This is a genomic window from Rhodopseudomonas telluris, assembly GCF_042432815.1.
Taxonomy (GTDB): Bacteria; Pseudomonadota; Alphaproteobacteria; order Rhizobiales; family Xanthobacteraceae; genus Rhodopseudomonas; species Rhodopseudomonas telluris.
In genome coordinates this window covers 221,593-279,263 of record NZ_JBHLWM010000012.1, presented here as the reverse complement: position 1 = coordinate 279,263, position 57,671 = coordinate 221,593, and the positions used below count along the sequence as shown (strand labels likewise).

Annotated in this window: 34 protein-coding genes and 1 tRNA gene (2 of these 35 only partly in view); 14 read left to right on the top strand and 21 right to left on the bottom strand. The window is 64.7% G+C overall.

The genetic code is table 11. The features are described from left to right. Nucleotides 1-616: the 3' portion of a LysR family transcriptional regulator gene (locus tag ACFFJ6_RS25165; RefSeq protein WP_378393120.1), read on the top strand. The gene continues 323 nt to the left of window position 1, outside the view; only the last 616 of its 939 coding nucleotides appear in the window; the start codon falls outside the window, past its left edge; its stop codon occupies nt 614-616. A gap of 86 nt (nt 617-702) precedes the next feature. Further along, nucleotides 703-1,416 (top strand): cysteine hydrolase family protein, encoded by a 714-nt coding sequence (locus tag ACFFJ6_RS25160; RefSeq protein ID WP_378393118.1) that lies wholly within the window; start codon nt 703-705, stop codon nt 1,414-1,416. A 90-nt stretch (nt 1,417-1,506) separates the two neighbouring features. Here ACFFJ6_RS25160 and ACFFJ6_RS25155 read toward each other — a convergent pair. Continuing rightward, a tRNA-Gly gene (locus ACFFJ6_RS25155) sits at nt 1,507-1,580 on the bottom strand. Nucleotides 1,581-1,826: 246 nt separating this feature from the next. On the opposite strand from ACFFJ6_RS25155, the gene ACFFJ6_RS25150 reads away from it, so the two are divergent. The 4 genes from ACFFJ6_RS25150 to ACFFJ6_RS25135 all read left to right on the top strand — a co-directional run bounded on the left by ACFFJ6_RS25150 (nt 1,827) and on the right by ACFFJ6_RS25135 (nt 6,327). Beyond that, nucleotides 1,827-2,336 (top strand): YciE/YciF ferroxidase family protein, encoded by a 510-nt coding sequence (locus ACFFJ6_RS25150; protein WP_378393116.1) that lies wholly within the window; start codon nt 1,827-1,829, stop codon nt 2,334-2,336. A gap of 11 nt (nt 2,337-2,347) precedes the next feature. Then, nucleotides 2,348-2,920, top strand: coding sequence for a DUF4142 domain-containing protein (locus ACFFJ6_RS25145; protein ID WP_378393114.1), 573 nt, complete (start codon nt 2,348-2,350; stop codon nt 2,918-2,920). A 241-nt stretch (nt 2,921-3,161) separates the two neighbouring features. After that, on the top strand, nt 3,162-5,366 hold the full coding sequence (glgX, locus tag ACFFJ6_RS25140; RefSeq protein WP_378393112.1) for a glycogen debranching protein GlgX: 2,205 nt from the start codon (nt 3,162-3,164) through the stop codon (nt 5,364-5,366). Nucleotides 5,367-5,475: 109 nt separating this feature from the next. Beyond that, complete coding sequence (locus ACFFJ6_RS25135; protein WP_378393170.1) at nt 5,476-6,327, top strand: transglutaminase-like domain-containing protein; 852 nt, start codon at nt 5,476-5,478, stop codon at nt 6,325-6,327. Between the two features lie 198 nt (nt 6,328-6,525). Here ACFFJ6_RS25135 and ACFFJ6_RS25130 read toward each other — a convergent pair whose 3' ends face one another. The 3 genes from ACFFJ6_RS25130 to ACFFJ6_RS25120 all read right to left on the bottom strand — a co-directional run bounded on the left by ACFFJ6_RS25130 (nt 6,526) and on the right by ACFFJ6_RS25120 (nt 10,218). Then, the gene (locus tag ACFFJ6_RS25130; protein WP_378393110.1) at nt 6,526-6,738 is read right to left on the bottom strand and encodes a hypothetical protein; all 213 of its coding nucleotides are present in this window, start codon (nt 6,736-6,738) and stop codon (nt 6,526-6,528) included. A 96-nt stretch (nt 6,739-6,834) separates the two neighbouring features. After that, nucleotides 6,835-8,847, bottom strand: a complete 2,013-nt coding sequence (locus tag ACFFJ6_RS25125; RefSeq protein WP_378393108.1) for a methyl-accepting chemotaxis protein — start codon at nt 8,845-8,847, stop codon at nt 6,835-6,837. A 198-nt stretch (nt 8,848-9,045) separates the two neighbouring features. After that, nucleotides 9,046-10,218, bottom strand: a complete 1,173-nt coding sequence (locus ACFFJ6_RS25120; RefSeq protein ID WP_378393106.1) for a S1C family serine protease — start codon at nt 10,216-10,218, stop codon at nt 9,046-9,048. A 231-nt stretch (nt 10,219-10,449) separates the two neighbouring features. Here ACFFJ6_RS25120 and ACFFJ6_RS25115 point away from each other — a divergent pair, with 231 nt between their 5' ends. From ACFFJ6_RS25115 to ACFFJ6_RS25105, 3 genes are all read left to right on the top strand, one after another. Then, nucleotides 10,450-11,124 carry a site-2 protease family protein gene (locus ACFFJ6_RS25115; RefSeq protein WP_378393104.1) on the top strand — a complete coding sequence of 225 codons (675 nt, stop codon included), beginning with the start codon at nt 10,450-10,452 and terminating at the stop codon, nt 11,122-11,124. A gap of 106 nt (nt 11,125-11,230) precedes the next feature. Continuing rightward, complete coding sequence (locus tag ACFFJ6_RS25110; protein ID WP_378393102.1) at nt 11,231-13,129, top strand: hybrid sensor histidine kinase/response regulator; 1,899 nt, start codon at nt 11,231-11,233, stop codon at nt 13,127-13,129. A gap of 94 nt (nt 13,130-13,223) precedes the next feature. Then, entirely contained in the window at nt 13,224-13,700 is a 477-nt protein-coding gene (locus tag ACFFJ6_RS25105) for a hypothetical protein (RefSeq protein ID WP_378393100.1), read from the top strand. A gap of 86 nt (nt 13,701-13,786) precedes the next feature. On the opposite strand, the gene ACFFJ6_RS25100 is transcribed toward ACFFJ6_RS25105, so the two are convergent. The 12 genes from ACFFJ6_RS25100 to ACFFJ6_RS25045 all read right to left on the bottom strand — a co-directional run bounded on the left by ACFFJ6_RS25100 (nt 13,787) and on the right by ACFFJ6_RS25045 (nt 45,360). Beyond that, nucleotides 13,787-31,882 (bottom strand): T1SS-143 repeat domain-containing protein, encoded by an 18,096-nt coding sequence (locus ACFFJ6_RS25100; protein ID WP_378393098.1) that lies wholly within the window; start codon nt 31,880-31,882, stop codon nt 13,787-13,789. Between the two features lie 391 nt (nt 31,883-32,273). Next, entirely contained in the window at nt 32,274-32,621 is a 348-nt protein-coding gene (locus tag ACFFJ6_RS25095; RefSeq protein ID WP_378393096.1) for a hypothetical protein, read from the bottom strand. 110 nt (nt 32,622-32,731) lie between these two features. Continuing rightward, entirely contained in the window at nt 32,732-33,706 is a 975-nt protein-coding gene (locus ACFFJ6_RS25090) for a transglutaminase-like cysteine peptidase (protein WP_378393094.1), read from the bottom strand. A gap of 231 nt (nt 33,707-33,937) precedes the next feature. After that, nucleotides 33,938-35,272, bottom strand: a complete 1,335-nt coding sequence (locus ACFFJ6_RS25085) for an HlyD family type I secretion periplasmic adaptor subunit (protein WP_378393093.1) — start codon at nt 35,270-35,272, stop codon at nt 33,938-33,940. 4 nt (nt 35,273-35,276) lie between these two features. Next, a complete protein-coding gene (locus ACFFJ6_RS25080) occupies nt 35,277-37,481 on the bottom strand; it encodes a type I secretion system permease/ATPase (protein WP_378393091.1) in 2,205 nt (734 codons plus the stop codon). A 186-nt stretch (nt 37,482-37,667) separates the two neighbouring features. Then, a complete protein-coding gene (locus tag ACFFJ6_RS25075) occupies nt 37,668-39,245 on the bottom strand; it encodes a TolC family outer membrane protein (RefSeq protein WP_378393089.1) in 1,578 nt (525 codons plus the stop codon). Nucleotides 39,246-39,807: 562 nt separating this feature from the next. Then, nucleotides 39,808-39,990 carry a light-harvesting protein gene (locus ACFFJ6_RS25070; RefSeq protein ID WP_378393087.1) on the bottom strand — a complete coding sequence of 61 codons (183 nt, stop codon included), beginning with the start codon at nt 39,988-39,990 and terminating at the stop codon, nt 39,808-39,810. Between the two features lie 12 nt (nt 39,991-40,002). Then, nucleotides 40,003-40,158, bottom strand: a complete 156-nt coding sequence (gene pufB, locus ACFFJ6_RS25065; RefSeq protein ID WP_378393085.1) for a light-harvesting antenna LH1, beta subunit — start codon at nt 40,156-40,158, stop codon at nt 40,003-40,005. 467 nt (nt 40,159-40,625) lie between these two features. Continuing rightward, nucleotides 40,626-41,876: a nitrogenase component 1 gene (locus tag ACFFJ6_RS25060; protein WP_378393083.1), complete on the bottom strand. Its 1,251-nt coding sequence runs from the start codon at nt 41,874-41,876 to the stop codon at nt 40,626-40,628. Beyond that, on the bottom strand, nt 41,876-43,231 hold the full coding sequence (locus ACFFJ6_RS25055; protein ID WP_378393081.1) for a nitrogenase component 1: 1,356 nt from the start codon (nt 43,229-43,231) through the stop codon (nt 41,876-41,878). Before ACFFJ6_RS25055 ends, ACFFJ6_RS25060 begins: the two co-directional genes overlap by 1 nt. A 1-nt stretch (nt 43,232) precedes the next feature. After that, nucleotides 43,233-44,102, bottom strand: a complete 870-nt coding sequence (locus tag ACFFJ6_RS25050; RefSeq protein ID WP_378393079.1) for a nucleotide-binding protein — start codon at nt 44,100-44,102, stop codon at nt 43,233-43,235. Nucleotides 44,103-44,142: 40 nt separating this feature from the next. Further along, a complete protein-coding gene (locus ACFFJ6_RS25045) occupies nt 44,143-45,360 on the bottom strand; it encodes a radical SAM protein (protein ID WP_378393077.1) in 1,218 nt (405 codons plus the stop codon). Between the two features lie 641 nt (nt 45,361-46,001). Between ACFFJ6_RS25045 and ACFFJ6_RS25040 the strand changes: the two genes are divergently transcribed. After that, nucleotides 46,002-47,159 carry a threonine aldolase family protein gene (locus ACFFJ6_RS25040; protein ID WP_378393075.1) on the top strand — a complete coding sequence of 386 codons (1,158 nt, stop codon included), beginning with the start codon at nt 46,002-46,004 and terminating at the stop codon, nt 47,157-47,159. Here ACFFJ6_RS25040 and ACFFJ6_RS25035 read toward each other — a convergent pair. The 3 genes from ACFFJ6_RS25035 to ACFFJ6_RS25025 all read right to left on the bottom strand — a co-directional run bounded on the left by ACFFJ6_RS25035 (nt 47,123) and on the right by ACFFJ6_RS25025 (nt 51,496). Beyond that, nucleotides 47,123-48,502, bottom strand: a complete 1,380-nt coding sequence (locus ACFFJ6_RS25035; protein ID WP_378393073.1) for a nitrogenase component 1 — start codon at nt 48,500-48,502, stop codon at nt 47,123-47,125. The two genes, ACFFJ6_RS25040 and ACFFJ6_RS25035, sit on opposite strands and share 37 nt — an antisense overlap. A 148-nt stretch (nt 48,503-48,650) precedes the next feature. Continuing rightward, a complete protein-coding gene (locus ACFFJ6_RS25030) occupies nt 48,651-50,156 on the bottom strand; it encodes a nitrogenase component 1 (RefSeq protein ID WP_378393071.1) in 1,506 nt (501 codons plus the stop codon). A 26-nt stretch (nt 50,157-50,182) separates the two neighbouring features. After that, complete coding sequence (locus ACFFJ6_RS25025; protein WP_378393069.1) at nt 50,183-51,496, bottom strand: O-acetylhomoserine aminocarboxypropyltransferase/cysteine synthase family protein; 1,314 nt, start codon at nt 51,494-51,496, stop codon at nt 50,183-50,185. A gap of 530 nt (nt 51,497-52,026) precedes the next feature. Between ACFFJ6_RS25025 and ACFFJ6_RS25020 the strand changes: the two genes are divergently transcribed. Then, the gene (locus ACFFJ6_RS25020; RefSeq protein ID WP_378393067.1) at nt 52,027-53,073 is read left to right on the top strand and encodes an isopenicillin N synthase family dioxygenase; all 1,047 of its coding nucleotides are present in this window, start codon (nt 52,027-52,029) and stop codon (nt 53,071-53,073) included. A gap of 22 nt (nt 53,074-53,095) precedes the next feature. Here the strand turns inward: ACFFJ6_RS25020 and ACFFJ6_RS25015 are convergent, their stop codons facing one another. Next, on the bottom strand, nt 53,096-54,268 hold the full coding sequence (locus ACFFJ6_RS25015) for a trans-sulfuration enzyme family protein (RefSeq protein ID WP_378393065.1): 1,173 nt from the start codon (nt 54,266-54,268) through the stop codon (nt 53,096-53,098). A 14-nt stretch (nt 54,269-54,282) separates the two neighbouring features. Continuing rightward, nucleotides 54,283-55,680 (bottom strand): pyridoxal-phosphate dependent enzyme, encoded by a 1,398-nt coding sequence (locus ACFFJ6_RS25010; protein WP_378393063.1) that lies wholly within the window; start codon nt 55,678-55,680, stop codon nt 54,283-54,285. 470 nt (nt 55,681-56,150) lie between these two features. Between ACFFJ6_RS25010 and ACFFJ6_RS25005 the strand changes: the two genes are divergently transcribed. The 3 genes in view from ACFFJ6_RS25005 to ACFFJ6_RS24995 are tightly spaced (at most 40 nt apart) and all read left to right on the top strand, a layout consistent with a single transcriptional unit that may run on beyond the window. After that, complete coding sequence (locus ACFFJ6_RS25005) at nt 56,151-56,531, top strand: NifB/NifX family molybdenum-iron cluster-binding protein (RefSeq protein ID WP_378393061.1); 381 nt, start codon at nt 56,151-56,153, stop codon at nt 56,529-56,531. After that, a complete protein-coding gene (locus ACFFJ6_RS25000) occupies nt 56,528-57,454 on the top strand; it encodes a radical SAM protein (RefSeq protein ID WP_378393059.1) in 927 nt (308 codons plus the stop codon). The genes ACFFJ6_RS25005 and ACFFJ6_RS25000 overlap by 4 nt, the downstream gene beginning before the upstream one ends. Nucleotides 57,455-57,494: 40 nt before the next feature. Next, nucleotides 57,495-57,671, top strand: partial view of a cupin domain-containing protein gene (locus ACFFJ6_RS24995; protein WP_378393057.1) — the start only. Its footprint extends 321 nt past the window's final position; only the first 177 of its 498 coding nucleotides appear in the window; the start codon lies at nt 57,495-57,497; its stop codon lies off the right edge, out of view.

Here is a 57,671-nt window from a genome sequence, read left to right as displayed (position 1 = left end):
CGACCCCCGTTGTCCGCTCATCGGCGCGTTCGACCGGTTTCATCGCCGAACGGGCGGCCGGGCCCACATTTATCTCGACGTGCTCAGCCCCCGCGAAATCGAGCAAGGCGTGTCGTCCGGAAAGATCGATGCCGCAATCGGAATCTTCACGGACACGTTGCCTCATCTTCAGTATGTTCGTCTCTATCGCGAGCGCGACGTCCTCGTCTGCGGCCATCGCCATCCGCTATTCCACGAGACCAGCGATACGCGGCTTTTCTCGAAGATCAGGAACGCGCAGAAGGTCGTGCGCACGTTTCTCAAGCTCAATGACTTCTTCTTCCTCAGCGATCAGCACAACAGCATCACGGCCCACGTCGACAGTGTCGAAGCCGCGGCGGTTCTGATCTTGGCAGGAAGCCATATCGGCTTCCTGCCGGATCATTATGCGCAACGCTGGGTCGATCGGGGCGAGATGCGCGTGATGGTCGAGAAGAGCTACACCAGGCAGTCGGATCTCACACTGGTTCATCACAAGGATCCGTCGCGGCTGGGATCTACAGCCAAGCTGCTGATTCAAGAGCTGTTGGGCGACACATCGGATCCTCCGATGAAAAAATCCAAAGTCGCGAATTGAAGCGACCCTGAAAGTTGCCGAGGTTTCGCTCAATCGATCCTAGACTTGAGAGAGACCGATGCGCGCGCTCCGAGACCGAGACATCCATGTCCTACGTTGATGCCCGGCCCTACCAGTGGCCGCACCGGCGGGACCTCGAGCCGGCTTCGACTGCGTTGATCGTGATCGACATGCAGAGAGATTTTTGCGAGATCGGTGGCTACATCTCCGCCATGGGGTACGACGTCAGTGTCGCGAGCGGCATCATTCCTCGCATCGTCGAATTGAGGGACTACGTCAGAAAGTGGGGTGGCCTCGTTATCTACACCCGCGAAGGCCATCGCTCGGATCTCACCGATCTTCTGCCGCAGAAGCTTTTCCGATCCCGCGCCGGCGGCGGCGAGATCGGTTCTGTCGGCCCCCTGGGCCGGCTTCTTGTCAGAGGCGAGCCAGGCTGGGACATCGTCCCGTCTCTAAGCCCGGCAAACGGTGAACCGGTCATCGACAAGCCTGGTTTCGGCGCCTTCTACGCGACTGATCTCGAGAGGATATTGACGACCCGCGGAGTCCGGCACCTCATCGTGTGCGGCGTCACGACGGATGTCTGCGTTCATTCGACATTGCGCGAGGCGGTCGACCGCGGCTTTGAACCTCTGTTGGTGGCCGACTGCTGCGCCGCGACCGTTCAATCAAACCACGATGCCGCCATCGAGACGATTTGCTCTGAAGGAGGAATCTTCGGGACCGTCGCGACGTCCGACGTTGTCATCGATGCCCTTCGGTCCGCAATCGATGGCAGGATTGCGGTCACCCGGCCATAGCCACGCCAACGCGGGATCTAGGGGCAAGCCACCCAGCGGTCGCCGCACACCAGCGAACGGAAAAGCAAGCAGTATCAAAAATTTAGGCGCTGGAGCGGGTGAAGGGAATCGAACCCTCGTATTCAGCTTGGAAGGCTGCTGCTCTACCATTGAGCTACACCCGCGTCGGGCGTTGCCTAACACGCCGGCCGGCTCGCCTCAACACCCTCCGCCGCCGCGGGCGGGGATAGCGAACCGGTATAACGCCGCGCTTGTCGCCGGGTGGAACGGCGGTCGCCCGTTTCCGCTTGCCGCTTCGGCCCTTCCCTTCCGCGATCCCCGTTCGCCGCTCGGCCTACGCCGCATCCGCGCAGGGAACCGAACCGGCTCGTTCCAGTTGTGGGGCAAACACCCTACCACCGGAGGCGACGATGGGTCTTTTCAGCAAGGACATTCAGACCATGGAGGACATGCTGCTGCATGGCCTTCGCGACATCTATTACGCCGAGCAGCAGATCACCAAGGCGCTGCCGACCATGATCGAGCAGGCCACCAACCGCGACCTCGCCGCCGGCCTCAAGGCGCATCTGGAAGAGACGCAGAAGCAGATCGAGCGGCTGGACCAGGTGTTCAAGAAGCTCGGTGAGAAGCCCTCCGGCATCGACTGCCCGGCGATCGACGGGCTGATCAAGGAATCCAACGAGACCGCCGGCGAGATCGCCGACAAGAGCGTGCTGGACGCGGCCATCATCGCCAATGCGCAGGCGGTCGAGCATTACGAGATCGCGCGCTACGGCACCCTGATCGCCTGGGCCGAGGAACTCGGCCACGACGACATCGTCCGCTTCCTCACCACCAATCTCAACGAAGAGAAGGCGGCGAACACCAAGCTCAACACCGTGGCGCTCCGGAAGGGCGTCAATCGCAAGGCCGCAAGCTGAAGGATACTGCCATGAAACGTACCATGATCGCGCTGGGGTGCTGCCTGCTGATGGCCACTCCCGTGGTGGCGCAATCGGTCGGCGAGAAGACCGGCGTCAATTCCGTACTCGGCGTTGCGCCGACCACCGCGGATTTCGTCAAGCAGGTCGCGATCAGCGACATGTTCGAAATCCAGTCGAGCAAGCTCGCCGAGCAGAACGGCAACGCCGCCGAGAAGGCGTTCGCCAAGGAGATGATCGCCGACCACACCAAGACCAGCGGCGAACTGAAATCGCTCGTCTCCGGCGGCAAGGTGAAGGCGGAACTGCCGACTCAGCTCGACGACGCGCATCGCGGCAAGCTCGACAAGCTGACCAGCGCCAAGGGCGCGAACTTCAGCGAGACCTATATCGACCAGCAGATCACCGCCCATAAGGACGCCGTCTCGCTGTTCGACCGCTACGCCCGTGGCGGCGACAATGCCGAGTTGAAGAACTGGGCCGGCAACACCCTGCCGGCACTGCGCCATCATCTCGAAATGGCGCAGAACCTGGAGAAGCAGCATTCGAACACGACCTCGCAGTCGAACAAGTCGAGCAAGTAAGCCTCGTCCTCCCGCACCTGGGGCCCGGATCGCAACAGCGACCGGGCCTTTTCTTTTGGGGCGAGCGGAGCCGGCATCGGCTGGCGAACAGGCCAGGAACCGAACCCGGAATTCCGCATTATCGCCCTCAGCAGGTGGGGGATTTTTCGTCAATGATACCAGACCGATCGAGTTTAATCGGGCTTGTGCCGGTGGACGAGCTTCGCGATTGCGCCTGCGCGCCAACCAGGAAGGACACGCGATGACCGACACCGACACGATCGAACCGCCGCCTTCGACCACGGAGGCGCCCGCCCATGCCGAGCCGGCGCCGAAGCCGCAGCCGGGCTACCAGGTGGTGACCGACAACAGCACCGTGCGCGAAGGCCTGCCCTACCCCCTGGGCGCAACCTGGGACGGCGAAGGCACGAATTTCGCGCTGTTCTCCGCCAACGCCACGAAGGTCGAAGTGTGCCTGTTCGACGGCGAGACCGAGCGGCGCATCGAATTGCCCGAATACACCGACGAAGTGTTTCACGGCTACATTCCGGATGTCGGCCCGGGCACCTTCTACGGCTATCGCGTGCACGGCCCCTACGAGCCGGAGAACGGCCACCGCTTCAATCCGAACAAGCTGCTGCTCGATCCCTATGCGCGCGCCCATGCGGGCGAGCTGAAGTGGGATCCGGCCGTGTTCGGCTACCAGATGGAAAGCGGCGACGACACCACCTTCGACGAGCGCGACAGCGCCCGCTTCGTGCCGAAATGCGTGGTGGTCGATCCCGGCTTCGACTGGCGCGGTGAGCCCGGCCGCAAATTCGTGCCGTGGGATCAGACCATCGTGTACGAGACCCACGTCAAGGGCTTCACCAAGCTGCATCCCGGCGTTCCGGAGGATCTGCGCGGCACCTATGCGGGCTTCGGCTCGCAGGCCGTCGTCGACTACATCGCCTCGCTCGGCATCACCGCCGTCGAGCTGCTGCCGGTCCACACCTTCGTCAACGACAGCTATCTGCTCGAGAAGGATCTGGTCAATTACTGGGGCTACAACACCATCGGCTTCTTCGCGCCGGATCCGCGCTACGCCGCCGACGTGCCGAACTCGCTGCGCGAGTTCAAGGAGATGGTGTCGCGGCTGCACGACGCCGGCCTCGCCGTGATCCTCGACGTCGTCTACAACCACACCGCGGAAGGCAACGAACTCGGCCCGACGCTATCGTTCAAGGGCATCGACAACGCCAGCTACTACCGGCTGCTGCCCGACCAGAAGCGCTACTACATCAACGACACCGGCACCGGCAACACCGTGAACCTGTCGCATCCGCGCGTGATCCAGATGGTCACCGACTCGCTGCGCTACTGGGCCGGCGAGATGCACATCGACGGTTTCCGGTTCGACCTCGGCACCATTCTGGCCCGCGAACACTACGGCTTCGACGAGCAGAGCGGCTTCCTCAAGGCCGTGATGCAGGACCCGCTGCTCAGCGAGGTCAAGCTGATCGCCGAACCGTGGGACTGCGGTCCGGGCGGCTATCAGGTCGGCGGCTTCCCGCCCGGCTGGGCGGAATGGAACGACAAGTTCCGCGACACGATGCGCGATTACTGGCGCGGCGAGGCGTCGGTCTCGGCGCTGGCCCCTCGCCTGTCCGGCTCGGGCGATCTGTTCAACCGTCAGGGCCGCCGCGCGTGGTCGAGCGTCAACTTCGTCACGGCTCATGACGGCTTCACGCTGAACGACTGGGCCAGCTACAACGAGAAGCACAACCTCGCCAATGGCGAGGACGGCAAGGACGGTCACTCGGATAACCGCTCGTGGAACTGCGGCGCCGAGGGGCCGACCGAGGATGCCGAGATCATCGCGCTGCGCGAGCGGCAGAAACGCAACATGCTGACCACCCTGCTGCTGGCGCAGGGCACGCCGATGCTGCTGGCGGGTGACGAATTCGGCCGCACCCAGAACGGCAACAACAACGCCTATTGCCAGGACAACGAGATCTCCTGGGTGCATTGGGAGCACGACGACGCTGCCAAGGATCTGCTGGCCTTCAGCAAGCGACTGATGGAACTGCGCCACAGCTACCCGATGCTGCGGCGCAGCCGCTTCCTGCAGGGCCAGTACGATGAGGAACTCGGCGTCTGCGACGTCACCTGGATCAACGCCAATGGCGGCCCGATGCAGCAGGAGCACTGGGAAGACGGCAACGTCAAATGCTTCGGCATGCTGCTCGACGGCCGGGCGCAGAAGACCGGCATCAAGCGGAAGGGTGAAGACCAGACCGTGCTGCTGATCACCAACAGCTTCGACGGGCTGGTGGACTTCACGCTGCCGGAGGTGCCGCACGGCGCCAACTGGAAGCTGCTGATCGACACCAACATTCCCGACGGCGCTCCCGGCGAAACCTTCGCCTGCGGAACCGCCTATCAGGTGACGGCGAGATCGGCGCTGCTGTTCGAACTCGTCGATTAGCACCTACTGCTGATAATTTGCGCAGGCGTTCAGTCGGTTAGCCCGGAACCGCTGGACGCCTTCGTCATTGTTGGACAACCATTCAATGACCGACGAATTGGAGACAGCGGTGAAAATCCGAGCGGGCTACAACATCGCCTTTCAATGCTTCCAGGAAACTCCGATGAACCTGCTGCTCAGCGTTCGTCCGGAGCGGATGGCCGACGTGATCGGCCAGCACACCATCAAGTTCAATCCGGACGTGCCGGCGCGCGACTTCATCGACATGTTCGGCAACATCTGCACGCGCATCGTCGCCCCGGCCGGCACGATCGAGATCAGCAACGATTTCCTGATCCACGATTCGGGGCTGCCCGACGAAGTGGCGCCCGGCGCGCGGCAGCTCGCCGTGGCCGAATTGCCTGACGACGTCCTCGTCTATCTGCTCGGCAGCCGCTATTGCGACACTGACAAGCTATCCAATCTGGCGTGGTCGCTGTTCGGCGGCACCCCGCTCGGCTGGGAGCGCGTGCAGGCGATCGTCGACTACACTCATAACCAGATCGAATTCGGCTATCACTACGCCCGCAACGACCGCACCGCCGCCGAAGGCCATGCGGAGCGGATCGGTGTGTGCCGCGACTTCGCGCATCTGGCGGTGACGCTGTGCCGCTGCATGAACATCCCGGCGCGCTATTGCACCGGTTATCTCGGCGATATCGGCGTGCCGATCGACCCGGCGCCGATGGATTTCTCGGCGTGGTTCGAAGTCTATCTCGATGGCCGCTGGTACACGTTCGACGCACGGCACAATCACCCGCGGATCGGCCGCATCGTCATGGCCCGCGGCCGCGACGCTGCGGACGTCGCGATCTCGACCTCGTTCGGCACGGCGCAGCTGTTGAAGTTCGAAGTGACCACCTACGAGGTCACGGAAGACGCGGCCGACCAGCACCAGCCGCAACTGCAGAAGGTGGCGTGATCGTTTCGCCCAGCAGACGTCGAAACAGAGCGCCCCGGCGCGTCATCGCGAACGGACTCCTCCGTCATGCCCGGCCTTGTGCCGGGCATCCACGTTCTTGGGCAGCGCTCAGATCAAAACATTGGCGGCCGGGACCAGCCCGGCCATAATGCGTGAGGTAAGAGACGAGCGAGATCACTCAGCTCGGAGCGACGCTCATTAGTTCGTGGCGACGCCCAGCGCTGTTTCCGCGCCCTCCTGGCCCGGCACGGTGATGCGGACCTCATGGCCGAACTTGATGGCATTGGTCGCAGCCATCACGGCGGCTTCGAAGGCGGCTTCCTTGCTGGCGTAGTCGCCGATCGGATCGTCGTCGTGACGAACGCCCCAGCTCGTGTCGGTGCCGACGATGTCGTAATAGGCCTTGCCCATGTGCGCCTCCCGTTTTCACCGATAATGAAGGCGGTGGGCGATCGTTCCTGGCGTGTCGGCGCCAGGAACTTGCCATGCGATCAAACTGCGAAGGCGCTAAGCCGCCCGCACCGTGCCGAGGAACCGCTCGACCTCCAGCTTGAGACGGCCGCTGTCGCCGGACAGCGACCGCGCGGCATGCAGCACCTGTGAGGAAGCCGCGCCGGTCTCGGTGGCACCGCGCTGCACTTCGGTGATGTTGGACGAGACCTGCTGGGTGCCCAGCGCCGCCTGCTGAACGTTACGCGAGATTTCCTGCGTCGCGGCGCCCTGCTCTTCGACCGCCGAGGCGATCGTCGAGGCGATCTCGGACATCCGGCCGATCGTCTCGCCGATCTGCCGGATCGCCGCCACCGACTGGTCGGTCGCGCTCTGGATGCCGCCGATCTGCTGACTGATCTCACCGGTGGCCTTGGCGGTCTGATCGGCCAGCGCCTTCACTTCGGCCGCAACCACCGCGAAGCCGCGGCCGGCCTCGCCGGCACGCGCCGCCTCGATCGTCGCGTTGAGGGCGAGCAGATTGGTCTGCCCCGCGATGGTGGTGATGAGTTCGACCACGTCGCCGATGCGCGCCGCGGCTTGGGCAAGCTCCTCGACGCGATCGTTCGTCCTGTGCGCCTGCTCGACCGCCTCGTGGGCGATCCGGGCCGATTCCTGGACCTGACGGCTGATCTCGTTGACCGACGAACTCATCTCCTCGGTTGCGGACGCCACCGACTGGACGTTGGTCGACGCCTCCTCGGACGCCGCCGCGACCACGGTGGCAAGCGACTGCGAGCGCTCCGCCGTTGACGTCAGCGACGTCGCCGAGGCTTCGAGCTCCTCCGATGCCGACGACACCGTCTCGACGATCTCGCCGATCGCGCCTTCGAATTCGTCGGCGAGATGCAGCATGTCCCGTTTGCGCTGGGCCGCGATTTCGCGATCGCGCAACGTCTTGGCCTCGGCCTCCTCGCGCGCCTTGCGCTCGGCATTGCTCTGGATGATGCTCACGGTCTTGCCGATGTCGCCGATCTCGTCGCCGCGCTCCGCGCCGGCGATCTCCACGTCCAGCTTGCCGCCGGCGATCTGCCCGAGCGCACCGTTCAGTCGCGTCAACGGCCGCGCCACACCCAGAAACGAGAACAGCGCCGAGCCGATCAGCACCAGAATGATCGTCGCGCCGAAGGCGAGATTGATCCGGCCGGACCACAGGATTTCGGATGCGGCCTGGGCCTTGGCCTGCTGGACCGAAGCCTGCGCCTTCTCGACCGCGGCGCGCAGCGCGCTGGCAGCCTTGTTGGCGATCGGAATGGTGCGGTCGCGACTGATGCTGTTCTTGAGCGCATCGGCCGCGAAAGCCTCCGCGGTCGTGCCGAGATAGGCCTTGAGGACACCCTCGATATCGCGGAGCCCGGCGCGGGTCTTCGCATCAGGCGCCAGCTCGATGGTGCGTTTGAGCGCGTCCGCAACCGCCGCGGCCTTGCGATCGAGTTTCGCCTTCTGGTCCTTGTCGTCCACGACGAAGGACTGCCACCCGATCGCGCGGATGCCGTCGAAATCGCCATCCGCTTCGCGCAGTGCCAACGTCGCGGCCTGGCCGCTTCCGAGCGTGGCCGCGAGCGCATCGACTTTTGCGTCCCAGTCCGCCGCAATGGCAATCCGCTTGGCGTTGAGATCGAGCACCCGGCCCTGCTGCACGGCCTGCTCATCAGCCCCGACCGCGTAGTCGGCGGTCATCTTCTTGATCTCGGCGAAATTGTCCTTGTCCTGCGGACCGGACGCCGCGATCGCGGCGTCGAGCAGCTTGGCCTGCGCCAGCCGGGCCGTATTGAATTCATTGCGGCGCTGCTCGAATTCCTTCATCGAACGCGCCAAGCGGACGCCGCGCACCGCGAGCTGCATATTGCGCATTTCGGATTCCGCGATCAGCGCATTCTCCGAAACCGCGGCCTCCTGATCGGCCTGACGAGTCGCTGCGGCGACCTTGGTTTCAGTGACGGACTGATTGACCACCATGCCGACCGCCAGCGAAATACCGATCAGTCCGGCAAGGCCCAGCTTATTCCCAATTCGATTCAGCTTGATCACGGCAGGCTCCTCCTAGCCCGTCGGTTAGCAAATCGCTCCTCAATCCGAGTTAATACGACGACTACGTAGTGCTACGAGGATCGGCTGATCGCTCGACAGGTGTCCCGCACGGAACTCCGTCGCTCGTAGCGACAGAACTCCTGAAATTTGGAATACAGTCACGAATATGCTGCTCAAACAAAGCTCTAGCCAGGTCAGCTAACTGCGCTGCAACCGCGAGATATCGGTGATCTTGACGGTGACGGTGCGGACGCGGCCGTCGCGCATCACCTGCAGCTTGACCTCGTTGCCGATGCCGACGTTCTCCAGCGTGGCGGCCAGATCCGACATGCTGTGGACCTCCTGGCCGTTGGCGCCGATGATCACATCCTCAACCATCCCGCTCTCGCTGGCGCCGACCAGTCCGGCGCGCGCCGCCGGTGAGTCCGGTAGCGTACGCACAACGACGACGCCGTCGATACCAAGCCGCGCCGCCTCGTTCTCGTCGGCCGCGATCACGCCGATGCCCGGCACCGGTACCGTGCCGGTGCGGATCAGGGCGGTCGCTACACGGTTGACGGCGTCGACCGGGATCGCGAAGCCGATGCCGGCCGACGCTCCCGAGCCCGAAATGATCGCCGTATTCAGCCCGATCAGCCGACCAGCGCTGTCGAGCAGTGGGCCGCCGGAGTTTCCTGGATTGATCGCCGCGTCGGTCTGGATCACCCCGCTGACTTCGTGCGCAGCGGCGGTCGGCAGCCGCCGCTGCAGCGCGCTGACGATGCCGGTCGTCAGCGTCTGCTCCAGCCCGTAGGGATTGCCGATCGCGAACGCCGCCTGCCCGACCTGCAGATCCGACGAACTACCGATCGCGATCGGACGCAGCGCCGTGCGCGGCCGTTCGAGCTGCAGTACCGCGAGATCGTAGTTCGGCGCTGTGCCGACGACACGCGCCGTGACGAATTCCCCCGACGACAGCCGGGCCCCGAGCGCGCTCGCTCCCTGGATGACGTGGTTGTTGGTGATGACGTGGCCGGCCGCATCCCAGATCACGCCGGAGCCCGACTGGACGCCGCCCTGCTGCGCATCCTGCTGTTCGAACGACGGCGTCGGGCGGCGCCGCGACTGCGCATAGACATGCACCACCGAGGGCGACACCCGCTTGAACAGCTCGATCGTCGACAGCTCGGCGGGTGCCAGCTCGCCGCGCGCCGTCACGGTGCGCGGTCCGGTCACCGAGAACCACAGCGACGCCAGATAAGGTTGCGCAACCCACGCGGTCGCCAGCAGCAGCAGCCACACCACGGCAATGCGCAGCAACCGGTCCGTCCGCTGTGCCCGCCGCAGTTGCGGGTCTGGCGTCGGAGTGGTCGGCGGGACGGACGGCGGCATCGGCAGAGCTCTCGGCAGCAAAGGGTGGCGCTGATATGGGAAGCGGCGACGGGTTCCAAAAGGTTCCGTTCAATGCGTCGCCGCCGCCGGCGGTTCCACCGCATCACAGTCCGCAAAACATGAATTCGCGGACATCATCAAGGCTTTGCCGGCGCTTCGGCTGGCGCGGTCGCCGGCCGGGTTCTATATCCGGAACCAGATCGGCAGGTCAGCCGACGACAAGGTCGAGTAATGGCGGATCCTTTTTCCACGATGATGCTGGTGATCTCGGTGTGGGCTCTCCCGCTGCTGATCGCGATCACTTTCCATGAAGCAGCCCACGCTTACGCGGCGCGGATGTGTGGCGACGATACCGCCTGGATGCTCGGCCGGGTCACGCTCAACCCGATCAAGCATATCGACCCGTTCGGCACCGTTCTGCTGCCGCTGCTGCTGCTGGCGATGCAGTCGCCGTTCCTGTTCGGCTACGCCAAGCCCGTGCCGGTGAATTTCCGCGGGCTGCGGCATCCGCGCCGCGACATGATCCTGGTGGCGGCCGCGGGCCCGGCGATCAACATCGTGCTGGCCCTCGCCGCCGCGCTGGGTCTGCGGCTGGTCGGCGACGTGTCGGGCGCGGCAGGGGAATGGCTGCTACGCAACCTCGCCAATGCGCTGCTGATCAACGTGATCCTCGCGATCTTCAACCTGATCCCCATCCCTCCGCTCGACGGCGGCCGGATTGCTGTAGGTGCGCTGCCTCGCGTGCTGTCCCGGCCGCTGGCGCGGCTCGAGCCCTATGGCATGCTGATCCTGATCGGGATCGTCTTCCTGCTTCCGCTCGCGGGCCTCGGGGGAGCTACGCAGTGGATCGCGCAATCGAGCCGATATGTCGTCGAGGCCATCCTGCGCCTCACCGGCAACGCGTAGAGCGGAACGACGAAGAACTCACCAAAACCACTAAAAGTTGCACTTTATTGGCCCACAACGGAACATTTGTAGTCCAGAGGTGTTTTGAAGCTTTCCGGAGCTCAGAATGACTGAACGGAGCAAGCCTGACCGCGAGCTTTTCGAGAGCGAGCGGGCGTTCCGGATCTTGGTCCAGGGCGTGACCGATTACGCCATCTACATGCTGGATCACACGGGGATCGTGTCGAGCTGGAATACCGGGGCGGCCCGCATCAAAGGCTATGAGGCTTCGGAGGTCATCGGCCGCCACTTCTCGATCTTCTATCCGCCAGAGGATCAAGCCGCAGGCCTGCCCGAACGCGCCCTCGCCGCAGCCCGTGCGACCGGACGGTTCGAAGCCGAGGGCTGGCGGCTGCGCAAGGACGGCACCCGCTTCTTCGCCTCCGTGGTGATCGACGCCATTGTGGAGGAAGGCCAGTTTATCGGCTTCGCCAAGATCACCCGCGACATCACCGAGCGACTGAAGGCTCGCTCCGCGCTGGCCGAGAGCGAAAACCACTTTCGCCTGCTGGTCGGAAACATCACGGACTACGCGCTCTATATGCTCGATCCGCAGGGCTTCATCACCAACTGGAACCTCGGCGGACAGCGCATCAAGGGCTACGTGCCCGACGAAATCGTCGGGCAGCATTTCGGCCGGTTCTACACGCCGGCCGATCAGAAGGCCGGAAAGCCGGCGCGCGCGTTGCAGATCGCCCGCGAGACCGGCCGCTACGAAGAAGAGGGTTTTCGCGTCCGCAAGGACGGCAGCTTCTTCTGGGCAAGCGTGATCATCGATCCGATCCGCAACGATTCCGGCGAGCTGATCGGCTTCGCCAAGATCACCCGGGACATCACCGAACGCCGCGAGGCGCAGCAGAAGCTTGAACGCGTTCAGGCCGAACTCGCCGAGTCCCGCAAGATGGACGCGCTCGGCCAACTGACCGGCGGTGTCGCGCACGACTTCAACAATCTGCTGATGGGACTCGCCGGCGGCCTGCATCGGATCAAGCGATCGAGCACCGATCCCGCCATTCTCAAGACGATTTCCGCGATGGAAGGCAGCATCAAGCGCGGTGCGGGCCTGACACGGCAGTTGCTCACCTTCGCACGACGACAGCAGGTCCATCCGGTTCGGCTCGATCTCGCGAAGACGGTGTTCTCGATGCAGGAGGTGCTCAGAGCCGGGCTGCGCGGCAACGTCGCGCTGACCCTCGACATCGCACCGGACGTCTGGCGCGTCCACACCGATCCGGGCGAACTGGAAACCGCGCTGGTCAACCTCGTGATCAATGCCCGCGACGCGCTGCTCGAGGGCGGCGACGTTCGGATCAGCGCCTCCAATCACCAGGCCGGAGCCAGCGACTCGACGGACTACGTGCGGATCGCGGTGAAAGATAACGGTGTCGGCATTCCACCTGACGTGCTCGAGAAGGTGTTCGATCCGTTCTTCACCACCAAGCCGGTCGGACAAGGCACCGGCCTCGGGCTGTCGCAGGTTCATGGCTTCGCCAACCAGGCGGGCGGTCGCGTCGAGGTCGAAAGCCAGCTCGGCGAAGGCACCGAGGTGTCGATCTGGCTGCCGCGCGCGCGCGACGAGGAGATCGAGGATCCGGTCGAAGCCACCGACAAGACGGTCGGCACCGTCCTGATGGTCGAGGACAATCCCGACGTTGCCAGCGCCGGCGCGATGCTGCTGGAAGAACTCGGCTACCGGGTGAAATGGGCTCCGGATGCGGAGACGGCGCTGAGCGAAGTCGAGAACGACGGGATCGACATCGTGTTCAGCGATATCGTCATGCCCGGCCGGATGGACGGCCTCGGCCTCGCCAGACGCCTCAAGCGCAAATATCCGTCACTGCCGATCATCCTCACGACCGGCTACAGCGATGCGGTGCTACGCACCGATGTCGAATTCCCGATGGTGCGCAAGCCGTACGAGCTGCACGAACTCAGCCTGGCGTTCGACAGGATCAACATCCGCTGAGACTCGGTGACCGCCGCGCGTCCGGTCGCAAACGATCATTGAAGTCGGCACAACGCTGCGGCAAGCTGCCGATCGATGAACCGATAGGCGGGCGATGCGGGCGACGATCGACCAGAGGAGTTTGACCGGGGCAATCGGCGGCGCGTGGCTCGCGATCCTGGTGATAACCGTCGGCATTGCGTCAGCACGCGCGCAGACGCCCTCCCCGGCCCCAGCGCCGCCGACGTCGTCGGTCGAGCGCACGGCCCGCACCGCCGCCGGCAAGCCCGTCCAGGTCGGTGTCTACGTCAATGTGCAGCCCGACTGCTCGTCCGGCCCGCTCCCATCCATCCGTCTGGTTTCGCCGCCGTCCAACGGCACGCTTCAGGTCAAGCGCGGCAAGATCAGCGCGACCAACTACAAGCAGTGCCTGGCGCTCGAAGTGCCGGGCTTTATTGCCTTCTACCAGAGCAAAGCAGACTTCAGCGGCACCGACACGGTGACGCTCGAGGTCAAGTTTCCGCAAGGCCGCATCGAGGTGCAGCGGATCACCGTGAACGTCGGCATCGGACCCGGCGGCCAGCGAATCTGAGGCCGGCCGTCAAACCGCAACCATCTCTCGAATGCGACAACGACCCGCCGGCTTACGCCAGCGGGTCGTTGTCGTTGAAACCGGACTCAGGCCGCCACGGTCAGCGAGTGTGTCGCGTTCTCGAACTGCGCCAGAACGGTGTTGCCAGCCGTGTGATAGCCCTGCAGCACCGCGACATCCGCCCAGTTCTGACCGCCGGTCACCCCATTGAGGTCAACCTGCACCTTCACGTCGGCGCCTGAATTCACCAGCCTGACGAAATCGGCATCGACGTTGTTGCCGGGGCCATAGGCGGCATCGAGCAGAGCCGACAGATCGAGCGTGTCACCCTCGGCGCTGCTGTAGTCGATGATGGTGTCGAAGTTGGACGCACCCGATTCAGCGAACTTGAAGGTGTCGCTGCCCGAGCCGCCGCGCAGCGTATCGTGGTCGGCACCACCGGCCAGGATATCGTTCCCGCCACCTCCTCGGAGATAATCGCTGCCGGCGCCGCCCGACAGGATGTCGTTCTGCCCGCCGCCGAAGATCAGATCCTTGCCGTCGCCGCCGGTGATCGCGTTGGCGGTGCCATTTTCGCCCGCGATCAGATTGTCCGATGACGAGCTGGACAGATTGACCGTCCGGAAGCCGCCGCTCTCGTTCGGATCGTTGGCCCTTACGGTGTAGACCGTGGTGTCGAGATCGTAGCCATCGACCGAGCCGTCATCGAACGAGATCCGCTCGATGACGCGATTGCTCGACGTGAAGTGATCGTTCACCGTGATCTGCTGGCCGTTGTACTGAATGACCAGATTTCCGGTGTTGGTGCCATTGTTGTCGTCATAGGCGACCAGGCCGGACAGCGCGGCGCCGTTGCTGTCGATGAAGATCGCATCCGCCGCGCCGGCGTAATCGGTGATGGTGTCGTTCCCATCGGTCAGACCGAACGCATAGACGTCGTTGCCGGACCCCGCACTGAGCGTGTCGTTGCCCTTGCCGCCGACGATCAGGTTGTTGCCGCCGCCGCCATCGAGGGTATCGGCCAGATCGCCGCCGAAGATCAGGTCGGCGCCCGAGCCGCCGGTGATCTTGTTGGCCGCGCTGATTTCACCGGCGATGAAATTGTCACCACCCGAAACAGTGACGGTTCGGAAACCGTTGCCGTCCATGAACGGGTCCGCGTTATTGACGGCGTAGTCCAACGTGCCGAGCGTATAGCCGTACACGGTCCCATTGTCGAAATTGATCAGGTTCACCGCGTTGCCGAAACCGTCGTAGTGCGCTTCGACGTCGATCGACTGGCCGTTGAACTGGATCATCAGATCGCCGGAGTAAGCATACGTATCGGTGTCGTACGCGTTGAGTCCCGTCAGCTCGGCGCCGTTGGTCTTGATGACGATCCTGTCGCCCGTTCCGCTCTCGTCGTAGATGGTGTCCTTGCCGTCGGCGAGACCGAACAGGTAGGTGTCGTCGTTGGCGCCGCCCTCGAGACGGTCGTTGCCGAGCCCTCCGACCAGCAAGTCGTTGCCGGCATTGCCGTACAGCGTGTCGTGACCGCCATTGCCGAACATCATGTCCTTGGCGCTGCCACCCGACATGGTGTCGCTGGCCTCGGTGCCGGCAATGATGGAGTTCGTTGACCCCGACGAATTATTCAGACCTTGCGCGAGCGTGTACAGGCCGGTGATACCGAACCCTCCGTAGTTCGCGTTGTTCTGGAACAGGAAGTTTTCGAACTTGTTGCCGCCGACGTACTGGTCGAGCACGGTGGCGTAACCGTTGCTGCTGCTGCTTGCCCAGCCGATCTCCAGATTGTCGTCGCTGCGCAGGAAGCCTAGCGACGTCAGCGTCGCAAACGTCGCATTGGCGATCCTCAGATTGTCGGTCCCACCGGCATCCTTGAACGACATGGGCGCTCCGGTGTTCTCGTAGACATCGACGGTCGAGTCGGAAGCGTACGAGGTGTAGTCGGACCGGTTGGCATTGCCGAACCCGATGGTGATCGTGTCCGCCGTCGCATCGCTGGCGCCGGTGCTGTCCTTCACCTTGAAGCCGAACTGGACGGTTCCCAGGTTGGATCGGAACGCATCATCCGTCGGCGCGAAATTCAGCATGCCGGCGGCGATGTCGGCCGCCGAGATGAACTGACCGACGGTGACCGCGGCATTGCCGTACAGCAGCTTGCCGACACTGTTGTTCGCGGTCAGCGACGTGATGGTCACGCCGCTCATCGCGTCGCCGTCGCCATCGCTGTAGCCGAAGTCCGCCAGCGTGAACACGCGGGTGACGTCTTCCGTCATTGTCACCGTCGAGCTGGTGCCGGTCGGTGCATCGCTGACGCTGCCGATCGTGAAGGACGCGGTAGCCGTCGAGGTGCCGCCGTGACCGTCGCTGACCGTGTAGGTGAAGCTCGCGGGACCATTGTAGTTTGCCGTCGGCGTAAAGGTAATGGTCGTGCCGTTGAGCGCCACGGTGCCGTGCAAAGCGCCCTGCACGGAAACGATGCTCAGCGTGTCACCGTCCTGGTCGGTGTCGTTGGCGAGCAGCGTCGCCGCGGAGATCGTGTACGGCGTATCCTCCTGCGCGCCGGCCGGCAGGCCGCCCCATTCGATCACGTAGCCCCAGGTATCGCCGCCGCCGCTATTCGGCGCGTCGTTCCAGGTGCCGTTGCCGAGCCAATTCTTGTAGATCTGAACGTAGTCTTCGTCCGGAGCGTAGATGCCGCCATTGTTCGGCTCACCCTGCTCCCACGGCGCATAAGAGATCGCCTGGCCGCTCTCCGGGCCGCCGGTCCAGGTGAAGGCCCCCTCGTGGCCGGCATCCGAGGCCCCGATCCAGGCTCCATAGGTGGACAGGAAGTTCACATGGGAGGTCACGAACTGGTTTTCGCCCGCGCTGGTGATCGTCACCAGATAGCCGCCGGCTGCCTTCGCCAACGCGTCGGCCTCGGTCCAGGTGAAGTTGTCGCCGGCCCCGCCGACGAACTGATAGACGTGGCCATTATAGCTGAACACGCCCGGCGTGCCGGCCGCTGGCCCGCTCGAGGCCGCCAGCAAAACGTCGTCGACCGCTACCGGCGCGTGGTTGGCCACGGTGTTGATCGTGTAGTTGCCGCTGCTGCCGCCGCTGCCGGCATTGCCGGCCAGGTCGGTGTAGGTCCCGGCGACCGTGATGACGTTGGTGCTGTCGTTGATATTGGTCGTCGGCGTGAAGGTGCCCACCCAGGTCAGGCCGCCATTCGATGAACTCAACGGACCCAGCGCGCCGTTCTGGACGGTGACGTCGGTGTTGTCGAAATTGGTGACCGCCTCCGAGAAGGTGATGGTCACGGTCGAGGTTTCGCCCGCCGTCAAGGCGGTGTCGCTCATCGTCACCGAGGCGACGGTCGGCGCGAGCGTGTCGACCGTATAATTTCCGCTGGTCTTGCCGCTGCCCGCATTGCTGGCGAGGTCGGTGTAGGTCGGCGCCACCGTGATCACATTGGTGGTGTCGGTGATGTTGGTGGTGGGCACGAAATTGCCGGTCCAGGTGATCCCCCCATCGGAGGACGTCAGCTGGCCGAGCGTTCCGTTTTCCACGGTGACGTCATTGTTGTCGAAGCCGGTCACCGCCTCGGAGAAGGTGATGGTCACCACCGAGGTGTCGCCGATCTTGAGCGCGGTGTCGCTCATGGTCACCGACAGCACCGTCGGCGGCGTGACGTCGGCGATGTTCACGGCCACGGTGTCGGACGCAGCCGACAGCGCCGTCGCGCCACCATTGAGGGTCGCGTCGACATAGGAGCCGGTCGTGCCGCTGCTGCGATCCCAGGCCTGGAACGTCAGGGCATCGGCGATTGTCCCGGTGTAGTTCGCCGCCGGCGCGAAGTAGAGGCTGTACGCCCCGTCCAGCAGCAGCGCGTGAGTTGCGGACACCGAATTCGGGTTGATCGAAATCCAGTTGGCGCCGCCATTCGGCGACCAGTACCAGGTGCCGTGGCTGCTGTTGACGCCGGTGATCGCCATGCCGGCGACGAAGCCGTCGACGTCCGAGATGTTGTCGAGGCCGCCGCCGCCCTGAAGGTTGGCGAGGTCCGACACCAGCGTGCCGGTGGTGAGGCCACCGACCGGCGCACCCGCATTCTGATTTTCCGTGATAGCCGGCGTCTTGGTCGCGTCCAGCACGGGCGCGTCGTTGACCCCGGTGACGCGGAGCGAGAGCGTCGCGGTCGAGGCGTCCACGCCGTCGCCATGAAGCGTGTAGCTGATCGGGATCGTCAGGAAAGCGCCGTTGCCGAGCTTGTTCCAGTCGGTGCCAAGCAGCGTCACCTGGATCTTGTTGTCACCGGTGACGGTCACTTGGAGATCGCTGGCGTCGATCCCATAGGAATTGGTCGGCACCAGCAGGCTGGCGATGGTCACCGTGTTCGTCGCACCGGCGTCCGGATCGAGCGTATCGTTGGCGAGCACGTTGAACGTCGCCGTCCCGGCGTCTTCGGTCATCCGGAAGGCCGCGTTGGCCCCGCCGTCGTCAGCCACCGCCACCGGCAGATCGTTGACCGGGTTCACGACGATCGACACGGTGTCCGTGTCGCTCTTGGCGCCACCCGCGCCGGCATTTCCGCCGTCGTTGGTGGTCATCGTCAGGGTGTCGGTGCCGTTGAAGTTGAGCGCGCCCTGATAGACGACGTTGTTCGCTGCCGCCAAAGTCGCGTTGATCTGGGCCACGGTGCCGCTGATCGTGACCAGGTCCGTGCCGCTGCCTCCCACGGTGGCGCCGCCGAAGGCCGCAACCGTGAGCGTGCCGTGCGTCACCGCCAGCGTCGTGCTCAGCACGCCATTTCCAGCGTCGACGTCGCTGATCGACAGACCGGTGATCGCCTTGCCGACATCTTCGTTGACGGACTGCGCGCCCGGCACGGTGTTGAGCGGAGCATCGTTCACCGCCGTAACGGTGAGGTCGGAATCGACCTGCTGTGTCGAGAATGCGGAGGTGCCGCCGTTCACCGAGGTGTCGACCTTGGCGCCTTCCAGCCCGCTGGTCTGATCCCAGGCGCGGTAGCTGATCGCCTGGCTGACCGTGCCGTTCCAGTCGGCGTTCGGCTGGAAGTACAGGCGCGCGGACTCAGCGAGCAGCAAGGCCTGCGTGTTCGACACCGACCCGACCTGCGTCCAGGACGCGCCGTTATCCAGCGAGAACCACCAGATGCCATTGGCCGTGTTAGTCGCGGTCAAGGCAATGCCCGTCACGGCGCCCGTATTGGCATCGGTGACGTTATTGTGCCCGCCATTGCCGGGCAAATCGACCAGATCGGCCACGCGCGTGCCGACTGCGCCAGTTGGCGGACCAGCATCCTCGGCCTCCGAGCCCAAGGCGAATCCCGAACCCGACAGCACGGGCGCGCTGTTCGGCGGGACCACGATCTGGTTGACCTGCACTGTCGCGGTGCTTTCCGCCCCATGGCTGTCACGGATCGTGTAGCTGAACGACGTCACACCGGGCTGCACGACGACATCGCCGTTGACCAGCGCGACGCCCTGCCCGCTGACCGAGACCAGCGTGAAGGTGTCGTTGTGGTCGATATCGCTGTCGTTCGCGAGCAGCGTGGCAGCCGACACGGTCAGCGGCGACGCCGTGTACCACTTCATGTTGTCGATGCTGACCTGCAGCTCGTAGCTGCCGGTGTTGCTGCTGCTCGAACCGAAGCGCCCCACTTCGATGTAATAGGTGCCGTCCACCGTCGCCGTATAGGTCAGGTACGAGTCGACGTCGCCATTGCTGTCGGTCGATCCGCCGCCTCCGGTCGATTTCGACGAGTCGTCATTGTAGCCGAGCTGCGTGCCTCCCTGGCTGAAGATCCGCAAGGTGGTGTCGAGGTTGAACGACGTATTGTCGATATCGAGGACCAGCGTCTCGCCGGCCTTCAGCGTGATAGCGAAATAGTCCTTACTATTGTCGTTGATCGATCCCTTGACGGTGATCGACGGATCGCTCGCATCGGTCAGATTGGCATTGGGCGCCACCTTGAGCAGCGAACGATCAATGACGTTGGCCTGCGGGAAGTTGTTGTTGGTTTCGGCCTCGTTGAACACGGGCGTCGATGTCGCCGTGCCCGGCGCGGTGCCGACCAGCGTCATCGTGACGGTGTCGGCCTTTGCCACCGGGGCGTCGTTCGTGCCGTGCAGCAGCACATCGACATTCTGCGAGGTGACGCCGCCATGGCCGTCGTCGACGGTGACCACGTAGGTCTGGGTGATGGTCTCGCCCAACGCCAGCTGCTGGATGTCGGCATCACTGACCGCATAAGTCCAGCTGATCGTGCCCACGCCGTCGGCCGTGGCACTGTCGGTGATCACCGGCGTAAAGGTGCCGTAATAGCCGCTCGCAGCCGGCGTATAGCTGACCTGGTGGACATTGCCGATATCGGCATCGGTGAAGCTGAGTGTCCCCTGGGCGGTCTCGATCCCAGGCGTGACGACCGCCTTGACCGACACGTCGTCGAGCACCCACCAGCCCTTGGTGTCCTGCATCTCGATCGTCAGCGCGGTGCTCGGCCCGGTCGCCACGACGTTGATGCTGTAGAGCGTGAAGTTCGAGTAACCTCCCGACGCCGGGATGTTGCCCTGCGCCATCACCGTCTGGCCGCCCCACAGTACGTTCAGGCTTTCGACTTCGCCCGCCGTATCGAACGGATTGGAGGCCCAGAACCGAATGTTATAGGTGACGCCGGCCACCGTCTGGAAGGTCTGGCCCAGCGAGCCCGTGCCCAGATAGACGCCGACCGCGTTGCTGCCGCTGTGCGGCTCACCGAGGCTGGTGACGTTGCTGGTGGTCCAGCCGCTGAGCCGAGCGGCGTTGGTCGGCCCTTCGAAGCTGCCGTTGGTCACGCGCTCCGTGAGCGGAATGGTGGAGGAGAAATCCTCCGTCACGCTGCCGCTGCTGGTCGAGGTGAACACCGGCGCCGAATTGACGACGTCCTGCAGCGTCCTGGTGCCGTCCGCGAAGACGAAGTTTTCGTAATTGGTGAAGACGTTTGTCAACCCGTTATAGGTCACCTGCGCGCCGATGACCGTCTGACCGTCGGGCGCATACACCCTGGCGTAGCTTGCATCCGCGAAGTTGAACGCGAACTTGACGGTGTCGGTGTCGGCGCCGCCGTCGGAGACGATGCGCACGTCGTACGCAAAGCCCGTCAGGTCGGTCGTGTCGTTGCCGGCTTCGCCGTTGATGGTCAGCGTCGAGGCCGCCAGGCCGGTCCCCAGCAGCGGGCCCGAGACGTTGAAGCTGTCGCCGCCGCCGCCGCCATTGACTACCCATTCCTCGACCGCCTTGGTGGCGACTTCGAAGTTGGACGAGGACGCGGCCGTCGATGTCGTATCGATATTCGCGCCCAGATAGCTGGAGCCGTTGAGACCGATGGCGTTGATGTTGAAGGTCTCGGCGCTGCCGGTGCCGTCGATGATCTGGGTGTCGGTGTCGGCGCCGCCATCCACCGTGTCGGTGCCGCCGCTGCCGACGGTGTAGATGATGGTGTCGTTGCCGGCGCCGCCTTGCAGCGTGTTGAACCCGCCGCCGCCGATCAGGATATCGTTGCCGTCGTGACCAAACAGCTTGTTGTTGCCGGCCCCTCCGATGAGGATGTCGTCGCCGTTGCCGCCATCGGCCATCGACAGCGTCCCGAGGCGGTCCAGACCAACGACGCGGTCGGACACCGAGGCGCGATCCGTGACGGTGTGCGCCGCGACGGTCTGGCCGTCGTAAGTCTGCGCGGTGTCGCTCATGTTGACGAACACCGCCGAATTCGGCGCGGTGTAACCGCTCGACACCGCCCCCGCCGCATCGACAATGACGGTGAAGTTGTTGACGAAGCCCTTGTCCCCGTCACCGTCCTCGATCTGGAAGCTGAAATTCAGCGACAGCTGCTGCGTGCTTCCGGTCGCGGTCGGATGATCGAGCGGCTGCAGCAGGGTGAACGTGTAGGCGCCAGTGCCGGCGTCGGACAGCGCCACCGTGAACACCTGGGCATCCGCCGCATTGGCGATGTTGCTGCCGAGCGACGCGCCGTTCTGGCCGACATACGACGTCCCGTTGAAGCGGTAGGCAGTCAGCGTGGTGCCGTCCGCCGACAAGACGTACGTCAGGCCGACGCCGAGCGAACTCAGCGAGACCGCATTCCCGTTCTGATCCAGAACATGGGTGGGCGCTGCAGTGAAGAACGTCACCGAGGGACCGGCGCTCTGGCCATCGGCGCCATAGTCGATCCGCAGGTCGACGGGGCCGGTCGACACGCTCCCGGCCGCCTCCTCGATCGTCACCGCGTCGATATCGGCGGACTGCGCATCGCCATCGGCGACGTTCACGGTGATCGACTGCGTCACCGCATCGCCGTCGCCGTCATAGCCCGTGATGCCGAAGGTGAGCGGCATGGACGAGTCGTGGGCGGGCGTATGATCGAGCGGCTGGTACAGCACGAACTGGTAGGAGGCGTTACTTCCAATCAGGTTCACGGTGAACACCGGATGATCCGGCGTGTCGCCATCCTTGTAGGCGACCAACTTCTGATCGAGCGGATTGGTGCTGCCATCGGCCGCGACGATCGCGTATTTCAGCACCGCGCCGCCGGAGGTGAGCAGCAACGTGTTGCCGCTGCCGTCGGTGATCGCGGTGTTGGTGAAGGTCAGGTGAGCCTTGGTGTCGTCGGCGTTCCAGTCGATGTTCAGGTAGCCGAAAGTGCTCTGTACGCCACTGGCCAGAAGAGCTTCCGCAACCGAACCGCTGTCGGCGGTACCAGTCACTTGCGGCACGTCGTCTTGCACCTGAACCGTGAACGAGCCGGACGCTGTGTCGCTGTCGCTATCGGTTACCGTGAAGCCGAAGGTGAGCGGAAGCGAGTTGCTGCCCTGGCCGGCCGGTTGGTCGAGATTGTCGTAGAGCGTGAAGCTGTATGAACCGCTGCCGCTGTCGGACAGCGACACGGCGAACACCCGCGCCAGGTTGGATGGCGACGTGCCCAGATCGTAGCCGCCGCCGTTCAGGTAGTGGCCGCCCTCGTATCGGTAAGCCGTCAGCGTCTGGCCATCGGCCGAAAGCCGATAGATCAGGTCGATGCCGTTGGACGTGAACGCCGGCACCATGCCGCCCAGAGCCGGGTCGAACGCAATCGATCGGTCGTGCGCGCCTGCCCCCGCGGTCGGGTTGGCATCGTCCGCACCCCAGGAGATGTTGAGGGAAACGTTGGACAGACTCTGGGCCTGGAACGCGTTCGAGAAGCCCGAGGCCGTCACCTCGATGACCGATTGTTCGGCGATCGCGCGCACCGTCGGGAGATCGTCGTTGATCGTGGTCCGGATGATGCCGGTCACCACGTCGCCGTCGCCATCGCTGAAGGCCACCGTCGCGTCAACCCGGATGCTCGGGATCTGGGAGCCGTCCTGGGCCGCGACATGATCGAGCACGCCGTAAAGCGTCGTGGTCGCGCTGGTGTCCGTATCGGTCAGCTTGATTTCGAGGATGGTTTCGTCGCCATTGCCGCCATTGTCGGCGGACGCGACATAGCCGCGGATGGTGTTGTCGTCGACCTTGACGAAGGTGATCGCGCGGCCCTCGGACGTCAGCAGCGGTTCGCGATGCGCGCCGCCGGAGACGTCGAAGCTGACATTGCCGGCGAGGCCAGGCCCGATGTCGAGTTTGATCGCGCCTGTGAACGCGGTGGCGCCATAGCCGTCGGCGCCGAACTGCACCGCAAAGCTGTGGCCGTTGACGTCGCTGCCGCCGCTGAGCTGCGACTCGTAGACGTCGTTGTAGCGGTAGGTCTGGGTCAGCGTCGGGGTGTCGTCGTTGACCTTCACGGTCAGCGAGCCGGCGGCGGTGTCGTTGTCGCGATCCGTGACCGTGTAGTTGAACGTCAGCGTCAACGTCTCTTCGGTCGTGCCCGGGGTCGGATGCGCCAGCGGCTTGAGCGCCGTGAAGGTGTAGGACCCGTCGGCGTTGATGGTCAGCCGCGCCGCATCGCCGTGGGCGCCCGACGCGATCCAGGTGGTCGCGCCACCGACCACCGCCGGATTGCCCCAGGTGACCTGCTCGGTGTGCGAGACGCCATTGCCGTCGGTGTAGATTGCGCTGAAGGCCGTCGTGGCGTCCAGCACCACGTTCTTGAGTCCGTCAGCACCGATCGCGAACAGCGCTCCGGCCGCGCCGGTCGCCGTCGCCGCATCGGGAACGTCTCCGGCGCCACCGGCATTGCCGGCAAACACGTCGTCGTCGAGCACCGTGGCGGCCGTGATCGCGCCGGTCGAGACTGGCGCATCGTCATGGATAGTCGTCCGGATGATGCCGGTGACGACGTCACCATCGCCGTCGCTGAAGGCGACAGTGGCATCGACCCGGATGCTGGTGATCTGCGACCCGTCCTGTACGGCGATGTGATCGATCGAGCCGTACAGAGTCGTGGTCGCGCTCGCATCGGTGTCGGTCAGCTTGATCTCGAGGATCGTGACATCGCCGTTGCCGCCATTGTCGGCGGACGCCACGTAGCCGCGGATGGTGTTGTCGTCGACCTTGACGAAGGTGATCGCCCGGCCCTCGGACGTCAGCAGCGGTTCACGATGCGCGCCACCGGAGACGTCGAAGCCGACATTGCCGGCGAGACCAGGGCCGATGTCGAGCTTGATCGCACCGGTGAACGCGGTGGCGCCATAGCCGTCGGCGCCGAACTGCACCGCGAAGGTGCGACCGTCGACATCGGGGCCACCGCTGAGCTGGGCTTCGTAAACGTCGTTGTAACGATAGGTCTGGGTCAGCGTCGGAGTGTCGTCTGCGACTTTGACCGTCACCGTCTGGTCGACCGAGTCACCGTCGCCGTCCACGCCGCGCACCTGGAAGGTGATCGGCAGAGTCGTGCCATTGGGCCCGGTGTGATCGAGATTCTGGAACAGCGTGAAGATGTAAGTCGGGTTCGACGGCGAGTTCAGCGAGACGATGAACACGGCGTTGCTGTCGACCTGCGCGTCGCCGGTCTTGAACGCGACCAGTTCCTGATCGACGCCATTGGCAGCCGTGCGCAGGACATAGACCAGCGGCACACCATCCGAGGTGAGTCCGGCGGTGATCACTGGGTTGCCACCGGACTTGACGAATTCGAGATGGCGGCTGCCGAAATCGTCGGCATTCCAGTCGATCTTCAACGAGCCGGTCGTGTACGAGACAGCGTTCGCCAGCCCGACTTCGGTGACCGCGCCGACGTCCGGCGTTCCGATCGACAGCGGGACGTCGTCCTTGACGTTGACGGTGAACGAGCTGCTGGCCACGTCCCCATCGCTGTCAGTGACCGAGAAACCGAACATCAGCGGCAGCGTGTTGGCGGCCGCGCCGGTCGGATGATCGAGGTTGTCGTACAGCGTAAAGCTGTAGGAGCCGTTCCCGCTGTCCGACAGCGACGCCGTGAAGACGCGCGCCGAGTCGGACGGTGACGTTCCCAGATCGCCGCCCGAGCCGGTGAGATAGTGACCGTTCTCGTAGCGATAGGCGGTCAGCGTCTGACCATCTGCAGACAGCAGGTAGATCAGATGAATCCCGTTCGAGGTGACCGACGGCACCGAGTTCGCGAGCGACGGATCGAACGCCACCGACCGATCGTTGGTCCCCGCCCCCGCCGTGGGGTTGGCGTTGTCGGATCCCCAGCCGATGTTGAGCGACACGCCGGACAGACTCTGGGCCTGGAAGGCATTGCCCGGCGAAGACGAGGTCACTTCCGTCACGGTCTGGCTGGCGATCGAGCCGATCACCGGGACGTCATCGACCACGTTCACCGTGAAGGTGTTGGACGAGCTGTCGCCGTCGGAATCAGTCGCTGTGTAGTTGAAGGTCAGCGCCAGCGTGTTCTCGCCGTTCCCCGCCGCGTGATCGAGCGGCTTCACCAGCGTGAAGGCGTATTCTCCGTTGTTGAGATCCGACAGCTTGGCGAACAGAACGACGTTCGGCGAGCTTGTCGACGTCGGCGCCGTCGAGCCCGTGTACCCGACGAGTTCGCCGCTCGACAGCACCTTGAAGCGCACCTCCTGCCCGAGCGAGGTCAGGCTGGAGCCGTAGTCCCCGGACACCGAGACATTGGCATTGCTGAACCTGACCGAGCGATCGCCCGGCTGGCCGTTGCCGTCATTGCCGTTATCGGCACCCCAGGCGATGTTCAGAGAAACACCGGTGACCGAGGCCGCCAGGCCGTCGGCCTCGTTGTTGCCGCCCGCCAGCGACTCGTCCTCGACGGTCGCGGTGGTGCCGGTCCCGGCGACCGGCACGTCGTCGACGACGTTGACCTTGAACGTGCTCGACGAGGTGTCGCCATCGCTGTCGGTCGCGGTGTAGTTGAACGTCAGCCCCAGCGTATTCTCGCCATTGCCCGACGCGTGATCGAGCGGCTTCTTCAGCGTGAAGTCATAGGAGCCGCTGTTGGCATCCGACAGCGACACGTAGAACACCACGTTCGACGCGCTGGTCGACGTCGGCACCGGGCCGCCGGTGTAGCCGACCAGTTCCCCGGTCGCGAGCACCTTGAAGTTCACCACCTGCCCGAGCGACGTCAGCTGCGCGCCGTAATCGCCGGAGACGCCGACATTGGCGTTCGTGAAGGCGACCGCGCGATCGCCCGGCTGGCCGGTGCCGCTGTTGGCATCGTCCGCGCCCCAGGAGATGTTCAGCGACACGCCCGAGACCGAGGCGGTCAGCCCGTCGGCTTCGTTGTTGCCGCCCGGCAACGACTCGTCTTCGACCCGCGAGGTGTTGCCACCGGCCGCCACCGGACTGTCGTCGATCACATTGACGGTGAAGTTGTCGCGCGCGATGTCGCCATCGCCATCGCGGACCGTGAAGGTGAACGTGAACGAGATGGTGTCTTCCTGCCAGCTACCCGATCCGCGCAGCGGATGGTCGAGCGGCCCGTTCAGTTCGAAGGTGTAGCCGCCGGCCCCCTGATCCGACAGCGTCACGGTGAAGACGGCCTGGTTGCTCGACGTCGTCGCGGTCAACACCGTGCCGTTGCCGGAGAGCGTGTAGATTAGTTGCTCCCCGCCCGACGTCAGGCCGGCCACCGAGATCGGACCGTTGCCGCCGAACACGGTCACGAACTGTGCCGCAGCAGCAGCGCTGATCATGCCGTCGGCGATATGCGCTCCGCCGGCCCCGCCGAACACCACCGAGCGATCGCCGGCGATCTGGGTCCCGTTGTAGCCGGCGTCGATGCCGGTGTTGGAATCGTCGCCACCCCACAGAATGTTCAGCGGACCGGTCGCGGCCGCAGTGGTGACGTCGGAGAAACCGAACAGCACATAATCGCCGTCGCCAAGACCGCTGGTGTCTTCATTGCCGCCGGGAAGCTGCTCTTCTTCGACGGTGCGGGTGAAAATCGTCCCGATCGCGATCGGGGTATCGTCGATCACCTTGACCATGAATGACGATGGCGCCGACGTGTCACCATCGCTGTCGGTCGCCGTGAACTGGAACTGAAGCGCGAGAGAATCCTCTCCCTGCACGGCACCGGAGTGATCGAGGGTGTCAACCAGCGTGAACTTGTACGAACCGGCATCCGCGTCGGACAGGCTGACGGTGAAGACGACGTGCGCCGCGATCGCCGCATTGGTATTTGCCGGAACCGACGTCGGCTCGACGAGGCCGGTGTAGGCAACCAGCACCTCGCCACCGGCGACGGTGAATGCCTTGTAGTGCAGCTCTTCGCCGCGCGACGTCAGGTGCTGGGAGACGAGCGATGCAATGCCGGCTTGAGTGAAGGCGACCGACCGATCGCCCGGCTGACCGTTGCCGTCGTTCGCGTTGTCGGCTCCCCAGGAAATCGCCAGCGTGCCGCCGGTCGTCTGCGTCGTATTGTCGACGAGGACGTTGCCGAGAATGGTGACGTCTCCGTCGCCCGTGCCCGAACCGTCTTCGTTGCCGGCGCCGACCACGATCGGCTGCTCCTCCTCGACCACGCCGCCCTGATAGGGGCTGCCGATCAGCGGGACGTCGTCGATGACGCGGACCGTGAAGATGTTCGACGAGGTGTCCCCGTCCGAATCCGTCGCAGTGTAGTTGAACGTCAGCGACAGCGTGTTTTCCGAGCCGCCGGCACTGTGATCGAGCGACTTCACCAGCGTGAAATCGTACTCGCCGTTATTGATGTCCGAGAGCTTGGCGTAGAACACCACGTTGCCCGCGCTCGTCGAGCTGGGAGCCGTGGCGCCGGTGTAGCCGACCAGCGTGCTGTCGCCGATCAGCGCGAAATGCACCTCCTGCCCCAGCGACGTGAGCGTCGAACCGTAGGCGCCAACCACCGTGACATTGGCATTGGTGAAGGCGACCGAACGGTCGCCCGGCTGGTCGTTGTTATCGTTGGCGTTGTCGGCGCCCCACGCGATGTTGAGGGAGACGTGACTGACCGAGGCCGCGTAGCCGTCGGCCTCGTTGTTGCCGCCCGGAAGCGACTCGTCTTCCACCGTCGACGTGGTGCCGGCTTTGGCGACCGGCGCATCGTCGATGACGTTGACGGTGAAGCTGCTGCGGGCGATATCGCCGTCGCCGTCGCGCGCCGTGAAGGTGAAGGTGAACGCGAGCTTGTCTTCCTGAGCCGCGCTGTTGCCCGAGACGGGATGATCGAGCACGCCATTGAGCGTGAAATTGTATCCGCCCGTCCCCTGGTCGGACAGCGTGACGGTGAAGACGGTCTGCGCGCTGCCTGCCGTCGTCGCGGTCAGCACGGTGCCGTTCTGCGACAACGTGTAGATCAACGACTCGCCGCCGGAGGTGAGGTTTGCAAGACTGACCGCCCCCGCCCCGCCCGAGACGGCGACGAACTGGGCCGCGACCGCGGCGCTGATCACGCCGTCAACGACATGGGCTCCGCCGGCCCCGCCGAACACCACCGAGCGATCGCCCGCCAACTGGGTGCCGTTGTAGCCGCCGTTCACGGCGACGTTGGAATCGTCGCCACCCCAGAAGATGTTGAGCGGGCCGCCGGCCGATGCGGTCGTCACATCGACGAAGCCGAACAGATTGAAATCGCCGTCGCCGGCCCCGCTGGTGTCCTCGTTGCCACCGGCGAGTTGCTCCTCCTCGACCACACGGGTCAGGATCGTGCCTATTGCCACCGGCGTATCGTCGATCACCTTGACGCCGAACGAGGCCGGCGCGGTGGTGTCACCATCGCTATCGGTCGCCGTGAACTGGAACTGCAGCGCAAGCGATTCCTCGCCCTGCACCTCACCCGGATGATCGATCGTATCGACAAGGGTAAACTTGTAGGAGCCAGCGCCCGCGTCCGACAGGCTGACCGTGAACACGACATGCGCGGCGATCGCCGCACCGGTGTTGGCGGGAACGGTGCTCGGCTCGACGCTCCCGGTGTAGGCAACAAGAACTTCGCCGCCATTGACGGTGAACACCTTGTAGTGGATCTCGTCGCCGCGCGAGGTCAGGTGCTGATCGCGCAACGTCGTGAGGCCTTCGGCGGTGAATGCCACCGACCGATCGCCCGGCTGACCATTGGCATCATTGGCGCTATCGGCGCCCCAGGAAATCGCGAGCGTCCCGCTGGTCGTCTGCGTGGTGTTGTCGCGTGTGATGACCGGCACGCCGAGCACCGAATAGCCGGTATCGGCATCGCCGGCGCCGCCGAAATCCTCGTTGCCGGCGCCGACCACGATCGGCTGCTCTTCTTCCACCGTGCCGGTCTGGTCAGGCGTCCCGATGACCGGCACGTCGTCGACGATATCGACCGTAAAGGTGTTCGACGCGCTATCGCCGTCGGAATCCGTAGCCGTGTAGTTGAAGGTCAACGACAGCGTGTTTTCGCCGCTGCCTGCGGCGTGATCGAGCGGCTTCACCAGCGTGAAGCTGTATTCGCCATTGTTGACGTCAGAGACCGTGGCGAACAGCACGACGTTGCCGCCGGAGGTCGACGTCGGCACTGACTCGCCGGTGTAGCCGACCAGCGTCCCGTCGGACAGCAACGCAAACTGCACGCGGAGTCCGAGCGACGTCAGCGCCTCGCCATAGGCGCCCGTCACGGTGACGTCGGCGTTGCTGAAGGCCACCGAACGGTCACCCGGCTGGCCATCGCCATCGTTGCCGTTGTCGGCCCCCCAGGCGATGTTCAGCGAGACGCCGTCGACCATCGCGGTGACGCCGCCCTCGTCCTCGCCGCTGTTGCCGCCTGGCAGCGACTCGTCGCCTACCGTCGAGATATCGCCGGCTGAGGCAACCGGCACATCGTCGACCACGTTGACCGTGAAGGCGTTCGACGACGTATCACCGTCGCTGTCGGTGGCGGTATAGTTGAAGGTCAGCGACAGCGTATTTTCGCCGGCGCCGGCAGCATGATCGAGCGGCTTGACGAGCGTCAGGCTGTAGCTGCCGTTGCCCGCGTCGGACAGAGACGCAAACAGCACGACATTGAAGGAATTGGTCGACGTCGGGACCGCCTCGCCGGTGTAGCCGACGAGTTCGCCGGTCGCGAGAACGGTGAAGCGAACGGCCTGGCCGAGCGACGTCAGGGTGTCGCCATAGGCCCCCGAAATCGTTACGTCGGCATTGGTGAACGCGACGGCGCGATTGCCGGGCTGCCCCGCATTGGCGTTGGCATCGTCCGAATGCCATTCGATGTTGAGCGAAACACCGGTCACGGAGGCGGTGGGCCCGCCCTCTTGGTCGTTGCCGCCGGGAAGTGCCTCGTCGGCGACCGCCGAACTGGTCCCGGGATTGGCAACCGGGACATCGTCGGTGATGTTGACGGTAAAGCTGGAGCCCACCGGATCGCCGTCGGCGTCGGTCGCGACGACCGCGAAAGTCAGCGGCTGCGTCGCGCCGCTGGCACCGACGTGATCGAGATTATCGAGCAACGTGAAGGTGTAGCTGCCATCGCCGGCGTCGGACAACGTGACCGTAAATACGGCGCGGCCGTCGCCGGCGGTGGCGAGGATCGAGGTGCCGTCGGCGGACAGCGTATAGCTGATCGTCTCGCCGTTGGAAGTCAGGCCGAGCGCGGCGAGCGAGGTCACCGCCGATCCGGCGAAAACCAGGGATCGGTCGCCGAGCACCGCCGCGCCGTTGACGCCGCCGTCGACATTGCTGTTGCCGCTGTCGGCTCCCCAGGAGATGCCGAGCGCTGCCGTCACGCTGCTCGAAACGAAGACGTTGCCCTCGCCGGTCTGCTCCATCAGCGTCGTCGCTGCGACGGTCGCGGCCACGGGCGAGTCGTCATTGACGCCGATGACGATCGACAGCGGCGCGCTGTCACCGCTGCCGTCGGTCGCGATGATATCGATCGTCAGGTTCAGCGTATCTTCGGTGCCGCCGACCGGATGGTCGAGGGGCCGCAGCAGCGTCACCGTGTAGCTGCCGGCCACAGTGGTGGCGGCATCGAGCGAAACGACGAAGACCTGGTTGGCCGCGACGGACGGATCGGCCCCGGTGTAGCCGATCAGGACCGGCTGGCCATTGACGGTGGTGATCTGGATGCTGATCGGCTGTCCGCCCGACGACAGCCCGGTCAGACCCGGCTGGGTCGCTGCAAAGGCGAAGCTGCGCCCCACGAAATCGCTGCCGAAGTCGACATTCAGCGACCCGGTGAGACTGGTCGCAACGCCGGCCGTGTCGCCGAAGCCACCCGGAAGCCCGCCAGGCAGACCGTCTTCATCGACCACAACGCTCACGGCGCCGCCTGGAATCGGCGTCGATGTCGTCGTCTGGCCCGGCGCGAGCTGCTGCGATCCCGGAGCTTCTCCGCTTAGCAGACTTAGCGGCGTACCACCCGCCAGGGCGTCGATCGTGAATGAGCCGAAGTTCGCGCCCGAGGGCGACGCCGGTGCGCCGGGCGTCCCCGCCGCTGGCAAGACCGACTGATCAGTAGTGATCGGAAACAGTTCGGCGAATTCGGTCCCGTTCAGAACACGGCCCGGCGCCATCTCGAAAGACACGTCGGGAAGCGGCGCGCCGGCATTGTTGAATACCGGATCGATCGAGAGCGTCGACTGATTGTCGAACAGGATGATCAGTCGATCGCCGAGCCGAACGAAGGTCAGCTTTTCAGACGAGATCTGACTGAAGTCGATCTTGGCCGCGCCATCGAGATGGATCGTGACCGCCTGCCCACTCTGAGGTTTGGCAATTTTGAGGCTTTTTGGTGCAGCCGACGACTGCGACGACGAGCCCGACAATTGAGCCAACAGGACAGGAGCATTCATGAGCCACAACCTCCACGCGACCCCGTGTCTCGGCGGTCTTCGCGAGGTTAAAATAGTCTTAAAGCTTGGATTAGGTCAATAATTGAGCCGTGTTTTCAGCTAGTTTGATGCAGTTTGGTTAAGTGCTACGAAGGTTAAGCGGCCTGCGCCTCGAACAGTATACTTAAGGTTCCGCCATCTATACGAACACTTTCGAAGTATAGAATCTCCCTCTTAGGGCGCACTTCGCCGCTCCCCGGCAGTCACCCGAGGTCTGAATACTTGCATATGTTAAGATTGGGGCAATCGGCAGCCCGATGGGCGACACAAAAATGGCAGATTTACGCCACCACAACCGGCAAATATTTACCGGACACCGACAATAACTCGCAGAAATTGTGTATCAGACCGCTCAAGTGCGGCCGATCACACAAGCCGTCGGCTGGTATTTGGTGCGGTAAAGCAGAGCCTGGGAGCCGATGCCGTCGAGCCAGATTCCTCGGCCCGCGTAGCGGTAGCCATCGCCCATCGGGATCAGGCGCACGGGCACGGCTCGGTGTGGCGCAAGATGAAGATGCGCCGTGACGATCTCACCCGGCATGCCGACTGCGGGCGTGCGCAGTACGTAGCTGGCGCCGTCAGCGCAGGAGATCGAGAAACTCGCACCCGGCAGAAGAAAATGTGCACTCGCCGGGGCGGCTGCGGCGGTCGCCAACGGCAGAGCCAATGCAGCACTCATGATCAGTCGCGTGATGGTCATCGCAGCCCCCTCCGAATATCCGTCTGGTCAATTAAGACCGCAATTCGGTGTGGAGCACAAGCCGCTCTCCCGGCTTTGCGGCGGATACGCGCAGAATGTCCGTTAGCTGCTTACAGCTGGAGCACCAACGCCGAGCCGCCTCCGACCTCCCCCGCATCGGCTGCGGGAGACACGTCGCTTTCGCTTTCATGATGCAGGCGCTCTGCGAACGGCGCGGCAAACAGGCTGACGCCGCGATGATCGAGAGCAAACAGCGGCATGAAGGATTGCAGATCGCGCCCCTCAAGAAGCGACGCCTGACGATTATCAAGTACCAGCCAGCGCCCATCGAGGCGGACGGCCAGCACGGCATGATCCTGACGGACAGCAAGGTCGCGGACCAGCACCAGGGTCAGATCGCTTTCGGCGACGCCCGCTGCGCGCAACAGCGCGTATTTGGCGATCGCGTAGTCCTCGCAGTCGCCGATTCCACTCCGCAGCGTCTGCAACGGCGACGTCCATAGATCAGCGACACCGTGCTGCTGGATGTCATTGACGTAGCGGACCGCCTGGTTGACGTCCCGGTTGATGGTTTCGGCGCGCGCGCGGTCGTCCCCCGCCTCACGGGCGGCACGCATCATCGAGACGAAACGGCGTTCCGAAGGCGAGCAGCGCGCATCGTCGGCGTTGCAGCGGGCGATCGCGGCAGTCTCAGCCGCCATGGCGGATTCGACACGGCGCCACTTCGTCCACAGCAAGCCTTCGGGCGCGCGGAACGTCACCAGGCCGAAAGGCTCATCGCTCGGAAGTGCCGCCTTTGGCAGAGCCGGCGCGTCATTGGTCACCTTTTCGGTCGGATCGGTGGAGGCCAGTTCGACCGGCCCCGATGCCGCCCGGCGCATGCCGTCGTGCTTGGCCAGAACAGCCTCGATGGTGAAGAACTTCAATTGCGGCGCGGCCACCGGAAGCGTTGCGGCCGGCATGGTTTCCGATTTCTTGCCGCGCGCGTCGGCCGAAGCCGGACCGGCAAACAAAGCCCCCGCCGCAAGGACAAGCGCAAGCCCCAGCGCACGCGGGAAAACCCGCGGCTGCTCGTTCCGCAACATCGTTGACGCCCCGTGTTGTCCAGGGCATCGGCCGACGTCAATGCGTCGATCCCCGTCCCGGATCTGGTGTGATCAGGGATAAGGCCGGGGCCGCTTCAACGCGGTTAAATGCGGGGTAAATCCGTCGCGTAGTTGGGAACGCAACTAATCGTCGCTCACTCGAGCGCGTCGAATTTTATCGATTCAGGAATTGTTGACCTTGCGACGCGCCCCGCCCCTGCTCGCCGAGGCTCAACGTTCGCGCAGCGCCTCGTCGCGCAGGGTGCGTGCGGGCTTGACGAGATAATCGAGCACCGACTTCTTGCCCGTTAGGATCTCGACCGTCGCCACCATGCCGGGAATGATCGGCAGCGGCTGCTCGCTCGTGCCGAGATGGTTCTTTTCGGTGCGCACCATCACCCGATAGAAGGTTTCGCCGCGCTCGTTTTTGTCGCCCTTGTCGTCGGTGATGGTGTCGGCGCTGATCCGCTCGACGCGGCCATGCAGCGACCCATAGATCGACGAGTCATACGCGCTGAGCTTCACCACGGCTTGGTGGTCGGGGCGAATGAAAGCGATATCCTGCGGCCGGATGCGGCCCTCGACCAGCAGCGAGTCGTCGAGCGGCACGATCTCCATGACACTGGCGCCGGGAGCCACCACCGCGCCGATCGTCGTGACATTGAGCTTGTTGATCACGCCGCGGACCGGGGAGCGCAGTTCAGTGCGGCGAACGCGATCTTTCGCGGACTTGATGTTCTCGTCCAGCACCGCCAGATCGCCGCGCGATTTGGCGAGGTCGTCCTCGGCCTGCGCCCGGAACGCCGTGGTGATATTCAGCCGGCGCGACCGCGCCTCCTGCACCGCAGCCTCGGTTTTGACGATCGTCGCCTGGATCACCGCGAGCTGACCGCGCATGTCCGTGGCCTGGCGGTCCGCACGGAGCATCTCGATCTCCGGCACGACCTTCTGCTCATACAGTTTTCGCGTCAGCGCAACTTCGCGATTGAGCAGCGCCAGCGTTTCGGCGAAGCGCTTTTCGCTGGCGCGCAGCTCGTCGATCTCCTTGGTCTTCTGGATTTCCTGCTGCTGCACGACGTCGATGTCCTGCGCCAGCTTGCGCATATGGGCATCGAACACCTGCCGCTCCGCCTGAACGGCCTGCGGCGCGATCTCGGCCAACTCGGGCGGGAACGGCACACTGGTGCGCCCCGCGGTTTCGGCTTCGAGCCGAGTCACGCGCGCCGCCATCGCACCCCGGCGCTCGCGGATCTCGCCGAATTGCGCGGCGAAATTGGTGTCCTCGATCCGGGCCAGCGGTTGGTCCTTCTCGACGATCGCGCCCTCTTGCACCATCAGCTCCGCGATGATGCCGCCCTCGAGGGACTGCACGACTTGCGTCTGGCGCGACGGCACGACCTTGCCGTTCCCGCGCTTGACCTCGTCGAGCACGGCGAAATGCGCCCAGCCGAGAAACGTCACGAACAGCGCCAGCGACGCGAACAGCAGCATCCGCGCGGTCCTGGGCGTGCGGAGCTCGACCGCGGCGCGAACGTCGTTGGAGAAGGCGAAATCCGTCTGCGCCATGACCCTACCCGCGTGCCGCAGTCTGAGCCGCCTGCGCCGGCTGCGGCCGCAGCTTGGTCAGGATCTGATCCGTCGGACCATCAGCGACGATGCGGCCCTGATCGAAGACAAGGATGCGATCGACCAGCGACAGCAGCGACGGACGATGCGTCGACACGATGATGGTCATCTCGCCGCTCGCCAGCGCGCGCAGACGCTCGAGGAACTCACCCTCGCTGCGCACATCGAAATGCGCCGTCGGCTCGTCGAGAAACAGGACGCGCGGCTTGCGGATGAGGACGCGAGCCAGGCCGATCGCCTGCTTTTGCCCACCCGACAGGCTGCGTCCGCCCTCGGCGATCAACATATCGTAGCCCTGCGGATGGCCGGCGATGAAGGTCTCCACGCCGGCGAGACGGGCCGCGGCGAGCACCTCCTCGTCGCTCGCGCCGGGCCGGCCGAGCGTGATGTTGTCGCGCAGCTTGCCGTAGAACAGATCGGTGTCCTGCAACACGAAGCCGATGCCGGCGCGCAAATCGGCTGGGTCGTACTGACGGATGTCGATGCCGTCGATCAGGATGGTGCCGTCGCTGGGCGGATAGAATGCGGTGGCAAGCCGGCCGACCGTGGTCTTGCCCGAACCGACCCGGCCGATGATGCCGATCTTCTCGCCAGGGCGGACCTGAAACGAAACATTGTCCAGCGCCTTCGCCGGGCTGTTCGGATAGGAGAAGCTGACGTTCTTGAACTGCAGCGCGCCATGCTTGATCTCGCGCGCGACATAGATCTTCTCCGGCGGCCGCTCGCGATCCAGCGCCATCAGCCGGTCGATCGAGCGCAACGCGGACGTCGTCTGGGTGAAGCGCGTCATCACGCCCGCGATGCCGGCGATCGGGCCAAGTACACGCCCGGCCAGCATGTTGGCAGCGACCAGAGCGCCCACCGAAAGCTTGCCGTCGAGGATCAGGAACACGCCGACGACGACCAGCAACAGGCTGCACAGCTGGCTCGCGACGCTTGCAGCCGTCATCGCCATCGAAGCCCAGAACTGCACGTCCTCGCTGGACCGCGCGGTGGCCGCCACCGAGCGCTCCCAGACGGTCTGCACCCGGCCCTCACCTGCGACCGCGCGGATCGTCTCGATGCCGTTCAGGGACTCGACCAGGATGCCGTGGCGCGCCGCGGACTCCGCCTGCATGCGCCGCATCGCCTTGTCGAGCGGGCGCTGGATCAGCAGACCGACACCGATCATCACTGGCAGCATCCCCAGCGGGATCCAGGCCAGCGGCCCGGCAATGACGAACAGCACCGCGATAAACAGGATCGCGAACAGCATATCGATCGCGGACACCACGGTCCCCGAGGTGAAGAACTCGCGCACGGAGTCGAAGTCGCGCATCTGGTTGGCCAGGATGCCGACCGAAGGCGGCCGCTTGTCCATCTTCAGCGCCATCACGTGCTCGAAGATCTTCGCCGCCAGCACGACGTCGATCTTCTTGCCGGTCATATCGATGATCCGGCTGCGGACGACCTTGAGCAGGAAGTCGAACGCGATCGCGAGGCCGAGTCCGATCCCGAGCGCCACCAGTGACGGGATCGCGCCGTTCGGGATCACGCGGTCATACACGCTCATCGTAAACAGCGGCGCTGCCAGCGCCAGGATGTTGACGATGAAGGCGGCGATCGCGACATGCGCGTAGTTGGCGCCGAACTTGCCGACCACCGACCAGAACCAATGCGACTTCGGCAAGTCTCCAGTCGCGACCGCGCGCGGATCGGCGACGGTCGCCGGCCGCACGAAGTAGGCAAAGCCGGAGTAACGCGCCGCCACGGCGTCAACGCTTTCTGTTGCCTCGGCGTCACCAAGCGAGGGATCGACGATCACCAGCCGGCCGCGCCCCTCGTCGATGCTGAGCAGAATGCGGGTCGAGCCGTCGTGCAGCATCAACACACAGGGCAGCACCAGCGCCGGAATGTCCTGCAGCGGCCGCTCTTCAAGCCGTGCTTCCAGCCCCGCGCGTTGCGCCGCGCGCTCATAGAGTCCGACCGTGAGAATGCCGCGCTCGAGCGGCAGGCCCGAGAGCAATGCACTGCGGCTGAGCGCGCGGCCGTGATGCGCGGCGAGATACAACAGACTGTCGGCGAGTGGATCGGGATGTGCAGCGGCCACGCCGGGATGGGCCACCGGGGCGGCACCATCGAGATCGACTTCTGGGGACCGAATGTTCACCGACGCCTCGAATTCCGGAGGGCGGTCCGACAGGCCCGCTGCTGGGTCAAACGCTCACAGTATTAGGTTGTATTAGATGAAAATACGTGCCGGCGCCTCGTCTGATTTGGCCAGCCCGGCAGAAAGTCCGGATACAGTAAATCGCGGCCAGCGGCGGCACAGCGCCCCCCGCAGGGGGCGCCGCAATTACTTAACGGCCGAGCCGGCGGGCGCAGTTCCACCATACTTACCGGACGCGACGAACAGTGCGCCGTTGTCGGCAACTTCGTGCGACGCCCAGCGGTCATCGAAATTGATCACCGTCGGGAACTTGGGCGGATCGAAATAGAAACCGAACAACTGGACCGGCGGCACCGCATTGAGCGGCTCCGGACCGGGCGCCGGGGGAGCCAGCCGGATCGGCGCGAGCTTGTAGCCGATGAAGCCGCTCGGGTGCACATCGACTAGCTCGGTTTCCGGCGGATGACCGGTCTTCAGATAGTTCAGCATCTGCCCCATGGTGGCGAGAAGCTGATAATCGGCGAACACCGCGACGCCGCGTGCTGATACCAGTGACACATTGGCGTTGAAGTACTGGTTCTGCGAATTCAGCAGGTCGATCAGCGTGCGCTGACCGAGCTCGTATTCCTTGTTGTAGGCGATAAAGGTGCGGCGCGCGGCCTCGACGTCGCGGACCAGCGCGGCGACGCGATCATTGGTGATCGTGCGCGCCGCCCAAGCCTTGTCGATCGACTCCAGCGCATCCCGCTGCAGCCGCGCCTGGCGCTGCTGCTCCTCGATCATGCGCTGCGCCGCTTCTTCCCGGCGCCAGCTGCTCTGGCCGCCGTTGAAGATATCCCACGACGCCACCAGCTTGCCGCTGACCTCGTCATACTGGTTCTGATAGAGCACGGATTCCTTGCCGCGCGATGCCCGCCCCTCGAGCGAGACCGTCGGCAGGAACGAGCCGGTGGTGGCGTCGAAGCCCCGCTTGGCAGCGGCCACATCGGCACCGGCTGCGCGCAGCGTCGGGTTGAACTTGTAGGCGACATCGAGCGACTCGGCCTTGCTCTTCGGCAGGTCCGAAAGCCGGCCAGGGAAGCGTAGATTGTAAGGCTCGAGGCCGACGACCTTTCGGAATTTGGCCCGCGCGGTCTCCAGGCTGAGACGGAATTCGGCTGCAACGGCCTGAGCAGCGGCGACGCGCTCTTCGGCCTGCTGGGTATCGCCCTCTCCCGCACGGCCGCCTTCGAAGCGAGCCAGCACATTCTTGCGAAGTTCGAGATGGACCTTGAGGTTCTCCTCGGAGAGCCCGACCAGTCGCGTGTAGCGGACGACATCGATATAGGCTTCAGCCGCGTCGAGTCCGGTGAGTTCGGTTCGCTCCAGCACGCGGAAAGCGGCGGCATCGACCCGCGCCGCCTGACGCCAGACTTCGTTGATCGAGGCAAATCCGTCGAACAGCAACTGACGCACGACGACGCCAGCTTCGCGGCCGCGCAGATAGCGGCCGTTGTTCAGCGGCGCCGGCGACACGTACTGTTTCAGCATTTCCGGACCGGCGCTGGCTTCGAGCCGGACCTGCGGGAGCAGCGTGCCCTGGGTTTGCCGCAGCTCAGCTTCGGTCGCGCGACGGTTGGCGGCAGCCTCGCCGACGCCGGGGTTCGTTTTCACCGCCTGATTGATGGCGTCCAGAATTGTGAACGGTTCGGCTGCGATCGCAGCAGGGACGGAAAACAACCCGGCGACCGAAAGGACGAATGCAAATTGAGCGGTTTTGAACATGGAACATTGCTAACAAGGCCGCTTACAACTCGCAATGGAAGCTGGAACCACTGCGGTAAAAAGGGGTAGCAGTGTGGCAGAATCGCGACTCCTGCATGCAATTGATTGATGCCATTCAATAATTTATCGCGACTCGGAGCATATCGAGGCCACGTTTAGGACATATTTCCGTAAGTTATTAACGCACAATCGCTCGTGCGACCAAATGCTATCCCTCTCCCTGGCAGCGAAGAGCCCGGCGACACAATCCGCCAACTCCCGGTTTTGGGTGCATGCCAAGTCCCGGATCGGCAAGACTCTGGCTCAGCTTGTCGGTGCGCCCCCCCCGTCCGTCGGACGCGGGCCAGCCCAAGCCTCCAGCCGTCGACGATGCCCCAAGGCTCCGCCCTGTTGGGGCGGACGGGGACACAGATTCAGGCGGACACCGCTGCCGGCCAAGATCAACGACCGGGCGAGCGGGCCTTCGGCGTAGCGGCTCCAGCGCTAACAAACAGTGACTCCAGAACGGAAAAGGCCGGGACCCGTAGATCCCGGCCTGCGCTTCAAGGTCGCTGAAGCCTGGTCACCCCGTTTTGACGGAACTCTCGATCGCGGCTGCTTTACCGTTCCAGTATTTCGGAAACCAGGCCGTGTGCGTCAGCACCGCGAAATGCACCAGAATGGCGATCACCGTGACGCTGCCGAGAAACAGCGGCAATCCCACGGTCGGCTTGACGACGGTCCAGATTCTTGCCTGATTGGCCATCTGTTGATCTCCTTACTTCAGCCAGGGCGAATAGACGAAGGCGAGGAAGTGAGCGACGATCGCGATCGCGCCGAAAATGCGCGTGCCGTCGATCACATGCTTGTGGATCTCTTCTGATTCCGCGATCGTCAGTCCGGTCGGCCAGACCCGGTTCGGATCGTCTGCCATGAACAATCTCCTCGAAGTGGTTCATCAATGGCGTGCGAAACCCGCACGCGGGCGAACTGCCGCCCTTTCGGGCCGATCGACAATTCGGTGAAACGTCCCCCACCGCGCCGTCGCTCACGATCGACCGTCAGACCTCATCAGCAGTCAACTTATTATCAGTTGATCAGAGATGTCGGGTCAATTTCGTAGTTGATAGTGGAGCGAGAACAATCCGCCCGCGCAACGCCCCAAGACACGTCAATTCAACCGAATCCGTATTGATAATAATCATTAGCGCACTAGCCGGCTGCCCAGTTACACGACCTCTCCGTCGCGAACATCTGTTGGCCCACATCATTTTCCAGTGCGTCTGATGACTTGTGATGACGCGGCAATTGGCTCGCCACGCTCCTGATCAGGGGCCACCTTGATACAGGTGCAAGAGCCGCATGCTGAGCTCGGCAAACCGTGATGATCGCAGCAGGCTGCTACTTACTTTCGGCTGCGGTGACGATGGCCTCGAGCAGCGCCAGGCTGCCGCGGAAGCCGCCGAAGCCGGTCGTCAGGCTGAGGCGGTTCGTCGGGGTCGCGCATTCGATCAACGGCGTCCCGAGCCGGTCAGCGACTATGCGTTCGAGCGAACTGCCGAATACGATGTCCGCTGCGCTGGCGCGGATCAGGTCGGCGATCTCGTCGTCGTCTTCGCTGTAGTGCACAGCGCTCAGTCCGTCCTGCAGAGCAGCGCGGCCGTCAGAGGCGGGATTGTCGGTCAACACGATCACCGCCGGCGCCCAGCCCAGCGTCTGAATGAGAAACCGCGCGATGCCGGACGCATGCAGGCTGGGCAGCGCCAACGCAAAGGCCCGCGGGCCGCCTTGCCGGAACAACGTCTCGAGCAGCCGATCGAGACAGTAAGCCTCGCGGCGACGCTCGTGATCGATGAATGCTCTGGCTGCCGCTTCGTCGATCTCGCCGGCGGCCGCAGCGATCTTCGCGAGCAACGCAGCGGTCGCCACTGCCCCCACCGGAAGCCCCGCGCTTTCGATCCACGGGATGCCGAAACGCGCATCGAGCGCGCGGACCGCGGCGCTGCTCCAGGGCGACACCGAGACGCTGAGTTCGGCATGCGCCGACGCCCGCAGGCTGTCGAGCCCGCCGAACGGGCCGAAGACCGGATTCGGCGTCAGGCCGATGCCGGCGATGAGCCGCGACAATTCCTCAATCTCGGCGAGCCACGTTCCGTCCTGATGCGGCACCGGTCCGAAAATGTTGACCAGCCCCGTACGACGCGGCGCGACAGCGACCGCTTGCGCCATCGCGGCTTCGAGGAATGCTGCGTAACCTTGATAGGCCGAGCCACGAAAGCCGGCGGTGGCCAGATCGATGATGTCGTCGCCGGCGTCGCGCGCTTCCTGCGCCATCGCCGCGACGTCGTCGCCGATCATCTCCGCTGGACAGCCGGTCAGCACGACCGTCAATTCGCCGGCGACCACGCCGCGGGTGTTCTTGATCTGCTCGCGCAGCCGCGAGGCGCCGCCGAACACGACGTGTTTCTCCGACAGGTTCGAGGTGGGCCACGCGCCGCCTGATGAGCAACCGCCGCCATGCCACAATCCGGCCTGCACGCCGCAGCCCGGCGTCGCGTGCACCAGCGGTGTCACGCCGTCGATCGCGGTCGCCGCGTACAGCGCGCCATGCAGCGCGCAGCCGGCGCGCGGACGCGTCAGATGCGCCGCCATCATCTCACCTCGCGTTTGATGTGCCAGTCCGGGCTGCGCTTCAGCCAACCGGGCAGATAGGCGATCGTCACCTCGAAGCTGTCGCCGCGTCGCTGGGCGTCGAGTGCACGGACGATACGGGTCGCAAGCCGGACTTCCCCGGCGACACCGAGCAGATCGTCGCCTTCGACCGCCACCGCCGCGATGCCGGCGCGGGTCGCGGTCGCCGCCGCGGCCGGCGTGCCAATCAGCAGATCCGGCTTCAACTTGCCGAGCCAGTTGACCAGTTCGAACGGCTGCCCCGCGCCGATATGCAACGCCAGCGTCGACGCTGCGCTCAGCGCCTTGAGGCCTTCGAGATGCAGACTGTCGATCCAATCGACGCTCAGCCCGGCGACACGGCCGCCGAGTTGCCCCACCAGCCCCGCCACCGCCAACGCCTGGGAGGGTGGCAGCGCAACGACGACCCGTCGATCGCCGAGCAGCTCGCTTTGGTGGCCCCCTTCCTCCGTCGCCGGCAGAGGGCGCTCGGTGGCCTCGGCCACCGCCTCGATGAAGTGGCGGGCGCCTGCGGCGCCGATCGGCGGCGGCAGATGCAGGAACGGGACGCGGTGCAATCGGTCCAGTTCCCGGCGCAACACGTCGGCTTCGTCCTGAAACACCGCAACGCTGAGCACCGCCTGCGCAGCCTTGGCGAAGGCGTCTGGACCTGCACCGGCTGGTAGCACGTTGACCTCGAGCCCGAGCGCAGCAATCTGCCGCGCGATGGCGGCCAGCCCCGGGCCCCGCTCAAAGGCCAGCAAATTGATCAGATTCCGGCGACGGCCGTGCCGCGGTTGGATCAGGGCGGCGAGCGCCCCGCTGGCGATGTCGTAGCCCGTCGCCGCGATCCGGGACCGGAAGCCGTCGGTGCGCAGCTCGATCACCGGGATGCCGAGCTCATCACCGAGTTCGGCAGCGACCGACTGGATGTCGTCATTATTGATCGCGACCACCGGCGTTGCCACCACCACGATCGCCCACGGCCGATAACGCTCGTAGAGCCGGCGTTGCGTCCGCGCCAGTACACCATCGGCGCCGAGGATGGTGTCGCGCTGATCGAGGTTGGTGACCGCCCATGGCCGTCCGGCCGCTCCGCGCGCGAGCGCCCCGGCGCAGCCGCGAACACCGTGCACCACGACGCCGAGGCCGTCGACCTCGGCAAGCACACGCAGCGCCGCCGAAACATCATCGACCGCGACCTGTGAGAAAGTGCGAATCCGCGGGACCGGCGGACCAGCCTCCAGTTCCGCGATCAGTGCCGCAACGTCCCCGAGATAGGCGCTGACGCCACCCAGCCGCCGCTCACGGGTCGGCGGTTGCAGGGCCTTGTTCATCTCACATTGCCTCGGCAAGCGGACGCTCGGAGGCGCCGAACACCCGATCGCCCCATTGCCTCGCCCAGTCCTTCAGCGCCGGACCGTTCAGCGGCTTGGGAATCGACACCGGATGATCACTGGCGATATGCCGCGCCAGCTTGCGATAAACGTCGGCCTGCTCCGACGCCGGCGCGGCCTCGATCACGGTCTGGCCGTAGAGTTCGCTCTGCGCAACGGTTAGCGACCGCGGAACGTAGCCGACCACCCCTGTCCCGGTACGCGCGGCGAAGTCATCGATCAACGCGGTCGCATAGGGCGTCTGGATGCTGTTGGCGATCACCCCACCGAGGCGGGCACCGCCGGACGGCGCGTATTTGCTGATTGCTTTGAACAGATTGTTGGCGGCGAAGATCGCCATGAAGTCCGATGACGTGACCACGAACGCGGACTCAGCGATGCCGTTACGGATCGGCACCGCAAAGCCACCACACACGACGTCGCCGAGCACGTCGTACAGCACGTAGTCCGGCTTGAACTCCTCGAACAGCTTGAGCTCGTGCAGAAGATCGACCGCGGCATTGATGCCGCGCCCTGCGCAGCCGACACCTGGCACCGGGCCGCCGGCCTCGATGCACAGCACACCGCCGAAGCCAGTCGCCGAGACGTCGGCGATGGTCGGTCGCCCGCTGTCACGCAGGCTGTCGAGCACGGTCGGCAGATCCTCGCCGCCGCGCAGGATCGTGGTCGAGTCGCTTTTCGGATCGCAGCCGATCTGAATGACGCGGTGGCCGGCCTCAGCCAGCGCCGCACTGATATTCGACGTCGTCGTGGACTTGCCGATGCCGCCCTTGCCATAGATGGCGATGTGCCTGGGCTTTGCGCTGCTCACGCGGCCTCCATTGGAATTAAGCGGACAATTGGGACTCGTCTTATTCGGCGGGTTCGAGCTGCTGCGCCGTCCTGAAGATCGGTAGCGTCTCGTCCTCGATCCGGTAGATGTCGTGCTGCAGCGTGTCGGACGAGGCATTGCTGTCGAACACGTGCTCGTAGGTGATGCCGTTCTTCCGCCAGATCGCCACCAGCTTGTGCGCGAGGTCGAGATACCAGCCCGGCACCGGCGGACGATGGCCCTCGAGCTCGGAGCCCGGGTTCGGGCACCACACCGCAAAAGTTCCGACCACGCCCTTGGACGCGAGATATTCCAGCCCCGCCAACGTGCTGCGCTTCGGCTCAATGCCGGCGACGATGTTGGAGCGCACACGGCCATGGCCAAACACCGTGACGGCGTATTCGAGCGCTTTGACCCAGTGCTCCCAACCGCCCCCGCCCCGTGCCTTGCCGGGACAGATGGCGTCGTAGATGCCCTTGTCCCAGATCTCGATGTTCATCGCCGTGGTGCGGTAGCCGGCTTCCTTGAAGCGGTCGAGATTGCGCAGGTCGAGCGGCGCGGCAATCGTTGCGGTGCCGTTGAAGTCCTCGCGCCCGGTATGCTGCTGGATCGCCTCGGCGACGTCGAGATAGTATTCGAGCTCGCGCCGCTCCGGAATGACGCCGCCGCTGACCGTGAGGTGGTCGATGGCGCCGTCCTTGTACGCCCGTGCGGCGGTCTCGCCGATCTGCCGCGCGTTCTTCCAGAACACGCCGCCCTTCTCGCCGTAGACGTCCTTGGTGTAGTTGATGTTGCAGAACAGGCAGTCCTCGCCCTTCTCCTTGTACGAGCACTCGTTGCTGTAGACGATGAACAGATGCCGATCCGCGTAGTGCGCACCGATTTGCGACATCTCGATGCCGTCAGAAGTCTTGCCACCATAGAACGCCGGCCGCTCGCGGAACCTGACCTCGGCGATCACCTCGCTGCCGTCGATCAAGACGGTGCGGTCGCCGAGCAGGTCGACCCGATAGGTCGATTTCGGATTCCAGCGGAACGGCACGCTGAGCCCGAGCGGCAGATAGAAATGCGACGGAAGCTCGACAGTGTGGGTCTCGAAATCCATCTCGAACAGGCAGTGCACCTGTTCCTGCGCCTTCACGCCGGGCTGGACGAAGTCGAGCGCTTCGCCGCTGATCGCGACGCCGTTGATGCCGAGCTCCGCCTTCAGGGCCAGCTCACGCCAAAGCCCGTCCTTCAATTCACTCACCGTTGCCATATGGATCTCGTCCGCCTATCCGTGACAGCTGCCGTGCCGCCGGCAAATAATCCCCGAACGAACTGCTGGCGACAATTCTGAAGATCGCGCGTTGGGAGATGGTTTTCGGCGTAACTACCAGTTCGGCAGAATGGTCCGTCTGCCCTGGTAACTGGTTGCAGCATCTACGAACGACTCGCTCGCGCTACTCACCTGCCCCCCGCTGCCTCGGATCCAACGAGGACAAGAGTGGGAAGCGCCAGAATTTCCGGCACGCTAACTATGATCGGCATCCTGGTCCGCATCGAATGCCAGCGCGCCAATGAACACTTTCAGCTTAGCGGAAGTCAGCCTTTGGGCCCCGATCACGGTCCATCCGTGCCCCGATCCCCGACCGCGTGAGATCGCGTATATTCTCTGCCACCAAGCTCGCGCCGGGAAGCATGGCGCTCACTTGCCGGAGCGATCTTTGGAATTCAATACGGCCTCGTTCCGGCCTCTAATGATCGTCCCACATACGATCGACCAAAAGCCGATCAATGGCTGTCACATCGTTCTCGCAGTCGCCGCCGGCGTGCCGATCTTCACGATGGACCGAAAGACGTCGGCGGACGGCGGCGATCGGTCTGCGTTCGCCCATGCTACGAAGGAAAGTCCCTCGCGTGGTCTACGCCCCCGTCCCTGATGATCCACGTCTGCCGCCGGTGCGGATCAATCTTCTGTCGGATACCCAGACCCAACCGAGCGCCGCGATGCGGGCAGCAATGGCGGAAGCAGCGGTGGGCGACGAACAGATCGGCGCTGACCCGACCGTCAATGCGCTGTGCGCGCGGGTCGCGGATCTGCTCGGCAAAGAGGCCGGCGTCTTCATGGCCTCGGGCACGATCTGCAACATCGCGGCGACGCTGTCGCACTGCCACTCGGGCGACGAGATTCTCGCCCACGAGACCTCGCACATCGTTTCGCTGGAAGGCTGCACCCATGCGGCGCTAGGCGGCGTTCAGATCCGCCCCCTTCCGGGAGCGCGCGGACAGTTCTCGCCGGAAGCCTTGGCTGCCACCCTGCGGCCGCCGGATCGCCATCAGGCGAGGCAGACACTCGTCAGCGTCGAGCAGACCACGAATCTCGGCGGCGGCACGGTGTGGAGCAAACCCGCGCTGGACGACATCGTAGCGATCGCGCGCGCCGCCGGCCTTGCGACCCACATGGACGGCGCGCGGCTGCTGAACGCCTGCGTCGCCATTAACGTCTCGCCGCGGCGGATGGCCGAAGGTTGGGATTCGGTCTGGATCGATTTCAGCAAAGGCCTCGGCGCGCCGCTGGGGGCGGTGCTCACCGGCTCGCGCGATTTCATCGACGAAGTCTGGCGATGGAAGCAGCGGCTCGGCGGCTCGCTCCGTCAGGCCGGCATCTGCGCCGCCGCCTGCCTGTTCGCGCTCGACCACAATATCGACCGCCTCGCCGAAGATCACGCCAACGCGGCGCTGCTGGCATCGCGGATGGCGACGATCGACGGGATCACTGTGCAGTTTCCCGAAACCAACCTAGTTTACTTCGATATCGCTGAAACCGGGCTGTCGAACGACGCCTTCGTCGCCGCCTTGCGTGCCCACGGCGTGCTGATCTCTGTCCTCGGCGGCCGCCTGCGCGCCTGTACCCATCTCGATGTAACACCGGCGATGATTCACGAGACGCTTGAGATTATCGACAAGGTCGTGCGCACCGCGCAGCGCGTCGCCCCTGTCGGCCGGCAAGCCGCCGAGCGACGCGCCGTCGGGGCCGCTCAGCCCATGGTGCTGGCGCGCACCACCGTGGTGTAGGTGCGCTCGATCAGTTGCAACGCGCCGCGATAGCCCACATAGGCGCGCGACAATACGACCTCGTCTGTGCACGGATAGCCGATCTCGACCAGCGGCGCGCCGATCTCGTCGGCCAATGCCGCCTCCCAGGTCGAGCCGAACACGATCGGCAGCTCGCCGGCGAAATCAGTCGCGCGCACGATCTCGTGGATGCGCTTGCCGTCCTGCTCGAATACCGCCTCGGCGCCGGCATGGTCCGCCAGAGCGCGGTAGGACTTCTGGATGGCTTCGCGCCGCTCCTCCGGCGGATTTTCACTAATCACGAACGGCCCCGGATTGAGACCGAGCTGTTCGACCAGGAAGCTCGCAACCGCGAGATTATAGGCGCTCTCGCTGACCACGATCGCCTGCGAGGGCAGCCGGTACTGGCTGGTCGAGCCGGCATAGAAGCAGGCGAAGTCGCGCAGATAGATGTAGTGCTCCTTCTCTTCGCGGGCGATGAAGGACTCGGCTTCGGCGCGATCGAGATCGGCGAACTCGACCACCCGGCGCAGGAACGTACTCGTGGCCTTGGCGCCGATCGGGATCGTCGGCTCGTGCAGGAACGGCTGACCGTAGAGCTCCTCGAGATGCTCCGCGGTCGATAGCCCGAGCCATGGCGACAGCACGAGATTGAACTGCGCCCGCGGGATCGCACGCCATTCGGTGACCCCGGCCGAGGCCGGCCCGAACAGGATGTTTACCTGCAGTCCGATTCCTTCGAGGATCCGCCGGATCTCGGACAGATCGCCTCGCCAGAACGGATTCTGATAGGGCAGCAGCGACCAGACATTGATCAGGCCGCGCTGCAGCGGCGCATCGCGGACGTCGAAGAACTGGTCGATGATGGCGCGGATCACCGTCTCGTGGCCGGTGAAGTTATTGCCGCGATAGCCGCTGGTCTCGGCGAACACGATCGGCACCCCGCGCTTCTGATATTTGCGCACCACGCTGCCGACATCGTCGCCGACCAGACCCGGAATACAGCCGGTCTGCACCACGAACAGATCGGCTTCCATCACCTTGAGGGTCGAAGCGATCAGCTCGTCGAGCCGGTCGGCACCGCCGAAGATCACTTCCTGATTGCCGAGATTGGTACTCGGCACGTGGAATTCGCCGCCCTGATAGGCGTTGATGCCGGACAGCGCGTGGAACTGCTTGGTAGCGCAGCCGGGCCCGCAATGCGTGATCGGGATCGCGCCTGGGATGGCGATGACGCTGGCCAGCGCGCCCAGGCTGCAGCCGTAGCGGACCTGCTCGATCGCACCGGGCGATGAGCAGAACGCGCCGGTGGGATCCTGAGCGTTGGTGACGGGAGACAACATGGTTTCATTCTCGATTCTATTCATCGTCCTCAACCCCGTCATTGCGAGCGAAGCGAAGCAATCCAGGTCCGTGCACTGCGCTGGATTGCTTCGTCGCTTCGCTCCTCGCAATGACGGGGACGAGGCTCTCCCTGTCGGCACGACATACTCAGGCGGGCTCGCCGATCGGCGCGTAAGGATCGGTTTCCGCCAACCACCATGGCTGATACGGAAACGAACTGTGCGCGGCGACATCGGCGTAGAAGCGCTTGCGCGGCAGCACGCGCAGAATGGCGCGGCCGATGGAGAGCAGCCCCTCGTAACCGAGCCCGTCGTTGGAATAGAAAATCGGCAGCACCGGAATGCCCATCCGCCCGGCCAGCACAGCGAGCGTGCCGGTGTGGCGGCAGATGACGAAATCCGGCTTGGCGCGCAGCAGCGCGGCATGGGCCTGGAAATGCTGGTCGGGGCTGACCGTGTAGTTGGGGATGTCGCCCCAGGCGTCGACCAGATGGCCGAGCGAATCCTGTTGAGAATCGCCGGAATCGCTAATCGGATCGTGGTGGAACGAGAACGCGTCGTCGACCGTGACGCCGAGTTCGCGCAAATCCGCCAGCAGCCCGTGCGCGAAGGCCGCACCGGCAGCCACGAAGCCGCGCTTGCCGGTCAGCGCCTTGCGCAGGCGCGCCAGCTCCGGTGCGATCCGCGCGCGCTCGCCTTCGATCACCGCTTCGACCTTGTCCTCGGTGCCGGTCAGCCGGGCGATGTCGCGCAGCCAGTTGTCGGTGGCGTCGAGCCCGTAAGGCAGTGGCGCCCTCACCTCCGGCACGCCGAATTCCTGTTCGAGCCCGGTGGCGAGATAAGACAGTACGAAGCACATCGTCACTGTGGCGGCGGCCTCCGACATCTGCGCCAGCCGCTCCAGCGTGTTGCCGCCCATCACCAGATTGACGCGCAGCCCGAGCGGATTGAGCAGCGGCGAGAACACGTCGGGTCCACCGAGGTGAATGACGTTGATCAGGTCCGGCTGCTTGGTCGGCGTATGCGGCACCAGCCGGCGCAGAATGCCGTGTTCGATCACATCCCAGCCGCTCGACCAGTGCTTCGACTTGAAACCCTCGCAATGCAACGTGACGACCGGAATGCCGATCTCGTCCTCCACCCGCTTGGCGGCGCCATCGACGTCATCGCCAATGATGCCGGTTGCGCACGACGTGGCGACGAAGATCACTCGCGGCTTGTGGCGCTCATAGGCCTCGCGGATGGTGTCTTCCAGCCGCGCGACGCCCCCGAACACCATGTCCTGCTCGCCAAGATTGGTGCAGATCGACTTCGGGTCTTCGAGCTTCCAGCCGCGGCGTGCGGCAAGATCGCGATAGTAGCGCGCCGTGAAGGACTGGCTCGCCGCGCAGCCGATCGGCGAATGCTGCACCACCACCGAATCCTGGATGATGGTGGCGTTGGTCACGGCGATGTGCTCGGCGCACATCGAGGCCTGCGCGAACGGTGTAGACCGTTCGCACAGCCGGCGCCCGCCATTGTTGCAGCCCTTGGCGCAGCCGTAGGTGAAGGCCGAGTCCTTGACCAGTTGCCCGGCGCCGCCTTCCCACTGGGTGATGGTGCCGAGCCGCTGGTCGCGGGTTTCGACCTGGGGATTCTTCAGATTGAGCGCCATGTACGCCTCCCGGAGGCTGAGAGCGATCAGGTCGCGTCGAGCGCCTGGGCGATGTCGGCGATGATGTCGTCGACACTCTCGATGCCGATCGACAGTCGCACGTAACCGGGGGTGACGCCGGCGGCGAGCTGCTTGTCGGGCGCGAGCTGGGCATGGGTGGTCGACGACGGATGGATTGCCAGGCTGTGGGCGTCGCCGATATTGGCGACGTGGAACAAAAGCTTCAGCGAGTCGATGAAGCGCCGGCCGGCGACAAAGCCGCCCGGCAGCTCGAACCCGACCAGCGCGCCATAGCCGCCTTTCAAATACGTGTCGGCGCGGCGTCGCGCCTCGCCGCTCTGCAGGCCGGGATAAATCACACTCTCGACCTTGGGATGCTGCGCCAGATAGTCGGCGATCCGCGCCGCGTTGGCGGTCTGCTGGCGGATACGCAGCGGCAGCGTCTCGACGCCCTGGATGAGCTGAAATGCACTCTGCGGCGACAACGCCGGACCGAGATCGCGGAGCAACCCGGCGCGCGCCGCGAAGGCGTAGGCGACCGGGCCGAAGGGACGCGCGATGTCCGGCCAAGTGCGGCCGTTGTAGGACGGATCCGGACCGGTGATCAGCCGGTGACGGTCGGCGAACTCCTCCCACGGGAACAGGCCGCTGTCGATGATGACGCCGCCGATCGTGGTGCCGTGGCCGCCAATGTATTTGGTGGCCGAATGCACCACGATCGCCGCACCGTGGTCGATCGGCCGCGCCAGCAGCGGCGCCGCGGTGTTGTCAATGATCAGCGGGATGCCGAAGCTGCGGCCGATATCGGCGACCTCGCGAATCGGGAACACGTTGAGCTTGGGGTTCGGCAACGTCTCGCCGAAGTACAAGCGGGTCCGATCGTCGGTGGCGGCGCGAAATGCCTCGGGATCGGCCGGATCGACAAAGCGCGCCTCGATGCCGAATTGCTTCAGCCGGTTGGCGAAGAAATTCCAGGTGCCGCCGTAGAGATCCGTGCCGGTAACGATGTTGTCGCCGGCCTGCACCAGCGTCAGCACCGACAACGCGACCGCCGCCTGCCCCGACGCCAGCGCCAACGCCGCGGCGCCACCCTCGAGCGCCGCCAGCCGCTCTTCCAGCACATGCGCGGTCGGATTGCCGATCCGCGAATAGACGAAGCCGAACTCCTCGAAGTTCACCAGCCGGTCGGCCCGCTCGGTGGTCTGCAGATCAAACGAGGTGCTCTGATAGATCGGCACCTGCGTGGCGCCGGTGGCCGGATCGGCGCGGAACGAGCCGCCGTGCAGCGCCAGCGTGTCTATGTTGCTGAGGGGCGGCGGCTGCACGGCTTGTAGCGACATGACGGGCTCCTTCAGAATTGAACAGCGGCTTGCAACTTCCAACAGGTGCCACCAATCGCCACCGATACGGCTGCTGACAGCACCTCAGTCTCCGATCTCGCGCAAAGACCCTCCGCTCAGCTAAATGCAGCTGAGCAAACTCCTTCGACGACAATTGATGCTAGAGATCGACCTCAGTGTTTTCAATTCGCGCGGGTAGTTGGTTCGTCCAAATTAGTTCGCCTGTAGGAAAAACGTATTCGGCATGCGCGCATCGAACGGGACGATTAATGCGGCAGGTATCCAATGACAGGCTAACAAACCACAAACATCGTCCTACCGACCGACGCCAAACGACTCTTCAGAGCCAATCGAAAAGCGCCATCAACTCACGTCATTAGCAAGGACGGACCACGCACCTGCGTGGTCGTAAAACAAATACGCCGTCCAAGCGCGCTCGACAGCATGGCCGGTGCTATTTTCGTCGGTGCCTCGACAGCTACATCGCTCGCACGCATCATCGTCGCCGGACCAATCGTTGGAGCCTCGCAATGTCCGCTTCGTCCTTGCCTCTTCCAGTGCTCGATCTTGGCCGATTTCGCAGCGACACGGCGCAACGCGCGGAGTTTCTTCGCGACGTCCGCGACGCAGCGTTTGGCCCAGGATTTTTCTACCTGACCGGACACGGAATTTCGGATCGCCTGATCCGAGACGTACTGATCGCGTCGCGTAATTTCTTTGCGCTGCCGGAGTCCGACAAGCTCGGTGTCGAGATGATCAACTCGCCCCATTTCCGGGGCTATACCCGCGCCGGCCGCGAATTCACCCGTGGTCAGCCCGATTGGCGGGAACAGCTCGACGTCGGCGCCGAGCGCGAGGCGTTTCCGTTCAGCCGCTCTGCGCCGCCGTGGACGCGTCTGCAAGGTCCCAACCAATGGCCCGCTGCGCAGCCGGAGCTGAAGCCGCTGTTGCTGCGCTATCAGCAGGAGGTGACCGCGCTGGCGATCAAGGTGCTGCGCGTATTCGCCGCCGCGCTCGGCCAGTCGGAAGACGTGTTCGAGCCGATCTACGCGCCCGCACCGAATCAGCTCATCAAGCTGATCCGCTATCCCGGGCGCAGCGCAGGCGACAGCGACCAAGGCGTCGGCGCCCACAAGGACTCCGGCTTCGTCACCATCCTGTTGCAGGACAGCGTCGCCGGCCTGCAGGTCGAGACTGACGATGGCTGGATCGATGCGCCGCCGCTGCCCGGCTCATTCGTCGTCAATATCGGTGAAATTCTCGAACTGGCGTCGAATGGCGCGCTCCGCGCCAATGTCCATCGCGTGGTGTCCCCGCCGCCGGGCACCGACCGGCTGTCGGTCGCGTTCTTTCTCGGCGCGCGGCTCGACGCCACCGTGCCACAGCTCACGCTGCCACCCGAACTCGCCGACTACGCTCGCGGCGTCACCCAGGATCCGCAGAACCCATTGTTCCGCGATGTTGGGCGCAACTATCTCAAGGGCCGGCTCCGGTCGCACCCGGACGTCGCCCAGCGCCATCACGCCGATCTCCTCGAGGAGTACACGATCCAGCCGGGTCTCGCCGCCGCTTATTAGCGGCGGGGGGTGGCGGACGCGGCTAGAGAATGGAGAGCGCCTGTTCGAGATCGTCGGTCAGGTCCTCGACGTCTTCGATGCCGATCGACAGCCGGATCAAATTGGGCCGGATGTCGCGCGCCAGCCGATCGGCCTCTGGCAGCGAACCGTGGCTCATGCTCCACGGCTGCCCGACCAGGCTCTCGACCGCTCCCAGACTTTCGGCCAGCGCGAACAGCTTGAAGCGGCCCAGCACATCGACGACCTGCTGATCGTCGGCCTTCAGATAGGCGGCGATCATGCCGCCGCCGCCGTTCATCTGCCGCACCGCGAGGGCATGCTGCGGATGATGATTGAGGCCGGGATAGACCACCCCCTCGACCTTGGGATGGGCATCGAGCCACCGCGCCACGGCGAGCGCGTTGCTGCTGTGACGCTGCACCCGCAGCGGCAACGTCTTGATGCCGCGCAGCGCCAGGAAACTCGAAAACGGATCGAGGATTCCGCCGGTGGCGTTCTGCAGGAATTGCAGCTTCTGCGCCAGGTCCGGATCGCGCACCACGATAGCGCCGCCGACGATGTCGGAATGGCCGCCGATATACTTGGTCACCGAATGCACCACGATATCGATGCCGTGATCCAGCGGTCGCTGAACCGCCGGCGATGCGAAGGTGTTGTCGACCACGGTGAGCACGCCGCGCTCACGTCCGATCGCGGCGATCGCCTCGAGGTCGGCGAGCCGCAGCGTCGGATTGCTCGGCGTCTCGATCCAGATGAAAGCGGTGTTCGGCCGGATCGCATCGCGCAGCGAGTCGAGATTAGCCGGATCGACGTGTGTGATCGAAAGACCCGCCGAGTGGCTGCGCACCCGATGAAACAGCCGCCAGCTGCCGCCATAGAGATCGTCAGAGGCGACGATATGACTGCCCTGCCCGGCGATCTCCAACAGCGCCGCTTCGGCCGCAAGGCCGGACGCGAAGGCAAAGCCGGCGTGGCCGCGCTCGGCATCGGCGATCGCGGCCTCGAACGCGGCGCGGGTCGGGTTTTGCGACCGCGCGTATTCGTAACCCTGATGCACGCCGGGTGCCGACTGTACGAACGTCGAGGTCGCGTAGATCGGCGTCGTCACCGCGCCGGTCGACGGATCGTAGCGCTGGCCGCCGTGCACCGCGCGGGTGTTGGCACCGCGCGGACGGAGATTGGTCGGTTTGTCCATGTCGAAAAGCCTCGTCAGTGCACTTTGCTGCGCAGGTGGTTGATCAGGTCGATGCGGGTGATGAGGCCGAGGAACCGCGCGCCATCGACCACGACAACGACGTGGCCGCGGTTGAACACCGGCATCAGACTCTCGAACGGAGCCGACGGCTGCACCGTCTCGACGCGCGTGCTCATCGCAAGCTTGACGGGCTCGGCGAACTTCGCCGGATCGCCGATCGTCGCCATCAGCAGATCGGATTCGTCGATGATCCCGACCACCCGATCGTCGACGAGCACCGGAAGCTGCGACACTTCGTAGAGCTTCATCCGCGAATAGGCGAAGTTCAGCGTGTCGTCGGGGCCGACCGTGATCGACGCACCCTCGTCGTGGCGCCGCACGATCAGATCGCGCAGGTCGCCGTCGTGGCGCCGCGCGACGAAGCCTTGATCGGCCATCCAGGTGTCGTTGAACATCTTCGACAGATATTTGTTGCCGCCGTCCGGCAGCAGCGTGACGACGCGCTTGGGGCGTTGCTGTTCACGGCAATAGCGCATCGCGGCCGCCAGCAAGGTCCCCGACGAGGAGCCCGCCAGAATGCCCTCCTTGCGGAGCAGTTCGCGCGCGGCGTGAAACGACTCCGCATCGCTCACGGAATACCCGCGGCTGACCAGCCGCAACTCGGCATTGGCCGGCACAAAGTCCTCGCCGATGCCCTCGACCAGCCAGTTGCCGACCGGCCCCGGCATCCGCCCCTCGACGACGTCGACCAGCACCGACCCCTGCGGGTCTGCGAGAATGATCTCGGTCGACGGCGAGGCGCGCGCGAAGAACCGGGCGATGCCGGTCAGCGTACCGCCGGAGCCGATGCCGCACACGACCGCATCAACCCTGCGATCCATCTGATCCCAGATCTCCGGCGCGGTGCCGGATTCATGCGCCAGCGGATTGGCCGGATTGGCGAATTGATTGACGAACACCGCGCCGGGAGTCTCGGACGTAATCTTCGCGGCAAGATCCTGATAGTAGGCCGGATGGCCCTTGCCCACATCGGAGCGGGTCATCACCACCTCGGCGCCCATCGCCTTGAGGTGCAGCACCTTCTCACGGCTCATCTTGTCGGGGATCACCAGGACCAAACGATAGCCCTTGAGCGCCGCAATCAGCGCCAGGCCGAGCCCGGTGTTGCCGGCGGTCGCCTCCACCAGCGTGCCGCCCGGTCTCAGTTCGCCGCTGCGCTCAAACGCCTCGATCATGGCCAGGGCCGGCCGATCCTTGATCGAGCCACCGGGGTTCTGCCCTTCGAGTTTCGCGAACAGCCGACATGGGCCGGCGTCGAGCCGCGTCAACTCGACCAGCGGCGTATTGCCGATCAGGTCCAGCACACCGGCAGGAACGCGATGAGTCGTCTCCGCGAATTCAGCCAGACTCACGATTCGTCTTTCTGCTTTGCCGCCGCCGTGGTCGCGTCGGCCCGTTCGATCACGACCACAGTGATCCCTACCCCTCCGCAGCGTCAATACGCGCCGCGTAGTTCAGAACGAACACGACATCAGGGCCGCTATCGCAGCCGCTTTGTTTTGAAATCGACTGAAGTGACGACTGATTTATTTCCGGCATTCGGCCGTGCCTTCGTAGGGAGCCAGCAAGGTGCGGTTGGAAAGATCGACCGACGTTAGACGCGTTATGCCGCTGGCCACTGCGGAGCGATCAAAACGGCAACAAGATACCAAAATCGCATCGGCTTAGCATCGCATGGAAAGGAATCCGCAATCGAGAGAACGCAGTTAGTCTCGACAGCCATACAACGAAAGACATTCCTCTCCAGGACGCGCTAACTAATTGGTGGCTCGTTCCGCTCGAGGCGGAACGCCTTCTCCGATCACCGACCGGATAGCCCTGGATGAAACTGCCGCCCAACGACGCCGGACAGATCAAGATCGCCATCGCAACCGGCAATGGCGTCGGCGCCACTGATCATTTCGGCTATGCGCTGCAGTTCCAGATCTGGGACATGTCCGGCCCGCAGGCGCGGCTTCTCGAAACGAGGCGGAATACGCCGGCCTGCGGCGCGGATCGCAGCGAGCAGCGGCGCGATCCGCTCGACGTTTCGGTCGATCTCGTCGCCGATTGCCGCGCGGTCGTCGTCGCAAAGATCGGCGAATGCGGAATCAATCGGCTCAACGCACTCGGCATCCTCGTTTTCGAGACCGACGACACCGTTGACGCGGTCGTCCGCGAACTCACAGGCAGCACACTGCTGCACGGGCGGCACGCCGCATGACCGTCCGCATCGGATCGATCGCCCGAGACGCCCAGCCGGCGCCCACGCCGGCGGTCCCTGCGCTGGAAGATCGCCATCCCTGTTTCAGCCCGACACCTGAGGGTCACGCGCAGGCGGAGCGGCTGCATCTGCCGGTCAGTCCGGACTGCAACATCGATTGCGCGTTCTGCAAACGGGACTTTGGTCGCCAGGATCCGCGGCCGGCGAGCGCGGCGCGGCTGCTGACGCCGGACCAGGCCGTGGCGATCGTCGAGCGCGCCGTGGAATCGTGCCCTACGCTGTCCGTCGTGGGCATTGCCGGCCCCGGCGATCCGCTGGCCAGCGAGCATGCGCTCGACGTCTTCGCGCGCGTGCGGTCGCGCTGGCCGAATCTCACGCTCTGCCTGTCGACCAACGGCCTGATGCTGCCCGAATCCATCGATCAGATCGCCCAGCTCGGCGTCGAAACGCTGACCGTCACCGTCAACGCCGTCGATCCGGCCATCCAGGCGCAGATCACGCCCAAGATTGCCTGGCACCGCCATCGCCTCGACGGCGTCGCGGCGGGCGAACGCCTGATCGCCAATCAGCTCGCTGGCATCGCGCGGGCAGCGGCGCGCGGACTCACGATCAAGGTCAACACGGTTCTGATCCCGACGGTCAACGAGGATCATATCGGCGATATCGCCGCGCGGGTCGCCGCGGCCGGCGCACAGCTGATCAACATCATCCCGCTGATCCCGCAGCACCGGTTCGCCCACCTGCCCGCTCCGGGCCTGATGAAGCGTTACGTCGCCCGCGCCGAGGCGGAGTGTCACCTGCGCGTGTTCCACGACTGCAAGCCATGCCGGGCCGATGCCTGCGGCGTCTCCGGCCTCACCGACTACGTCGCCGAACTTTACGGGGACGGCCTCGCCGCCCATCCGACCTTCTCGCACAGCTGACCCCAAGCCCCCCCCCCCGCAACAAGGAACATCGAATCTCATGGCCAGGCTTCTGTTCGAGGACGGTCGCGAAGCGACTGCTGACGATCTCACGACGCTCGCTGCCGCCTTCGGCATCATCGTCGAACGGCGCGACGTGCCGGCGGCGCTGGCTCCGCTGCTCGAACGCGAGCTGCTCGACGACGAGGCGACACGCGATGTGCTCGCCGCGCTGCCG

Bases quoted from the DNA above. Each gene is read 5' to 3' on its own strand.
- ACFFJ6_RS25060 (WP_378393083.1), bottom strand. From the start codon at position 41,876: ATGGCGGCGCATCTGACGCGTCCGCGCGCCGGCTGCGCGCTGCATGGC.
- ACFFJ6_RS25030 (WP_378393071.1), bottom strand. From the start codon at position 50,156: ATGGCGCTCAATCTGAAGAATCCCCAGGTCGAAACCCGCGACCAGCGG.
- pufB (WP_378393085.1), bottom strand. From the start codon at position 40,158: ATGGCAGACGATCCGAACCGGGTCTGGCCGACCGGACTGACGATCGCG.
- ACFFJ6_RS25100 (WP_378393098.1), bottom strand. From the start codon at position 31,882: ATGAATGCTCCTGTCCTGTTGGCTCAATTGTCGGGCTCGTCGTCGCAG.
- ACFFJ6_RS25015 (WP_378393065.1), bottom strand. From the start codon at position 54,268: ATGGACAAACCGACCAATCTCCGTCCGCGCGGTGCCAACACCCGCGCG.
- ACFFJ6_RS25045 (WP_378393077.1), bottom strand. From the start codon at position 45,360: ATGGCAACGGTGAGTGAATTGAAGGACGGGCTTTGGCGTGAGCTGGCC.
- ACFFJ6_RS25110 (WP_378393102.1), top strand. From the start codon at position 11,231: ATGACTGAACGGAGCAAGCCTGACCGCGAGCTTTTCGAGAGCGAGCGG.
- ACFFJ6_RS25145 (WP_378393114.1), top strand. From the start codon at position 2,348: ATGAAACGTACCATGATCGCGCTGGGGTGCTGCCTGCTGATGGCCACT.
- ACFFJ6_RS25020 (WP_378393067.1), top strand. From the start codon at position 52,027: ATGTCCGCTTCGTCCTTGCCTCTTCCAGTGCTCGATCTTGGCCGATTT.
- ACFFJ6_RS25090 (WP_378393094.1), bottom strand. From the start codon at position 33,706: ATGTTGCGGAACGAGCAGCCGCGGGTTTTCCCGCGTGCGCTGGGGCTT.
- ACFFJ6_RS25130 (WP_378393110.1), bottom strand. From the start codon at position 6,738: ATGGGCAAGGCCTATTACGACATCGTCGGCACCGACACGAGCTGGGGC.
- glgX (WP_378393112.1), top strand. From the start codon at position 3,162: ATGACCGACACCGACACGATCGAACCGCCGCCTTCGACCACGGAGGCG.
- ACFFJ6_RS25115 (WP_378393104.1), top strand. From the start codon at position 10,450: ATGGCGGATCCTTTTTCCACGATGATGCTGGTGATCTCGGTGTGGGCT.
- ACFFJ6_RS25105 (WP_378393100.1), top strand. From the start codon at position 13,224: ATGCGGGCGACGATCGACCAGAGGAGTTTGACCGGGGCAATCGGCGGC.
- ACFFJ6_RS25120 (WP_378393106.1), bottom strand. From the start codon at position 10,218: ATGCCGCCGTCCGTCCCGCCGACCACTCCGACGCCAGACCCGCAACTG.
- ACFFJ6_RS25000 (WP_378393059.1), top strand. From the start codon at position 56,528: ATGACCGTCCGCATCGGATCGATCGCCCGAGACGCCCAGCCGGCGCCC.
- ACFFJ6_RS25035 (WP_378393073.1), bottom strand. From the start codon at position 48,502: ATGTTGTCTCCCGTCACCAACGCTCAGGATCCCACCGGCGCGTTCTGC.
- ACFFJ6_RS25075 (WP_378393089.1), bottom strand. From the start codon at position 39,245: ATGTTCAAAACCGCTCAATTTGCATTCGTCCTTTCGGTCGCCGGGTTG.
- ACFFJ6_RS25160 (WP_378393118.1), top strand. From the start codon at position 703: ATGTCCTACGTTGATGCCCGGCCCTACCAGTGGCCGCACCGGCGGGAC.
- ACFFJ6_RS25085 (WP_378393093.1), bottom strand. From the start codon at position 35,272: ATGGCGCAGACGGATTTCGCCTTCTCCAACGACGTTCGCGCCGCGGTC.
- ACFFJ6_RS25055 (WP_378393081.1), bottom strand. From the start codon at position 43,231: ATGAACAAGGCCCTGCAACCGCCGACCCGTGAGCGGCGGCTGGGTGGC.
- ACFFJ6_RS25150 (WP_378393116.1), top strand. From the start codon at position 1,827: ATGGGTCTTTTCAGCAAGGACATTCAGACCATGGAGGACATGCTGCTG.
- ACFFJ6_RS25070 (WP_378393087.1), bottom strand. From the start codon at position 39,990: ATGGCCAATCAGGCAAGAATCTGGACCGTCGTCAAGCCGACCGTGGGA.
- ACFFJ6_RS25025 (WP_378393069.1), bottom strand. From the start codon at position 51,496: ATGTCGCTACAAGCCGTGCAGCCGCCGCCCCTCAGCAACATAGACACG.
- ACFFJ6_RS25005 (WP_378393061.1), top strand. From the start codon at position 56,151: ATGAAACTGCCGCCCAACGACGCCGGACAGATCAAGATCGCCATCGCA.
- ACFFJ6_RS25095 (WP_378393096.1), bottom strand. From the start codon at position 32,621: ATGACCATCACGCGACTGATCATGAGTGCTGCATTGGCTCTGCCGTTG.